At 64.7% G+C, this 56,779-nt stretch carries 51 protein-coding genes and 2 tRNA genes (1 of these 53 cut by a window edge); 20 read left to right on the forward strand and 33 right to left on the reverse strand.

Translation table 11 applies throughout. From position 1 onward, the window contains the following. Nucleotides 1–258: 258 nt before the first annotated feature. A complete protein-coding gene (locus tag GGD67_RS05500; protein WP_179731497.1) occupies nt 259–1,029 on the reverse strand; it encodes a DUF2189 domain-containing protein in 771 nt (256 codons plus the stop codon). Between the two features lie 240 nt (nt 1,030–1,269). Between GGD67_RS05500 and GGD67_RS05505 the strand changes: the two genes are divergently transcribed. Beyond that, a complete protein-coding gene (locus GGD67_RS05505) occupies nt 1,270–3,501 on the forward strand; it encodes an ATP-binding protein (protein WP_179731499.1) in 2,232 nt (743 codons plus the stop codon). 1 nt (nt 3,502) lies between these two features. Here the strand turns inward: GGD67_RS05505 and GGD67_RS05510 are convergent, their stop codons facing one another. The 7 genes from GGD67_RS05510 to GGD67_RS05540 all read right to left on the reverse strand — a co-directional run bounded on the left by GGD67_RS05510 (nt 3,503) and on the right by GGD67_RS05540 (nt 9,154). Beyond that, nucleotides 3,503–3,946: a hypothetical protein gene (locus tag GGD67_RS05510; RefSeq protein WP_104465320.1), complete on the reverse strand. Its 444-nt coding sequence runs from the start codon at nt 3,944–3,946 to the stop codon at nt 3,503–3,505. Nucleotides 3,947–3,948: 2 nt separating this feature from the next. Further along, nucleotides 3,949–4,335, reverse strand: coding sequence for a nuclear transport factor 2 family protein (locus GGD67_RS05515; protein WP_179731501.1), 387 nt, complete (start codon nt 4,333–4,335; stop codon nt 3,949–3,951). Nucleotides 4,336–4,418: 83 nt separating this feature from the next. After that, nucleotides 4,419–4,886 (reverse strand): MarR family winged helix-turn-helix transcriptional regulator, encoded by a 468-nt coding sequence (locus GGD67_RS05520; protein ID WP_018318246.1) that lies wholly within the window; start codon nt 4,884–4,886, stop codon nt 4,419–4,421. Between the two features lie 26 nt (nt 4,887–4,912). Continuing rightward, on the reverse strand, nt 4,913–6,523 hold the full coding sequence (locus GGD67_RS05525) for an acyl-CoA synthetase (RefSeq protein WP_179731503.1): 1,611 nt from the start codon (nt 6,521–6,523) through the stop codon (nt 4,913–4,915). Between the two features lie 49 nt (nt 6,524–6,572). After that, a complete protein-coding gene (locus tag GGD67_RS05530; protein ID WP_179731505.1) occupies nt 6,573–7,712 on the reverse strand; it encodes an epoxide hydrolase family protein in 1,140 nt (379 codons plus the stop codon). Nucleotides 7,713–7,936: 224 nt separating this feature from the next. Then, complete coding sequence (locus tag GGD67_RS05535) at nt 7,937–8,392, reverse strand: GatB/YqeY domain-containing protein (protein WP_018318249.1); 456 nt, start codon at nt 8,390–8,392, stop codon at nt 7,937–7,939. A gap of 51 nt (nt 8,393–8,443) precedes the next feature. Further along, nucleotides 8,444–9,154 (reverse strand): alpha/beta fold hydrolase, encoded by a 711-nt coding sequence (locus GGD67_RS05540; RefSeq protein WP_179731507.1) that lies wholly within the window; start codon nt 9,152–9,154, stop codon nt 8,444–8,446. A gap of 146 nt (nt 9,155–9,300) precedes the next feature. Here GGD67_RS05540 and carA point away from each other — a divergent pair, with 146 nt between their 5' ends. Then, nucleotides 9,301–10,491, forward strand: coding sequence for a glutamine-hydrolyzing carbamoyl-phosphate synthase small subunit (gene carA / locus GGD67_RS05545; protein WP_018318250.1), 1,191 nt, complete (start codon nt 9,301–9,303; stop codon nt 10,489–10,491). 163 nt (nt 10,492–10,654) lie between these two features. Beyond that, entirely contained in the window at nt 10,655–11,176 is a 522-nt protein-coding gene (locus GGD67_RS05550) for a hypothetical protein (RefSeq protein ID WP_179731508.1), read from the forward strand. A gap of 124 nt (nt 11,177–11,300) precedes the next feature. On the opposite strand, the gene GGD67_RS05555 is transcribed toward GGD67_RS05550, so the two are convergent. Further along, complete coding sequence (locus GGD67_RS05555) at nt 11,301–11,825, reverse strand: Dps family protein (RefSeq protein WP_104465952.1); 525 nt, start codon at nt 11,823–11,825, stop codon at nt 11,301–11,303. Nucleotides 11,826–11,939: 114 nt separating this feature from the next. Here GGD67_RS05555 and GGD67_RS05560 point away from each other — a divergent pair, with 114 nt between their 5' ends. Continuing rightward, nucleotides 11,940–12,641, forward strand: a complete 702-nt coding sequence (locus tag GGD67_RS05560; protein WP_179731510.1) for a class I SAM-dependent methyltransferase — start codon at nt 11,940–11,942, stop codon at nt 12,639–12,641. A gap of 54 nt (nt 12,642–12,695) precedes the next feature. Further along, nucleotides 12,696–12,771: transfer RNA gene (locus GGD67_RS05565), tRNA-OTHER, on the forward strand. A 168-nt stretch (nt 12,772–12,939) separates the two neighbouring features. Here the strand turns inward: GGD67_RS05565 and GGD67_RS05570 are convergent. After that, nucleotides 12,940–13,311: a helix-turn-helix transcriptional regulator gene (locus GGD67_RS05570; RefSeq protein ID WP_179731512.1), complete on the reverse strand. Its 372-nt coding sequence runs from the start codon at nt 13,309–13,311 to the stop codon at nt 12,940–12,942. A gap of 113 nt (nt 13,312–13,424) precedes the next feature. Between GGD67_RS05570 and GGD67_RS05575 the strand changes: the two genes are divergently transcribed. The 3 genes from GGD67_RS05575 to greA all read left to right on the forward strand — a co-directional run bounded on the left by GGD67_RS05575 (nt 13,425) and on the right by greA (nt 19,006). After that, on the forward strand, nt 13,425–14,594 hold the full coding sequence (locus GGD67_RS05575) for an MFS transporter (protein WP_179731514.1): 1,170 nt from the start codon (nt 13,425–13,427) through the stop codon (nt 14,592–14,594). A gap of 252 nt (nt 14,595–14,846) precedes the next feature. Beyond that, entirely contained in the window at nt 14,847–18,311 is a 3,465-nt protein-coding gene (gene carB / locus GGD67_RS05580) for a carbamoyl-phosphate synthase large subunit (RefSeq protein WP_179731516.1), read from the forward strand. Between the two features lie 221 nt (nt 18,312–18,532). After that, nucleotides 18,533–19,006: a transcription elongation factor GreA gene (gene greA / locus GGD67_RS05585; protein WP_018318257.1), complete on the forward strand. Its 474-nt coding sequence runs from the start codon at nt 18,533–18,535 to the stop codon at nt 19,004–19,006. Nucleotides 19,007–19,406: 400 nt separating this feature from the next. Here greA and GGD67_RS05590 read toward each other — a convergent pair whose 3' ends face one another. Continuing rightward, nucleotides 19,407–19,886: an Lrp/AsnC family transcriptional regulator gene (locus tag GGD67_RS05590; protein ID WP_026201989.1), complete on the reverse strand. Its 480-nt coding sequence runs from the start codon at nt 19,884–19,886 to the stop codon at nt 19,407–19,409. 266 nt (nt 19,887–20,152) lie between these two features. On the opposite strand from GGD67_RS05590, the gene trxB reads away from it, so the two are divergent. From trxB to GGD67_RS05615, 5 genes are all read left to right on the forward strand, one after another. Continuing rightward, nucleotides 20,153–21,118: a thioredoxin-disulfide reductase gene (trxB, locus tag GGD67_RS05595; protein WP_018318258.1), complete on the forward strand. Its 966-nt coding sequence runs from the start codon at nt 20,153–20,155 to the stop codon at nt 21,116–21,118. A gap of 5 nt (nt 21,119–21,123) precedes the next feature. Then, nucleotides 21,124–22,047 (forward strand): LysR family transcriptional regulator, encoded by a 924-nt coding sequence (locus tag GGD67_RS05600; protein ID WP_026201990.1) that lies wholly within the window; start codon nt 21,124–21,126, stop codon nt 22,045–22,047. Between the two features lie 459 nt (nt 22,048–22,506). Then, the gene (locus GGD67_RS05605; protein WP_179731518.1) at nt 22,507–23,415 is read left to right on the forward strand and encodes a 4-hydroxy-tetrahydrodipicolinate synthase; all 909 of its coding nucleotides are present in this window, start codon (nt 22,507–22,509) and stop codon (nt 23,413–23,415) included. 313 nt (nt 23,416–23,728) lie between these two features. Next, complete coding sequence (locus GGD67_RS05610) at nt 23,729–23,875, forward strand: hypothetical protein (protein WP_018318262.1); 147 nt, start codon at nt 23,729–23,731, stop codon at nt 23,873–23,875. 132 nt (nt 23,876–24,007) lie between these two features. Then, nucleotides 24,008–24,172 (forward strand): hypothetical protein, encoded by a 165-nt coding sequence (locus GGD67_RS05615; RefSeq protein ID WP_018318263.1) that lies wholly within the window; start codon nt 24,008–24,010, stop codon nt 24,170–24,172. Between the two features lie 79 nt (nt 24,173–24,251). Here the strand turns inward: GGD67_RS05615 and GGD67_RS05620 are convergent, their stop codons facing one another. Both GGD67_RS05620 and GGD67_RS05625 read right to left on the reverse strand, forming a co-directional pair. Then, nucleotides 24,252–24,929 carry a ParA family protein gene (locus GGD67_RS05620; RefSeq protein ID WP_025032179.1) on the reverse strand — a complete coding sequence of 226 codons (678 nt, stop codon included), beginning with the start codon at nt 24,927–24,929 and terminating at the stop codon, nt 24,252–24,254. A gap of 360 nt (nt 24,930–25,289) precedes the next feature. Further along, the gene (locus tag GGD67_RS05625) at nt 25,290–25,628 is read right to left on the reverse strand and encodes a hypothetical protein (protein ID WP_179731519.1); all 339 of its coding nucleotides are present in this window, start codon (nt 25,626–25,628) and stop codon (nt 25,290–25,292) included. Nucleotides 25,629–26,036: 408 nt separating this feature from the next. On the opposite strand from GGD67_RS05625, the gene GGD67_RS05630 reads away from it, so the two are divergent. From GGD67_RS05630 to GGD67_RS05645, 4 genes are all read left to right on the forward strand, one after another. Further along, on the forward strand, nt 26,037–27,203 hold the full coding sequence (locus GGD67_RS05630; protein WP_179731521.1) for a CaiB/BaiF CoA-transferase family protein: 1,167 nt from the start codon (nt 26,037–26,039) through the stop codon (nt 27,201–27,203). 2 nt (nt 27,204–27,205) lie between these two features. Next, nucleotides 27,206–28,129, forward strand: a complete 924-nt coding sequence (locus GGD67_RS05635) for a CoA ester lyase (RefSeq protein ID WP_179731523.1) — start codon at nt 27,206–27,208, stop codon at nt 28,127–28,129. Between the two features lie 6 nt (nt 28,130–28,135). Next, nucleotides 28,136–29,074: an AEC family transporter gene (locus GGD67_RS05640; RefSeq protein WP_179731525.1), complete on the forward strand. Its 939-nt coding sequence runs from the start codon at nt 28,136–28,138 to the stop codon at nt 29,072–29,074. Nucleotides 29,075–29,158: 84 nt separating this feature from the next. Continuing rightward, entirely contained in the window at nt 29,159–29,563 is a 405-nt protein-coding gene (locus GGD67_RS05645; protein WP_018318269.1) for a nuclear transport factor 2 family protein, read from the forward strand. A 35-nt stretch (nt 29,564–29,598) separates the two neighbouring features. Here GGD67_RS05645 and tenA read toward each other — a convergent pair whose 3' ends face one another. After that, nucleotides 29,599–30,282, reverse strand: a complete 684-nt coding sequence (gene tenA / locus GGD67_RS05650; protein WP_179731526.1) for a thiaminase II — start codon at nt 30,280–30,282, stop codon at nt 29,599–29,601. 212 nt (nt 30,283–30,494) lie between these two features. Between tenA and GGD67_RS05655 the strand changes: the two genes are divergently transcribed. Continuing rightward, nucleotides 30,495–31,226 carry a hypothetical protein gene (locus GGD67_RS05655; protein ID WP_179731528.1) on the forward strand — a complete coding sequence of 244 codons (732 nt, stop codon included), beginning with the start codon at nt 30,495–30,497 and terminating at the stop codon, nt 31,224–31,226. Between the two features lie 166 nt (nt 31,227–31,392). Here the strand turns inward: GGD67_RS05655 and GGD67_RS05660 are convergent. After that, nucleotides 31,393–31,469, reverse strand: a tRNA-His gene (locus GGD67_RS05660). A gap of 376 nt (nt 31,470–31,845) precedes the next feature. Further along, on the reverse strand, nt 31,846–32,280 hold the full coding sequence (locus GGD67_RS05665; RefSeq protein ID WP_179731531.1) for a phasin: 435 nt from the start codon (nt 32,278–32,280) through the stop codon (nt 31,846–31,848). A 657-nt stretch (nt 32,281–32,937) separates the two neighbouring features. On the opposite strand from GGD67_RS05665, the gene GGD67_RS05670 reads away from it, so the two are divergent. Further along, nucleotides 32,938–36,417 (forward strand): PAS domain S-box protein, encoded by a 3,480-nt coding sequence (locus GGD67_RS05670; protein WP_179731533.1) that lies wholly within the window; start codon nt 32,938–32,940, stop codon nt 36,415–36,417. A 64-nt stretch (nt 36,418–36,481) separates the two neighbouring features. On the opposite strand, the gene GGD67_RS05675 is transcribed toward GGD67_RS05670, so the two are convergent. The 12 genes from GGD67_RS05675 to GGD67_RS05730 all read right to left on the reverse strand — a co-directional run bounded on the left by GGD67_RS05675 (nt 36,482) and on the right by GGD67_RS05730 (nt 49,773). After that, nucleotides 36,482–38,455, reverse strand: coding sequence for a methyl-accepting chemotaxis protein (locus GGD67_RS05675; RefSeq protein WP_179731535.1), 1,974 nt, complete (start codon nt 38,453–38,455; stop codon nt 36,482–36,484). Between the two features lie 229 nt (nt 38,456–38,684). Then, a complete protein-coding gene (locus GGD67_RS05680) occupies nt 38,685–39,857 on the reverse strand; it encodes an acetyl-CoA C-acyltransferase (protein WP_018318278.1) in 1,173 nt (390 codons plus the stop codon). 157 nt (nt 39,858–40,014) lie between these two features. Further along, nucleotides 40,015–41,604 carry a phosphoglycerate dehydrogenase gene (gene serA / locus GGD67_RS05685; RefSeq protein ID WP_018318279.1) on the reverse strand — a complete coding sequence of 530 codons (1,590 nt, stop codon included), beginning with the start codon at nt 41,602–41,604 and terminating at the stop codon, nt 40,015–40,017. Nucleotides 41,605–41,771: 167 nt separating this feature from the next. Then, nucleotides 41,772–42,944 (reverse strand): phosphoserine transaminase, encoded by a 1,173-nt coding sequence (locus GGD67_RS05690; protein WP_092255895.1) that lies wholly within the window; start codon nt 42,942–42,944, stop codon nt 41,772–41,774. 81 nt (nt 42,945–43,025) lie between these two features. Further along, complete coding sequence (locus GGD67_RS05695) at nt 43,026–43,232, reverse strand: hypothetical protein (RefSeq protein WP_018318281.1); 207 nt, start codon at nt 43,230–43,232, stop codon at nt 43,026–43,028. Nucleotides 43,233–43,390: 158 nt separating this feature from the next. After that, nucleotides 43,391–43,855 carry a GNAT family N-acetyltransferase gene (locus GGD67_RS05700; protein WP_179731537.1) on the reverse strand — a complete coding sequence of 155 codons (465 nt, stop codon included), beginning with the start codon at nt 43,853–43,855 and terminating at the stop codon, nt 43,391–43,393. Between the two features lie 13 nt (nt 43,856–43,868). Next, nucleotides 43,869–44,459 carry a glutathione S-transferase family protein gene (locus GGD67_RS05705; protein ID WP_179731539.1) on the reverse strand — a complete coding sequence of 197 codons (591 nt, stop codon included), beginning with the start codon at nt 44,457–44,459 and terminating at the stop codon, nt 43,869–43,871. 75 nt (nt 44,460–44,534) lie between these two features. Then, nucleotides 44,535–45,362 (reverse strand): outer membrane protein, encoded by an 828-nt coding sequence (locus tag GGD67_RS05710; protein WP_179731541.1) that lies wholly within the window; start codon nt 45,360–45,362, stop codon nt 44,535–44,537. Nucleotides 45,363–45,530: 168 nt separating this feature from the next. Continuing rightward, nucleotides 45,531–46,358, reverse strand: a complete 828-nt coding sequence (locus tag GGD67_RS05715; RefSeq protein WP_091958410.1) for an outer membrane protein — start codon at nt 46,356–46,358, stop codon at nt 45,531–45,533. A 226-nt stretch (nt 46,359–46,584) separates the two neighbouring features. Next, the gene (locus GGD67_RS05720) at nt 46,585–47,832 is read right to left on the reverse strand and encodes an MFS transporter (RefSeq protein ID WP_179731543.1); all 1,248 of its coding nucleotides are present in this window, start codon (nt 47,830–47,832) and stop codon (nt 46,585–46,587) included. 208 nt (nt 47,833–48,040) lie between these two features. Then, nucleotides 48,041–49,384, reverse strand: coding sequence for a phosphoglucosamine mutase (gene glmM, locus GGD67_RS05725; protein WP_028140521.1), 1,344 nt, complete (start codon nt 49,382–49,384; stop codon nt 48,041–48,043). Nucleotides 49,385–49,605: 221 nt separating this feature from the next. Further along, on the reverse strand, nt 49,606–49,773 hold the full coding sequence (locus tag GGD67_RS05730) for a hypothetical protein (protein ID WP_162832259.1): 168 nt from the start codon (nt 49,771–49,773) through the stop codon (nt 49,606–49,608). Nucleotides 49,774–49,889: 116 nt separating this feature from the next. On the opposite strand from GGD67_RS05730, the gene GGD67_RS05735 reads away from it, so the two are divergent. Next, nucleotides 49,890–51,026, forward strand: a complete 1,137-nt coding sequence (locus GGD67_RS05735; RefSeq protein ID WP_179731545.1) for an alpha-hydroxy acid oxidase — start codon at nt 49,890–49,892, stop codon at nt 51,024–51,026. A gap of 120 nt (nt 51,027–51,146) precedes the next feature. Here GGD67_RS05735 and GGD67_RS05740 read toward each other — a convergent pair whose 3' ends face one another. The 5 genes from GGD67_RS05740 to GGD67_RS05760 form a co-directional block, all read right to left on the reverse strand. Beyond that, nucleotides 51,147–51,773 (reverse strand): hypothetical protein, encoded by a 627-nt coding sequence (locus GGD67_RS05740; protein WP_179731547.1) that lies wholly within the window; start codon nt 51,771–51,773, stop codon nt 51,147–51,149. 57 nt (nt 51,774–51,830) lie between these two features. Continuing rightward, nucleotides 51,831–52,670 carry a shikimate dehydrogenase gene (locus GGD67_RS05745; protein WP_179731548.1) on the reverse strand — a complete coding sequence of 280 codons (840 nt, stop codon included), beginning with the start codon at nt 52,668–52,670 and terminating at the stop codon, nt 51,831–51,833. Nucleotides 52,671–52,740: 70 nt separating this feature from the next. Then, nucleotides 52,741–54,483, reverse strand: coding sequence for a SulP family inorganic anion transporter (locus tag GGD67_RS05750; RefSeq protein WP_018318292.1), 1,743 nt, complete (start codon nt 54,481–54,483; stop codon nt 52,741–52,743). A gap of 95 nt (nt 54,484–54,578) precedes the next feature. Continuing rightward, nucleotides 54,579–54,851 (reverse strand): helix-turn-helix domain-containing protein, encoded by a 273-nt coding sequence (locus GGD67_RS05755; RefSeq protein ID WP_026201995.1) that lies wholly within the window; start codon nt 54,849–54,851, stop codon nt 54,579–54,581. Between the two features lie 302 nt (nt 54,852–55,153). Further along, nucleotides 55,154–56,779, reverse strand: the 3' portion of a protein-coding gene (locus GGD67_RS05760; RefSeq protein ID WP_179731550.1) for an elongation factor G. Its footprint extends 423 nt past the window's final position; the window shows 1,626 of its 2,049 coding nt (coding positions 424–2,049); its start codon lies beyond the right edge, outside the window; the stop codon is at nt 55,154–55,156.

Below are 56,779 nucleotides of genomic sequence, written 5' to 3' on the forward strand. Positions count from 1 at the left end.
GAGGGCGAACACTAGAGACCTCGCTGGCAATTGCCGTGACCGCGCCCCTCTCTCCTCATGTCCTCAGCCTCCAAGACCGATAACGCAACAGGCCCCTTGTGGGAGAGGGTGGCTCGCCGCGAAAGCGGCGAGACGGGTGAGGGGTCTGTCTCCGCGTCTGGGTCTCCCGCAATAGAATTCGCTGAGGCAACCCCTCATCCGGCGCTTCGCGCCACCTTCTCCCACAAGGGGAGAAGGAAAAGCAGCGGAGGCGACTAGCTACACCGGCACCACCAGCCGCCGATAAAGATGCCAGGTCGCATGCCCGAGCACGGGTAACGTCACGATCAGCCCGAGAAAGTAAGGCAGCGCCGAGACGATCAGCAGCATCACGATCACGGCGGCCCATGTGATCATCGGCAGCGGGCTCGTCACCACCGCGCGCACGCTTGTCACCATCGCCGTGACGAAATCGACCTCGCGGTCGAGCAGCAGCGGAAACGACACCACGGTCAGCGAGAACAGGATCAGCGACAGCACCGCGCCGACCGCATTGCCGATGCCGAGGAACAGCAGGCCTTCATTCGTGGTCAGCACCACGGTCATGAATTCCTGAAGGCTCGAGAACGAAGCGTGCAGACCGAGCAGCAGCGCGATCAGGAGCCGCACCTGGTACATCCAGATCACGAACACGAACAGCGTGACGAACGCCATCCAGCCGATCTCGCTGCGCGCGCGCACAGCCGACCAGATCGCGCCGAACGAGACCGGCTCGCCGCGCTCGCGGCGGCGGCTGACCTCATAGAGCCCGATCGCCACGAACGGCCCGATCAACGCGAAGCCTGCCGCCAGGGGATAGACGAGATAGACCATTCCGAAGGCGGTGAGGCACAGCATGATGGCGATGCCGCCGGCGGCGTAGAGCGCGCCGAAGCAGAGACCGTAGAACGGCAGCGCCTGGAAATCGCGCAGACCCTCGACCAGCGCCTCGGCGACATCGGTCGCCGCGACGCGACGTACCACCGGATCGACCTTGCCGGAGATGGACATCAGCTCCCTCCACACATCGGCGCGATCTTTCGTCGCGCGCATGCTGCGATACTAGCGCCGCCGCGCGCAGGCGCAACTTGATGCCAGCCTGCGCGAAGAGCAGCGGCGAGATAACAATGCTCGCGATGCGAAATCCTTCACCATCGGTGCGATTTTCGCGCCAATGCTATGGACTGGGCAGACGATCGTCCGCAAATTGTACCTCCGAGCAGATGCGCCTGAGAGCGGACCGCCCCACCGATGAGCCTGCGTACCCGGTTACTGATCCTCGTCATTGCCGCCATGCTGGTGCCCGCGATCCTGGTCGGGCTGCGTTTTGTGCAGAACCGGGCCAGCGAGATCGACGCGGCGCTGGCCAATCTGGCCACATCCGCCGACGACATCGCGAGCGATCTGAACGAGAAGATCCAGGGCACCGCCCAGCTCCACTACGGTCTGGCCCGCGCCCGCGACCTCGACACGCGCGACAAGGCGGCGTGCTCGGCGTTTCTGTCGGAAGTGCGCGAAGAATATCCGCAGTTCACGGGCATCTTGACCATCGATCCCGACGGCAGCCTGTTCTGCGACTCGCTTCGGACCAACCGCACCCTCGACCTGAACGACCGCGGCTATTTCAAAGAGGTCAAGGGTCTTCAAGGCGTCGTTGCCGCGGAGCCGGTGTTCGGCCGCCTCACCGGGCTATCGGTGCTCCAGATCGCCTATCCCGTGCGATCGGAGGCGGGCGCGCTGAAATTCGTGCTGCTCGCGTCCTTCAACCTGAACAAATTCGCGGAATTTCACGACAAGCGGCTGCTGGCCGAGAAGGACATCCTGTTCGTCGACGCCAAGGGTACGGTCCTGGTCGCCCCCAAGGGCGGCGGCTGGAGCGTGCCCATTGGCGGGACCATTGCGGGCTCCGATCTGTTCCGCTTTGCGGCAGCGCCCGATGGCGAGCCATTTCGGGAAGTCACCGACCGCGGGGGCCGCACGCAGATCTGGGGCGTTGCCCGCTCGCCCTCGATGCGCAAGGCCGGCCTCACCATCATGGTCGGACGCTCCAAGGACGGACTGGTCGCGGCAGCGAACCGCCGGCTTTACGAGGACATGGCGATTCTCGCGGTGGCCTTACTGTTGCTCCTGGCCGGCTTATGGATCCTCACGACCGTGAGCATCGGCCGCCAGGTCGGGCGGCTCGCCACCATGGCGAAGAGGCTCGGGCGCGGAGATCTCAGCGCGCGCATTCCGGAGCCCCATCCGGGCGGCGAGCTCGGCGGATTGATGACCCTGCTCAACGGCACCGCCGAATCGCTGCAGCGGCAGCGCGCCGCGATCGCGGATCTCAACCAGAAGCTCAGCCAATCCCAGAAGATGGAAGCCATGGGCCAGCTCACCGGCGGCGTGGCGCATGACTTCAACAATCTCCTGACCGTCATTCTCGGCAATTCGGAGCATCTTGCCGACCAGCTGGCGGGAAACAAGGAATTGCACCGCATCGCCGGCGACATCGCGACCGCCGCCGAGCGCGGCTCTGACCTGACGCGGAGCCTGCTCGCCTTCGCACGCAAGCAGCCGCTGCGGCCGAGAGAGATCGACATCGCCGAGAAGGTGCTCGGCATGGAGCAGCTTCTGCGTCGGACGCTGGGCGAGCACATCGAGTGCCGCTTCGCGCTCGAACGGGATTTATGGCCGGCCAGCGTCGATCCCGGCCAGCTGACGACAGCGCTGCTCAATCTCGTGCTCAACGCGCGCGATGCGATGCCGGAGGGCGGCAAGCTGACGGTCGAGGTGCGCAACAATTCGCTCGGTGAATCCGACCTCGACGTCAACGGCGAGCCGCGGCCCGGCGACTACGTGATGGTGGCCGTGACCGATACCGGCAGCGGCATGAGCGCCGAGGTGGTCAGCCGCGCGTTCGAGCCGTTCTTCACGACCAAGGAGGTCGGCAAGGGGACCGGCCTCGGCCTGAGCATGGTCTACGGATTTGCACAACAGTCTGGCGGACTTGTGCAGATACAGTCCGAGCCGGGACGAGGCAGTGTCGTCAGGCTGTTCTTTCCCCGTCTCGAAACACCGCCGGGCGAGGACCTGCGCCCAGCGGAAGCGACCGTCACACAAGCGGGACACGAGACCATTCTCCTCGTCGAAGACGACGACATGGTGCGGGCCTATGTCGAGAACGAGCTCAGGACGCTCGGCTACCGGGTCATCGCCACGTCGAACGGACCGGCAGCGCTGGAGGTGATGCGCCAACCCGGAGACATCCAGCTGCTGTTCACCGACGTCGTCATGCCCGGCGGCATGTTCGGGCCGGAGCTTGCGAGGCAAGCAACCGAGCTGCGGCCTGATCTCAAGGTGCTCTTCACCTCCGGCTACAGCCAGACGCCCGTCAAGACTCCGGACGGGGACGGCGACGCCCGCATTCTGACCAAGCCGTTCCGGCGAAAGGATCTTGCGGCGATGCTGCGGGCCGCGCTCTCGGAGCCGTCGCGGTAGATCAGGACGCTATCGCGAGCTGGAGCGCCACTGCGAGATTGGCCGCGAACAGGCCCGCGTCGATGACGAAGATCCGGAGCATCGGACCCTTCAACACCGGCCAGTAGGCGACCCCGACACGTCCGCCACGCATCAGCACTGGGAGGTTATAGGCGAACTGGCTGAAATGGCAGGCCGAAAAGAACAGGAACAGCGTGAGCTGCGCCTCGACCGGCTGGAAGAAGAGCGGACGCGCAACCAGAAGGTAGAACGACAACAGCCCGATCGGCAGGTTCATCCCGCCCAGGAACGCAACGCTGGCCGCCAGGGTCGGCGCGATCGGATTGCTGCGTTCTTCCCGCGGCAGCAAGATCTTCAGCGTGTTGGCCTGCGCAATGCTGAACTGGATGAAGGCGCCGCCGAACCACAGCGTGTTGAGGAGCAGGACGATATCCGAAAGGCGCATGGTCATTTTCCGTAAAAGGCTTCGCTGCGCACGACGCGGCCAGCGTCGTCGAAATCCATGAACTCGCTGGCGCGCGTGTCGCCGAGCTGCCACCACACCGTCAGGCGCGCGATGGTGTCGTCCCAGCTCCAGCTCAGGATCTTCAGGTCCGCGCTTTCGATGTGGCCATAGGCTTTTCGCCAATAGCTGCGGATATTCTCGATGCCGGCGACGACAGGAGAACCGGTCAGCGTCAGTGCCAGAGGGCTGCGCATCTGCGCATTCTCGGCGAAATGCGCCACCACCGCGTCGATATCGACCTTGCACCAGCTCGCGCACCATGCCGCGACGAAGCGCTCGGCGGCCGCGCGATTCATTTTCTGCGCGCTCAATGGATTCTGTCCGCTCATGACGACACGGGCCCTCCCCGGCCTGTTGCCAGGACAGTGGCAAAGCCCGCTTCTCATGTCAACTACATTGACTTTAAGAACCGTCAATTGTTGTCGGCGATCGTCCCCATGACCGCCATCCATGCCGCCGCCCCGGATGCGCCGACGCGATCGAACGCCTCGCGCAAAACCTTGCGCTCGTGGTCCGAGGCCCGTTGCTCGATGCGCTGCCCGGCGGCCGTCAGACGCAGCAGCTTCGAGCGATGCTGCTCGGGCGAGCGCCTCGACGTCAGGAGCTTGCGTTCCAGCAGCAGGTTGAGCGGCCGGCTCAAGGCCTGCTTGGAAATGCCGAGGACCTCGAGCAGCGAGCCGATCGCGATATCGGGCCGCCGCGCCACCACGTAGAGGATACGATGATGCGGACGCGACAGGCCCTGCTTCGCAAGATATTCGTCCGCTTCCAGCGTCATCCCGCGCCAGCCGTAATACATGAGCTCGAGCGCCGCATCGAGATCGTGCAGCTTGTCGAGCGAAGCGCGGTGAAGTCCCGCGGCTTGAGACGTCTTGGCCATTGTCGGAAGTCAGCCCTGTTAAGAAGTCAGCCCTTGGCCCGCAGCTCGCGCCGCAGCACCTTGCCGGTCGCCGTCATCGGCAGCGTCTCGGCGAATTCGACGAAGCGCGGATATTCGTGCGCGGCAAGCTGCACCTTGACGAAGTCCTGGATCTCGCGCGCCAGCGCGTCAGTGCCGGTAAAGCCCGGACGCAGCACGATCCAGGCCTTGATCGATTCGGTGCGGATCGGATCGGGGATGCCGACCACCGCGGCCATTGCCACCGAGGGATGCTTCATCAGCGTGTGCTCGATCTCGGACGGGCCGACGCGATAGCCGGCGGTGGTGATGACGTCGTCCTCGCGGCTGACATACCAGAAATAGCCATCCTCGTCCTGCACGCCGAGATCGCCGGTGAGCAGGAATTCGCCGGCATATTTCTTCGCCGTCGCCTCCGGATTGCGCCAATATTCGAGCATGGTGACGGGGCACGGCTGGCGCACGCCGATGATGCCGCGCTGGCCGCGCGGCAATTCCTCGCCCTTGGCGTTGACGATGCGGACGTCGAAGCCCGGCGTCGCCTTGCCCATCGCGCCGGGGCGGATCGGAAACAGGTTGGAGTTGCTGCCGATCACGAGATTGCACTCGGTCTGGCCGAACACCTCATGGGCGTCGATGCCGAAGGTCTCGCGCACCCAACCCAGCAGCTCGCCGCCAAGGGACTCGCCGCCGGTGAAGATGCTGCGGAGCTTGACGCCCGCGTGCTTCACGCCCGCCTGCCGCATCAGCTTCAGCGCGGTTGGCGGCAGGAAGACGTTGCGGACGCCGAGATCGGCCATCATCTGCATCGCCGCCTGCGGCTCGAATTTGCGCGCGCGATGCCCGACCAGGGGGATGCCGTGATACCAGAATGCGAGCAGGCCGTTGACGAGTCCGCCGATCCAGGCCCAGTCCGCCGGCGTCCACATGAGATCGCCTGGACGCGGCAGGAAATTGTGACACATCTCGACGTTGGGGAGATGGCCGAGCACGACGCGGTGCGCATGCAGCGCGCCTTTGGGATTTCCCGTCGTGCCCGAGGTGTAGATGATCAGCGCGGGATCATCGGCGGCGGTGTCGACGGTCGCGAAGTCCTCGGACGCGGTTTCGATCGCCGGCCAGAATGGCTTTGCGCCGGCGTGGACGGCGCCGCTGGTGATGTAGATGTCCTGCAAATAGGGCAGCCGCTCGCGGATCTTCGTGAGCTTCTCCCAGGCCGCCTCATCAGTGACGATTGCCTTCGCCTGTGAATTCGACAGGCGGAATTCCAGCGCGTCCTCGCCGAACAGGGCGAACAGCGGGATCGAGACCAGGCCGGAGCGGAACGCCGCCATATGCGCGATCGGCAGCTCCAGCGACTGCGACAGGAACACCGCGACGCGGTCGCCGCGCGAAAGCCCATCGGCCTTCAGCACGTTAGCAAAGCGGCGCGACATGTCCGCGACCTCGTCGAAGGAGGTGCGCGTGGTGGCGCCGTTCTCGTCGACATAAACAAGCGCGAGCCGGCCGGTGCCGTCGGCATGCCGATCGCAGCATGCTTCCGCCATGTTGAAGCGCGCCGGGATGTCCCAGCGGAAATTCCGGACGAGCTCGTCGTAGGTCTTGGCTTCGGTGAGCATGGGCTTGGTCGTCTTCCCGGGTCTTGTCGTTGTTGCCCAGTCTAGAGAGTTACCGCATCGTCCGGAAGAATTTCCTGACATCGCGCACGAACAGCTCCGGCTGCTCGAAGGCGGCGAAATGGCCACCCTTCTCCATCTCGCTCCAATGCGTGATGTTGTGAAAGTTCGGTTCCATCCAGCTCCGCACCGGCGTGATGATCTCCTTGGGGAACGCGGCGACGCCGGTCGGCACCTTGACGACAGGCGTGGTGCGGCGCTTGCCAAAACTTTCCCAGTAGAGCCGCGCCGAGGAAGTCGCCGTCTCCGTCACCCAATAGAGCATGACGTTGTCGAGCAGCTCGTCCCGGGTGAAGATGTTCTCGGGATGGCCGTCGCAATCGGTCCAGGCCCAGAATTTTTCTAGGATCCAGGCCGCCTGCCCGCTCGGCGAATCCGTGAGGCCATAGCCGAGCGTCTGCGGGCGCGTCGATTGCTGCTTGGAATAGCCGGAGTCGAAATCGACGTAATGCTTGAGGCCGGCGAGTGCCCGCTTCTCCTCCGGAGTCGGCTCGCCCTCCATGCGCGGCGGCGAGTTGAAGGACAGCGTGATGTGAATGCCGGCGCAGTGCTCCGCATCCTGCGCACCGAGCGAGGCCGTCACCGCCGACCCCCAATCGCCGCCTTGCGCACCATAGCGCGCATAGCCCAGCCGCTCCATCAGCTGCGCCCAGGTCACGGCGATGCGGTCGACGCCCCATCCGGTCGCCTTCGGCTTGGCGGAGAAGCCGAAGCCGGGCAGCGAAGGACAGACGACGTGAAACGCGTCCGCGGGATTGCCGCCATGCGCGACGGGATCGGTGAGCGGCGCGATCACCTTCTGGAATTCGACGATCGAACCCGGCCAGCCATGGGTGATGATCAGCGGCAGCGCGCTTGGTTCTTTCGAACGCGCATGAATAAAGTGGATGTCGAGCCCGTCGATCTCGGTGGTGAACTGCGCGAAGCGGTTGAGCTTTGCCTCGCGGGCGCGCCAGTCATATTCGCTCGCCCAATAGGCGCAGACCTCCCGGATCCACTTCAGCGGTGCGCCCTGGCTCCAGTCGTCGACCAGCTCCGCCTCCGGCCAACGCGTGCGGGTGAGACGCGACTTGAGATCGGAGAGAATGTCGTCGCTGATGGCGATGCGGAACGGTTTGATGGCGCCGGTCATCGTGCCTCCCGATTTTTCTTGTCGAGAGAGTAGACCGGATCGCAGCCACGTCAAAGGTACCGATCCTCCCCGGAGGGGGAGGATCGGTTCGCATGAAGCGAAGCGGCATGCGAACCGAGGTGGGGTGACAGTCTTTCCGCGGAAGCGCTGCCCGAGTGGAGAGATCAGCCCACCCCGCTAGGCTTCGCGCGATCGACCCTCCCCCTCCAGGGGAGGGTAAGCAGCTAGCCCGACAGCGCGGCCTTCACGAGGCCGCTCGCCTTGCCGAAATCCATCTGCCCGGCATACTTCGCGCGCAGCACGGCGATCACCTTGCCCATGTCCTTCATGCCGGCGGCACCGGTCTCGCCGATCGCATCCGCGATCGCCTTCTTCACCTCGTCGTCGGCCATCTGCTTCGGCAGATAGGCCGAGATCACTGCGATCTCCTCGCGCTCCTGGGCCGCGAGCTCGGCGCGGCCGCCCTTGTCGTAGAGCTCGACCGCCTCCTGGCGCTGCTTGATCATCTTCTGCAGCACACCGAGCAAGTCGGCGTCCGACAGCGGCGGCTTGCCGTTGCCGCGCGCATCGATGTCGGCGTTCTTGATGGTCGAGTTGACCATGCGCAGCGTGGACAGCTTGCGCTCGTCCTTGGCCTTCATGGCCTCCTTGACCGCATTGTTGATGTCGTCGCGCAACATGATCGTGATCCCTTCGAATATCTGACGCCTGATCTAGGCCGTTCGCGGCCCCTAGACAACCTCGGTTCCGAGCCATTCGGTCAGGGCCCGCATTGTCGCTTCGGGCTGCTCGGCTTGCGGCAAGTGCCCGCAGCGATCGAGGACTTTGAGCCTTGCGCCGGCGATGCCCTCGGCCATCTCCCTGGAGAGCGCGTTCGGGATGGTGTTATCGGCATCGCCAGTCAACACAAGCGTCGGGCATTTGATGGCTGCGAGCGTCGGGCGTGAATCCACCCGTGCGATGATCGCGGACTGCTGCCGCAGATAGCCCTCGACACCGACATCCTCGTCCTGTGCATGCACCAGCTTGAGAATATCGGCATCATCGCGCCGCGACGGATGCACCAGCTCCGGAAAACTCTCCTCGCGGACCGCGCGGAGCTCGCCGTGCCGGGCGCGCTCCATCAGGCCGCGCCGGCGTGCGGTCGCCTCCGGCGTATCGGGCCGCGCCTGGGTATTGATCAGCGCGAGCTTTGACACCCGTTCGGGCGCCTGGCGCATGATCTCGAATGCGATGTAGCCGCCCATGGAATGACCGGCGAGCGCGAAGCGCGGCGGGGCCTCGCTCAGCACGCGGGCGGCGATCGCCGCAATGCTGTCGTCGCGGATATGGTTGGCAACCATGACCGGGCCGAAACGCCACAGCGCCGGGATGACCGGAGCATAGATCCGGGCCGAGGAGGCCAGCCCCGGAACCAACAGAATCGGGGTGGTCTGGTCCATTATTGCCTCGCAAGCCCAGGAATTTGCCGGAAATTGTGCGGCCAAGCTTAGGAGCCCGAGACAGGCTGTCAAATATGCAAAAACGCATGTGAATCGGTGCATCTGCGCTTTGACGGGGGCGTCCGGCAGGCTTATGAAACGCGCTCATGACACAACATGACAACGATCCCGCTTGGCCGGACCATAAACCGACCGCGCTCCTCGTGCTTGCCGACGGCACGGTGCTTGAAGGCTTCGGTCTCGGCGCCGAAGGCCACGCCGTCGGTGAAGTCTGCTTCAACACCGCGATGACCGGCTATGAGGAGATCCTCACCGACCCCTCCTATGCCGGGCAGCTCATCACCTTCACCTTCCCGCATATCGGCAATGTCGGTACCAACGAGGAAGACATCGAGACGGTGAACATGGCCGCCACACCTGGCGCCCGCGGCGTGATCCTGCGCACCGCGATCACCGATCCCTCGAACTATCGAGCCACCAAGCATCTCGACCAGTGGCTGAAGGCGCGCGGCATCATCGGCCTCTCCGGCATCGACACCCGCGCACTGACCGCGCTGATCCGCTCAAAGGGCATGCCCAACGCCGTGATCGCGCACGCCAGGAACGGCGAGTTCGACCTGCATGGCCTCAAGGAAGAGGCGCGCGAATGGCCGGGCCTCGAGGGCATGGACCTCGTGCCGATGGTCACAAGCGGCCAGCGCTTCACCTGGGACGAGACGCCGTGGCTGTGGGACAAGGGCTTTGGCCGCCAGGACAAGGTGGAGTTCAACGTCGTCGCCATCGACTACGGCATCAAGCGCAACATCCTGCGCCTGCTCGCCGGCGTCGGCTGCAAGGTGACGGTGGTGCCGGCGACGACTTCGTCCGAAGACATTCTGGCGATGAAGCCGGACGGCGTGTTCCTGTCCAACGGTCCGGGCGATCCGGCCGCGACCGGCAAATATGCCGTGCCTGTGATCCGGGACGTCATCAAGTCCGGCACGCCGACCTTCGGCATTTGCCTCGGCCACCAGATGCTCGGCCTCGCCGTCGGCGCCAAGACGAAGAAGATGCATCAGGGCCATCACGGCGCCAATCACCCCGTGAAGGACGAGACCACCGGCAAGGTCGAGATCACCTCGATGAACCACGGTTTTGCGGTGGACGAGACCACGCTGCCGAAGGGCGCGACGCAGACCCACATCTCGCTGTTCGACGGCTCCAATTGCGGCATCCAGCTCGACGGCAAGCCGGTGTTCTCGGTGCAGTACCACCCCGAGGCCTCACCAGGCCCGCGCGACTCGCACTATCTGTTCCAGCGTTTTGCGGATCTGATGCGGCAGAAGAAGAGCGCGTAAGACGCGCGCTCTCATGCCCCGCTGACTGGGCCTCGCGGCTCTGGGGTCCCGGCTCTGCGCCGCGGCGTTGCACGCTGCAGCGCGTCCGGGACAGGTGACCTGTTGAGGAACACCTCCACACGATAGAATGTTGTCCCGCTGTCTTTGCAGCCGGAGTCCCGCCATGTCCGTCGTCCGCGACAAGGCCGAGCCGCTCGCCATCGTGTTCGAGGATGACGGGCTCGTGCCGAACAACATCCTTCCGTTCCTGGTCTACCAGGCTGCGGTGAAGCTCGACCCGGAGCGGCCGGAAGAGACCATCGAGAACCTGTTCGAAGCGAATGGCTGGGGCGGGACGTGGCGGAATGGCATCTACGATTATCTGCATTACCACGCGACGGTGCATGAGGTGCTCGGCGTCGCGCGTGGCAGAGCCCGCGTCCGCTTCGGCGGCGACCATGGTCAGGAGCTCGAGATCAAGGCGGGTGATGTCGCGATCCTGCCGGCCGGCACCGGCCATCAACGCATCAGGGCGAGCGAGGATTTCTGCGTGATCGGCGCCTATCCGCCCGGGGCAGAGATGGAGATCACGCGCGCAACGCCGGAGAGCCACGCGAAAGCGTTGAAGACGATTCCGAACGTCGCGATGCCGCCGGCCGATCCCGTGACGGGCACGGATGGGGCGTTGATGCGGCTGTGGCGGTAGCCACAACGGCGGCGCCGTAGGTGGGCAAAGCGAAGCGTGCCCACCAATCTATTCAAGCCGTAAGGAAAGATGGTGGGCACGGCGCGCAAGAAGCGCGCCTTTGCCCACCCTACGGCACCGTGCCCTACGCCGCGTTGCTGCCTTCCTGCCGCGTGGCCTCGAACAGGAACCACGTCCGGCGCTCGGTCTCGTCGATGAACACTTCCAAAATGCTGGCGCTGGCGACATCGCCGGCGTCGTCGCAGACCTCGTGCGCTTTGCGCATCGCAGCCGCGACGTGCTTGTTGTCCTGCATCAGCTCGCGCAGCATCTCGCGCGGCGGGACGTAGTCCTCGTTGTTGTCCTTGATGGTCTGGAGCTTTGCGACCTGGCCGATCGACTTCAGCGTGGTGCCGCCGATCTTGCGGACGCGCTCGGCGAGCTGGTCGGTGGTGGCGAAGATCTGGTCGGACTGCTCGTCGAGCAGCAGATGATAGTCGCGGAAATGCCGGCCGCTGATGTGCCAGTGAAAATTCTTGGTCTTCAGATACAGCGCGAAGGCGTCGGCCAGAAGTACGTTGAGCGCCTCCGAAACCTTCTTGACCCCGTCGGGCGACAGGTCGGTGGGGGTATCGAGATCGGGCGAGACCTTGTTGTTGGTTTTGCTCACGGGAAGCCTTCCTGTTAGGACGCGGACATTGACGGCGCGCCGTCGCACCCCTAACGCAAGGCGGGCAGCGCTGGTTCCTTGACGGGAACCGTTTGGCCGGGACCATCGAATACCATGGACGATTGGATCGATTATTACGACTCGACGCATACGATCTATGTCAGCAAGCTGCATCGCGACTTGCACTTCCAGATCATCGCGCGGGACATCATCGGCTATATCCCCTCGCCGGACGCGACGGTGCTGGACTATGCCTGCGGCGAGGCGCTCTCGGCGACCGAAGTGGCCGCTAGCTGCGGCAAGCTGATCCTCGCCGAGCCCGCGCCGGGCGTGCGCGGCCGGCTGATCGCGCGGTTTGCCCCGAACACCAAGATCCGTGTCCGCTCGCTCGACGATGTCCGCAAGATGCAGGACCAGTCGATCGACCTCGTCGTGATGAACTCGGTCGCGCAATACATGGCGCCGGACGAGCTCGATGCCGCGCTCCTCACCATCCGCCGTATCCTGAAGCCCTCCGGCAAGCTGGTGCTGGGGGACATCCTCCAGCCCAACGTCGGAATGTTCAGGGACGTCATGGCGCTGCTCGGCTTCGGCCTGCGCCATGGTTTCCTGAAAGACGCACTGATCGGGCTAATCAGCACCGCGCTGTCCGACTACCGTCATCTGCGCACGCGTATCGGGCTCCAGCGCTACAGCGAGGAGGAAATTACCGCCAAGCTGAGAGCGGCCGGGTTCGCGGTCCAGCGCGCCCACGCCAATATCGGCCACAATCGCTGGCGCATGACCTTCATCGCGCGGCCGCCTCTGGTTCGTTAAGCATAACAATTAGCCGTTGTAGCTTGTCGCACTGCAATCGGTAATGATCGCCTCGGCCCGGTGGCGGAAGCGTCTACGCGAGGGCGGTGCAACGCTCTACATCCTGGTTCAAATCCAGGCCGGGTCTCCAGCCTTCGCTGCTTACGCAGCTTCGGCTCGGTAAGCCTTTTCGTGGCGAAGGCTGCCGCGGCGAAGCCCGAAGGGCGAAGCCGGGCGTGTGTCAGCAATCCGCAGGCACGAAGCATGTCCGGCGTAGCTGGAGCGCAGCGGAAGCGAAGACGGACTGCCCGCCCCAACCTCAATCTGCCGCAACCACTTCACCCTCCGGCAGCAACTGAAGCCGCTCGGCATCCCTGGCCGCGGATTTGATCACCGCATCGAGCAGGCCGGGAAAACGCGCGTCCAGATCCTCGCGGCGCAGCCGCATGAAGCGGTTGGTACCGGCCACGCGCGTCTGCATCAGGCCGCATTCGCGCAGCTTGGCGAAGTGATAGGCGAGGTTGGACTTGCCCGCGAGCCCGTTGAAGTCGCCGCAGCAGAGCTCGCTGCTGACACCTTCCTGCTGGGCAAGCTGGTAGACGATGGCGAGCCGGATCGGATCGCTCAGGCAATCCAGCACCATCGGCAGCTCGATCTGCTCGGGGGTCGGGTGGAGAGGTGTGCGGCTCATGATCCGGGAATCATAGCGAAGCGGCCACAATGTTCAATAGTTCTTGAACCAATTGACATCCATCTCCTCACATTCAATAGTTCAATAAACGTTGAACATAGGGATCTCGTCCAATGAGCGTATTCTGGCTGGCCTTGGCGGCCTTTGCGATCGGGACCGAAGGCTTTGTAATCGCAGGCCTTTTGCCCGGCATCGCCGCCGATTTGCAGATTTCGGTCTCCGCCGCCGGCCAATTGGTCACGGCCTACGCCCTCACCTATGCCGTGGGCTCACCCATCCTGGCCGTCGCGCTGAACAATATCGACCGCCGCACCGTGCTGGCCCTGGCACTGGCGACCTTCATCGCCGGAAATCTCGCCGCGATGGTGGCTTCCAGCTACGCCCTGCTGCTGGCCTCGCGGATGCTGATGGCGTTGGGCTCCGGGCTTTGCATGCCGACGGCGCTCGCAGTGTCCGTGGCGGTCGCCTCGCCGGAACGGCGCGGCCGAGCGGTGGCGCTGGTCACGTCGGGCCTGACGGTCGCGACCGTCATTGGCGTTCCCCTCGGCAACCTCGTCGGCAGCCTGCTCGGCTGGCGCGCGACCTTTGCCATGGTCGCTATGATCGGCACCGTCGCGCTTGCCGGGCTGCTGCTCGGCCTGCCCCGCGGCCTGCCGCGCAACACCGCCTCGCTCGGCGAACGGCTGGCCGTGGCGCGTCACAGCAATGTCCTGGTCGCGCTTGTGATCACGATCCTATGGGCGCTCGGCGGCTTCACCGTGTTCACCTACTTCGCGATTCCGCTGCGCGGCCTCGGCTTCGATGCGCAGCAAATCAGCCTTGCGTTGCTGGTGTTTGGCGGCGCGGCCGCGATCGGGAACATGTTCGGCGGCTTACTTGCCGACCGGCTCGGTACGCTCGCCACCGTGGGCCTCGGGCTCGCCGGCATGGCAGCAGCGCTGATCCTGCACTCGGTGGTCCTGAAGCTGATGCCGGGCCAGGCGCACTATGCGGTGCTGGGCGCGATCTTCCTCTGGGGCATCTCGGGCTGGGCATTCTACCCGGCCCAGGTCGCCAGCATCATCCGGATCGAGCCGCAGGCCTCGATGATCGCGCTCTCGCTCAACGCCTCCGCCATGTATCTCGGCTTCGCCGTCGGCGGGGCATTGGGCGGGGCGGTGCTGGCCACCCTCTCGCCGACCGACCTCGGCTGGATCGGCGGAACGAGCGTTGCGGCCTCACTTCTGGTGCATCTCGCCCGTGGCTGGCAGGCCAGGCCAAAACCCGTCAAAATTGCCGGTTGATGGGCGTTTTTCGGGGTTTCGCCGCTCCGGAATCTGGTCTAAGACGCACCCGCGCGCGAGGGAGACCACCGCGCGCGCGCATGATCCGCCAAAGTGTAGGCGGTTTGGCGTCAAGATCATGCGCCTCTTATAAGAGTAGAAGCGCGATCGGACGCAAAACCGGTGGCCACTTTTGCTGATCGCGCTTCGGCCAAAGGGACGCGCAGGAGCGCGCCCTTTTTTTGTGCCTAAATTCCAGTCCGGCGAGAGTTGATGCCCAAACGTACAGACATCACCACCATCCTGATCATCGGCGCCGGTCCCATCGTGATCGGCCAGGCCTGCGAGTTCGACTATTCGGGCACCCAGGCGGTGAAGACGCTGAAGGAAGAGGGCTATCGCATCGTCCTCGTCAATTCCAACCCGGCCACCATCATGACCGACCCGGAATTGGCCGATGCGACCTATATCGAGCCGATCACGCCCGAGATCGTCGCCAAGATCATCGAGAAGGAACGTCACGTCATCCCCGGCGGCTTCGCGCTGCTGCCGACCATGGGCGGACAGACCGCGCTGAACTGCGCGCTGTCGCTGCGCCGCCAGGGCACGCTCGACAAGTTCGACGTCGAAATGATCGGCGCGACCGCGGATGCGATCGACAAGGCGGAAGACCGCCAGCTGTTTCGCGAGGCCATGACCAAGATCGGGCTCGAGACGCCGAAGTCGCGGCTCGCCAACGCCTCGGCGCTGAAGAAATCGTTCCGCGACAAATATCAGGCCGAGCGCGAAAAACTCTCCGGCGCCGCGCTCGAAGAGCATGAGCGGCAGTGGACTCTCGGCGAGAGCGAGCGCCGCAAGCGCTACCAGGAATACGCCTTCGGCCAGGCCATGATGGCGCTGTCCGAGATCGGCCTGCCCGCGATCATCCGCCCCTCCTTCACCATGGGCGGCACCGGCGGCGGCATTGCCTACAACAAGGAAGAGTTCCTCGACATCATCGAGCGCGGCCTCGATGCGTCTCCGACCAACGAAGTGCTGATCGAAGAATCCGTGCTCGGTTGGAAAGAGTACGAGATGGAGGTGGTGCGCGACAAGAAGGACAATTGCATCATCGTCTGCTCGATCGAGAACCTCGATCCGATGGGCGTGCACACCGGCGATTCCATCACGGTGGCGCCGGCGCTGACGCTGACCGACAAGGAATACCAGATCATGCGCGACGCCTCGCTGGCGGTGCTGCGCGAGATCGGCGTCGAGACCGGCGGCTCCAACGTGCAGTTCGGCGTCAATCCCGAGGACGGCCGCATGGTCGTCATCGAGATGAACCCGCGCGTGTCGCGTTCGTCCGCTCTGGCTTCGAAGGCCACCGGCTTCCCGATCGCGAAGGTCGCGGCCAAGCTCGCGGTCGGCTACACGCTCGACGAGATCGCCAACGACATCACCGGCGGCGCCACGCCGGCCTCGTTCGAGCCGACCATCGACTACGTCGTCACCAAGGTGCCGCGTTTCGCCTTCGAGAAATTCCCCGGCGCCTCCACCACGCTGACGACGTCGATGAAGTCGGTCGGCGAAGTCATGGCGATCGGCCGCACCTTCCAGGAAAGCCTGCAGAAGGCGCTGCGCGGGCTCGAGACCGGACTGACCGGCCTCGACGAGATCGAGATCGAGGGTCTCGGCCGCGACGACGACAAGAACGCGATCCGGGCCGCGCTCGGCACGCCGACGCCGAACCGGCTGCTCCAGGTCGCCCAGGCGATGCGGCTCGGCTGGTCGAACGAGGAGATCTTCAACTCCTGCAAGATCGATCCGTGGTTCCTCAGCGAGATGCGCGGCATCGTCGACATGGAGGAGAAGGTTCGCAAGAACGGCCTGCCGGGCAATGCCTTCGGCATGCGCACGCTGAAGGCCATGGGCTTCTCTGATGCGCGGCTCGCGGTGCTCGCCGAGACGACGGAGGCCGCGGTCACCGCGAAGCGCCACGCGCTCGGCGTTCGTCCGGTGTACAAGCGCATCGACACCTGCGCGGCCGAATTCGCCTCGCCGACCGCCTATATGTATTCGACCTATGAGGCGCTGTTCGCGGGCGCGCCGGCGGACGAGAGCACGCCGTCCGACAAGAAGAAGGTCATCATTCTCGGCGGCGGACCGAACCGCATCGGCCAGGGCATCGAATTCGACTATTGCTGCTGTCACGCCTGCTTCGCGCTGCATGATGCCGGCTATGAATCCATCATGGTCAACTGCAATCCGGAAACCGTGTCGACCGATTACGACACCGCCGACCGGCTGTATTTCGAGCCGCTCACTGCCGAGGACGTGCTGGAGATCATCGCCAAGGAGCGCAGCAACGGCACGCTGCACGGCGTGATCGTGCAGTTCGGCGGCCAGACGCCGCTGAAGCTCGCGCGCGCGCTGGAAGCCGCCGAAGTGCCGATCCTCGGCACCTCGCCTGACGCCATCGATCTTGCCGAGGACCGCGACCGCTTCAAGCGCGTGCTCGACAAGCTGCGTCTCAAGCAGCCGAAGAACGGCATCGCCTATTCGGTCGAGCAGGCAAGGCTCGTCTCTGCCGATCTCGGCCTGCCGCTGGTGGTGCGCCCGTCCTACGTGCTCGGCGGCCGCGCGATGCAGATCATCCGCGAGGAGAACCAGCTCAACGACTATCTGCTCGGCACGCTGCCGGAGCTGGTGCCGGCCGACGTCAAGGCGCGCTATCCGAACGACAAGACCGGGCAGATCAACACCGTGCTCGGCAAGAACCCGCTGCTGTTCGACCGCTATCTCTCGGATGCAACCGAGATCGACGTCGACTGCCTCTGCGACGGCAAGGACACCTTCATTGTCGGCATCATGGAGCACATCGAGGAAGCCGGCATCCATTCCGGCGACAGCGCCTGCTCCCTGCCGGCGCATTCGCTCGAGCCTGAGATGATCGAGGAGCTGGAGCGGCAGACCCGCGAGCTCGCGCTCGGCCTCGACGTCGTCGGCCTGATGAACGTGCAATACGCCGTCAAGGACGGCGAGATCTACGTGCTCGAGGTCAATCCGCGTGCCTCGCGCACCGTGCCGTTCGTCGCCAAGGTGGTCGGCACGCCGGTCGCGAAGATCGCCGCGCGCATCATGGCCGGCGAGAAGCTTGCCGATTTCAAGCTGAAGAAGGCAAAGCTCAAGCACGTCGGCGTCAAGGAGTCGGTATTCCCGTTCGCGCGCTTCCCCGGCGTCGACACGGTGCTCGGCCCCGAGATGCGCTCGACCGGCGAGGTCATGGGCATCGACCGCAATTTCGAGGTCGCCTTCGCCAAGAGCCAACTCGGCGGCGGCACGCGAGTACCGCGCAAGGGCACGGTGTTCGTCTCGGTGCGCGAGAGCGACAAGACGCGCATCGCCGATGCGGTCCGCGAACTGCATTCGCTCGGCTTCAAGGTGCTGGCGACCTCGGGCACCCAGCGCTTCCTGACCGACCAGGGCATCCCGACCGAGAAGGTGAACAAGGTGCTGGAGGGTCGGCCGCACATCGTCGACGCCATCACCAATGGCGACGTCCAGCTCGTCTTCAATACCACCGAAGGCCCGCAGGCGCTCGCCGACAGCCGTTCGCTGCGGCGCGCGGCCCTCTTGCATAAAGTGCCGTATTACACCACTCTTTCCGGGGCCGTGGCGGCCGCGCAGGGCATCCGCGCCTATCTCGGCGGGGACCTTGAGGTTCGTACCCTGCAGAGCTACTTTTCGGAAACCTGATCGCGAGCGGGAGGCCGAGCCTTAAGGGTTAGGCCTCCGCTAAGTGATTGGCAATGAAGCCACAATGGCCGGAGGAACTGTCCGGCCATGGTGGTTGTTCTGTTCCGGCGCCAGCCCACATAATGTTCCGGTGGCCGCGTGTTCAGCGCCGGGAATACCGACGAATCAAGGTTTCCGCGCCCGCTGTTGTGGGGGCGCGTAACCGAAGAACGAGAGAAGAGATGGAAAAGGTTCCGATGACAGCGAGCGGCTTTGCCGCGCTCGGGGAAGAATTGAAGAAGCGCCAGTCCGAGGACCGTCCGCGCATCATCGAGCACATCGCGGAGGCGCGCTCGCACGGAGACCTGTCGGAGAACGCGGAATATCATGCCGCGAAGGAAGAGCAGTCCCATAATGAAGGCCGCATCGCAGAGCTCGAGGACAAGCTCGCGCGCGCCGACATCATCGACATCTCGAAACTGTCCGGCGACACCATCAAGTTCGGCGCCACCGTGACCTTGGTCGACGAGGACACCGAGAAGAAGACGGTGTGGCAGATCGTCGGCGAGGTCGAGGCCGACGCCAAGAAGGGCCGCATCTCCATCACCTCGCCGCTCGCCCGCGCGCTGATCGGCAAGAAGAAAGGTTCGACCGTCGAGGTCAACGCACCCGGCGGCGCCAAGGCGTATGAAATTACCAAGGTGGAATGGCGGTAAGGATTTGCCGCTGCACTGAGATGTTTCAAAAGGCCGCGCGATGCGCGGCCTTTTTGTTTAGGGGTGTCTTTAGCGCATCGCTTGCGTGAGTGGAGAAACGAACTCTCTCCGCCCGTCATTGCGAGCGCAGCGAAGCAATCCAGGCTGCCGCCGGGAAAGACTCTGGATTGCTTCGTCGCAAGAGCTCCTCCTCGCAATGACGGTGTTGATGCAGCGAACCTAATTCCATTCCCGTCACCCTGAGGTGCTCGCCTCTTCGGCGAGCCTCGAAGGGCGACGGCCCAACTGTTGCCGCGCGCTGCTGCATCTTGGCCGCGCATCCTTCGGGCCCCCCATCGGGCGCGTTGCGCCCGATGCCTCGGCGCCTCAGGATGACGGGATTGGCAGGACTCTAGAGCGGCTACCTCCGCCCCTTCACGTCCAGCGGCACGGCCGCCTCATACTTCGAATTATGCAGCACCAATGACGTTCGCACGTTCCGCACGTGGGGCGCGGCGGTCAGATGGGTGACGAAATCCTGGAAGGTCGCCATGTCGGGGGCGACGCATTTGAGGATGAAATCGACCTCGCCCGACAACATCCAGCATTCCCGCACCAGGGGCTCGGCGCGGACGAACTCCTCGAAGGCGCGCAAATCCGCCTCGGCCTGGCTGGACAGGTGCACGGCGGCGAAGACCGTGACGTCGAAGCCGAGCTTGCGGGCATCGAGCAGGCCACGATAGCCGTGGATGTAGCCCTCCTCCTCCAGCGCCCGGACGCGGCGCAGGCAGGGCGGCGGCGAGATGCCGACCCGCTTGGCCAGCTCAACATTCGTGATTCGACCGTCGGCCTGAATCTCGGAGAGAATTTTCAGGTCGATGTCGTCTAGGTTCCGCGACACTTGATTGGAACTCCTGGCCTTTACGGCTTGATTGGTGGGTTTGCCGCAATCCTCATAGCCCAGTCCGCACGACTAGCGCAATTTTATTGCGCGTGCACCGCAATCGACTTTTGTTCCTTGTTGGAAAAATCCGCCGAGAGGGAATGCAATTCTTGCATAGCTCACCAGAACGCTTAGATTAGCTCTGATATTTCAGCGCCTCCGCGACGCCTCCCGGCATGTTCCGCGCCCGCGCTGCAAATCCCCCGTGAAAGGCGTCCATCGAAATGTCCGCTCCTGTTCATGCAAAGGTCGTCATTATCGGCTCCGGCCCCGCCGGTTACACGGCGGCGATCTACGCCGCGCGCGCGATGCTCGAGCCGATCCTGATCCAAGGCATCCAGCCGGGCGGCCAGCTCACCATCACCACCGACGTCGAGAACTATCCCGGCTTCGCCGATGTGATCCAGGGCCCCTGGCTGATGGAGCAGATGGAGAAGCAGGCGGTCCATGTCGGCACCAAGATCGTCACGGACCTGGTCATCAAGCTGGAAACTTCGCATCGGCCGTTCCGCCTCACCTGCGACTCGGGCGATGTCTATCTCGCTGACTCTGTGATCCTCGCCACCGGCGCGCAGGCGCGCTGGCTCGGGTTGCCGTCCGAAGTAAAGTTCCAGGGCGGCGGCGTATCGGCCTGCGCCACCTGCGACGGCTTCTTCTACCGCAACAAGGAGGTCGTGGTGGTCGGCGGCGGCAATACCGCGGTCGAGGAAGCCCTGTACCTCACCAACCATGCCTCGCAGGTCACCATCGTGCATCGCCGCGACCATTTCCGCGCCGAGCGCATCCTGCAGGAGCGCCTGTTCAAGCACCCGAAGATCAAGGTGATCTGGGACAGCGCCGTTGACGAGATCTGCGGCACCGAGAACCCCAATAAGGTCACCCATGTCCGCCTCAAGAACGTCAAGACCGGCGCGCTGACGGACGTGAAGACCGACGGCATCTTCATCGCCATCGGCCACGCACCGGCGACCGAGCTCGTCAAAGACCAGATCAAGCTCAAACCGTCGGGCTATGTCGAGGTCGCCCCGAACTCGACCGCGACATCGGTGCCCGGCCTGTTCGCCGCCGGCGACGTCGCCGACGAGACCTATCGCCAGGCCGTCACGGCCGCCGGCCTCGGCTGCATGGCAGCTCTCGAAGCCGAACGTTTCTTGGCCCTGCGCGCCAGCGAGCGCGCGGCAGCGGAATAAAGATCATGCCCCGAACACGCGACGGATTTACGGATATGGACTGGGACAAGCTGAAGGTGTTTCACGCGGCGGCGGAAGCGGGCAGCTTCACGCATGCGGGCGAGCAGCTCGGCCTGTCGCAATCGGCGGTGTCGCGCCAGGTCTCGGCGCTGGAGCAGGAGCTTTCAGTCTCGCTGTTCCACCGCCATGCCCGCGGCCTGATCCTCACCGAGCAGGGCGATTTGCTGTTCCGCACCGCGCATGACGTGTTCATGCAGCTCCAGGCGGCGCGCGCCAAGCTGACCGACAGCCGCGAGCGGCCGAGCGGCGACCTCAAGATCACCACCACGCCCGGCGTCGGCATCAACTGGCTGATCCCGCGGCTCGGCGAGTTCACCGCGCTCTATCCGGAAATCCGGATCTCCCTGATCGTCACCGACGAGGAGCTCGACCTGTCGATGCGCGAGGCCGACGTCGCGATCCGCACCCGCAAGCCGACGCAGCCGGATCTCATCCAGCGCAAGCTGTTCGCGATGGGCTTCCACGCCTATTGCTCGCCGGAATATATCAAGCGCTTCGGCACGCCGCGCACGCTGGAGGAGCTCGACTCCCACCGCATCATCACGCTCTCGGACGGCAACTTCGCGCCGCATCTGCAGAACCGCAACTGGCTGGTCGAAGCGGGCCGCAACGGCTCGGGTCCGCGCGAAGCCTATTTCAGGGTCAACAACATCCTCGGTCTCGTGCGCGCCTGTCAGCAGGGCCTCGGCATCGCGGCGCTGCCCGACTACCTCGTCGAGGAACAGAGCAAACTCGTTCAGCTGTTCGGCGAGTCGGATTCGATCCAGCTCGATACGTATTTTGTCTATCCCGAAGAGTTGAAGACGGTCGCGCGCGTGCAGGTGTTCCGCGACTTCGTGGTGAGCAAGGCGCAGCGCTGGCCGTCCTGATTTCCGCATGACTGACATGCGGCCTCGGCTGTTGCTGCATGGCGCTCGTCAAGCTCATACTGTTTGCACGCTGAGCCTTCGCGTTGCGCATTTGTCCCCCTCCTCCAGTGGCGCGGGAGTTCAGTAATCCCTCTTGGAAGGTGATTGTGTCGGCCTCACGTGGCCAATACCTTAAGCCGGGCTCGTTCGAGCCCGGCTTTTTTTCGGTCAAATCGGCCTTCGCCCTCCGCGTGTATTGACAGTTCCAGGCATACCCCGCATCATTTGCAGATGATCACGAAGTCGTGCGCAATCTCGTCGAAGGCGATCGCCTCGAAAAAAGGCCCCCATCCGGGGACCTCGGAGTTTTGTGCGCGCTAGACCGGCTTCGTCATCGCTGCAATCCCGAAAACCCCGCCGCCTGGACGGGGTTTTTTCATGTGCCCTCCGTCTCAGGTTTCCCGAGAAGGAGATGGAAACATGACCGGACTTGAAGATCATTTGCACGGGCTGTGGCTGCCGCTGGTGACGCCGTTTCAGGGCGGCGCGCTCGACGAGCGATCGCTGCGGCGGCTGACGCGACATTACAGCGCGCAAGGCATCGACGGCTTCATCCTGGGGGCGACCTCGGGTGAAGGCATGACGTTGCGCGAGGCCGAGCTCGAACGTCTCGTCGCCATCGTGCGCGACGAGATGGCGGCGGGCCGGCGCACCTTGCCGATCTGCCTCGGACTGTCGGGCGCTGACACCGCGCGGCTGAAGGACCGTCTCGACGAGACCGCGGACTGGCCGATCGACGGTTATCTGATCGCAAGCCCTTATTATGTGCGGCCCTCGCAGCGCGGCCTCTTGGCGCATTTCGAGACGCTCGCCGATCACGCCGCTTGGCCGATTGCGCTCTACAACATTCCCTATCGCACCTCGGTGAACATCACCAACCAGACCATGCTGCGGCTCGCCGAGCATCCCAACATCATCGGCTTGAAGGATTGCGGCGCGAGCCGCGAGCAATCGATCGCGCTCTTGCGCGACCGGCCGAAGGAGTTTCGCGTGCTCACCGGCGAGGACGCGAACTTTTTCGAGGCGCTCAGCGACGGCGCCGACGGCGGCATCGTGCTGTCCGCCCATGTCGAGACCGCGACGTTCGCGGCGGTGTATGCGGAAGCGAAGCGCGGCAACCATGACGCGGCGCAGGCGCGCTGGCACGAGGTGGCCGATCTGACGCGGCTGCTGTTCACCGAGCCGAGCCCGGCGCCGGCGAAGTACTGGCTGTGGCGATGCGGCCAGATCGACAGCCCCGAAGTGCGCCTGCCGATGGTGGAAGTGAGCAGCGAGCTGGCCGCCGCGATCGATCGCGAGATCGAGCGACGGACGAAGGTGGCGGCGTAGTTTCTCGTTCACCCTCCCCTGGAGGGGGAGGGTCGATCGCGCGAAGCGCGAGCGGGGTGGGGTTATCTCTCCACTCGGGCACTGTCGGATGGGCGAGACCGTCACCCCACCCCGTCTCGCATTTCGCTGCGCTCATGTGAGCCGACCCACGGGCGAGCTTCGCTCGTCCCGGACCCCTCCAGGGGAGGGTAAGAGCCGCCACTTGGTTAACCGCGCCCCAACGGCCTTCGCTGTTGCCGCATGGCGCATCCACGCCTCGTTTACCCATCCGTCCCTATCGTTGCTCTCCAGGAACTTCCAGAGGGGAATGACCATGGGACATCGCACCCGGCCTACGGCCGCGCAGCAATTCGCGCCGGCCGATCTTTTGCAGGGAATTCTCGTCGTTTCGTCGTTCGGGTTCTGGGCAGTGATGCTCGGCCTGATGCCGGCGCTGCTGTTTCGCGTCTGGCTCGCCTGAGGCGGCACGTCGCGCGGATGGTTAAGCGGCCGTCACAAATGCGCTCAAAATGCGCAGCTGTTTGCAAGCCGGAATCTTAAAACATCCCGCGTATCGTTCACGCCCATAAGCGAAGAAATCGCGGGGGCGTTTATGAATAGTCATAATGAGATGGCGTCGCATTTCGGCGCCGGACAGGAGAAGCTGTCCACCGAGCAGAGCTTTACCACCGAGGACATTCTCTGGGCCGCCGGCATCTGGTCGGTGATCCTGACGATGTCGCCGGTCATCGTGTTCTACATGCTGATGGTGGCGTAGCCTCCTTCAGCAGATCCCGAAAACGCAAAACGCGCGGACGTTCCCGCGCGTTTTTCGTCCGGGGAAATGAATAATGAAATTAAGCAGCCTGCTTGTGCATTGCGCCGGACGCCGACGCCGTGCCGCGAATGGCCTTAACTGAACGCTCGATCGCCGCCCACAGCCTTGCGATTTCCTGGGCCGCACGGCTCTCGGCCTGGTATTCCCGCGCGCCCTCGCCGTGGCTCAGCGCCATCAAGAGATCCGAACGGTTGGTGATCTGGCCGCCCCACACCGGAGCCCGGAATTTCGCCAGCGCTTCGCGGGCGATGGTGACGATCGGGCTTTCGGCTTCGTCGCGCTTGGCCGGCGCACCGTTGAGCACGACCGCGTAGGGCTTGCGCGCGGCGCGGCACATCTGGATGGTTTCCTGCACCGCGTTGACGTCGAACACGCCGGGACGCGCCGGAATGACCACCATCGTCGCGTTCTTGATCGCGTCGTCGACGACGGCCGAGAGGTTCGGCGGCGTGTCGATCAACACCCATTCATAACCGTCGCGCTTGGCAGCGGAGACGATGCCGCTGACGGAATTCACCGCCGCCTTGATCGGCGGTTCGTTGGTGCCACGCAGCTTGTGCCACAGCGTCAGCGAGCCCTGCGGGTCCGCGTCCACGAGCATGACCTGCTTGCTCGCCTTGATCTGCGCGGCGAGATGCGCGGCTAGGGTACTCTTGCCCGAGCCGCCTTTACGCGATGCAAAAACAATAACGTTCATACCTTCGGCCTCCAGATTGACCCCAGGCTGCGAAAATGAATCACCGCGCTGATTCGTGAAAGAAAAATTTATCGGGGGTTGCGTTACCGCCACGAAATAACAAGGCGTGTTGGCTTTTGAGTCACACTGCGTCGCACGACAAGAGACCAACTGCAGCGAAACGCCGCCCGCGCGAGCATCTGTGCGTTCTTTGAGCAGCCGAACGGGATCAAGCGGAATGCAACCTTCCCGCGCAAACCCTTACCCGACTCTTTTCCTTCGCACATTCGTAATTGCCGCAGGCATCAGCGCAGCCTGCGCGAACAAAAGGAGTCCGTTACATTACGAAGTTTCGGATAAGGAACGCGGGCTATCCCGCGCTCAGCCGTCGCTGGTCCTTTTCTTCTTGGGTTTGCCGCTCTTCTTCGCGGTTTTGGGCGTGATGCTGGTCGGCTTGCCGGCGCGGGCCTCGCCCGGCTCGGGTCCGGGACGGAAGAACACCCGGCATTGCGGCGAGAGCTGCGCCTTCTTCTTGATCATGCAGGCCGTGATGGCGTCGACGTTCGGCACGAACTCGCCGCACAGCCGCATCGCATCCGGCGTGCAGGCCTGCTGCTCCTCCGGGGTGTAGGCGAAGCCGGTACCGGGCTGGATCAGAACGGCCAGGGCCATCCCGAGGGTTGCAGCAGCCAAGGATGTCTTGAAGCGAAACGCCGGCATCGATCCCCCCACATGTCGAGTCGGAGGGAATAGTGGGTGAACGGCGGTTCGTTGGCAACGAGGGCAGATGCGAAAGGTCGGACCTGTGCGGTCTTGGCAACAGGCGGGTGCCGCTCGGCAACCTCTCCACTGTCGTCGCCCGGCCTTGTGCGCAATTGCGCACAAGGCGGAGGATGACAGGTGTGGCCGAGGAAAGGGTCTCGCCCTCAAACACAAAACTGCGAAAACAACCCCATGCACAGTAGCCAAGCCACGGTAATCGCAGCGCATTTCGTCTTAGGATTTGACGAAACCAGGTTTGACTTGTCGGGCAAAACAGGGGCATCATGTCCCATCCAAAAAGATGCGCGTGGGGTGATCGGCCTGTCTCCTGCGCTGGTCGAAAAGCGCACGAGAGGAAGCGATCTCATGGAAGGGAATGAAGCGGAGCTGCCGCTGTCCGGCGTCACGGTGGTCTCGCTCGAGCAGGCGATCGCGGCGCCGCTGGCGAGCCGTCACCTCGCCGACTGGGGCGCGCGGGTGATCAAGATCGAGCGGCCGGGCACTGGCGATTTCTGCCGGGACTACGACCACGTGATGAACGGCATGTCGAGCCAGTTCGTCTGGACTAATCGCTCCAAGGAAAGCCTCGCCATCGACATCAAGAGCGAAGACGGCCGCAAGGTGCTCGACGCCCTGCTGCCGCAGGCCGATGTGTTCATCCAGAACCTCGCGCCCGGCGCTGCCGAGCGGCTCGGCCTCGATGCCGCATCGCTGTTGCGCAAACATCCGCGCATCATCGCCTGCGACGTCTCGGGCTATGGCACCGGCGGCCCCTACAGCGACAAGAAGGCCTATGATCTCCTGGTCCAGTGCGAGGCCGGTGTTCTCGCCATCAACGGCACGGAGGCGGAGCCGGCCAAGGTCGGGCTGTCGGTGGTCGACATCGCCACCGGCATGTACATCCTCAACGGCGTGCTGATGGCGCTGTACCGCCGCGAGCGGACCGGCAAGGGCACCGCCTTCCAGGCCTCGCTGTTCGACTCTATCACGGATTGGATGAGCTATCCCGCCTTCTACACGCACAGCACGGGCCGGCCGCTGCCGCGAACCGGCGCCAGGCATGCGACGATCGCGCCGTACGGACCGTTCCGGGTCGGCGACGGCAACACCATCTTCTTCGGCATCCAGAACGATCGGGAATGGCGGTCGCTGTGCGGCATCGTCCTCGGCGATGCCGGCTTCGCCGACGACCTGCGCTTCCGCACCAATCCGCTGCGCATGCAAAACCGCGACGAGCTGCAAGGGCATATCGAGCAGCGCTTTGCATCCATGACCAGCGAGGAGGTGCTGCGACTGCTGGATGAGGCCTCGATCGCCAACGCGCATCTGAACTCGGTCGAGGCTTTTCTGGCGCATGAGCAGCTTCGCGCGCGGTCGCGGGTGCAAAGCGTCGGCTCGCCGTGCGGGCCGGTGATGAGCTTCCTGCCTGCGTTGACCATTCCAGGCGTCAAGCCGCGGATGGATCCGGTGCCGGATGTGGGACAGCACAACCAGGCCATCCTCAGCGAACTCGGACTGGCGAAGGACATTTGACGATGGCGCAACAACGGCCAACGCGGGCCTACCTCGCCGTCCCCGCGCATCGCTCCCGTCTTGTCGCGAAGGCAGCGGCATCAGCGGCGGACGCGGTGTTCATGGATCTCGAAGACGCGGTGCCGCCATCCGAGAAAAGCCTCGCCCTGGAGGAAGCCGTCCGCTCCCTCGCCTCGCTCGACTGGGGCAATAAGCGCGTCACGGTGAGGATCAACGCCGTCGACAGTCCTTTCATCGCCCAGGAAATCCGCGCGCTGGCTGCCTTTCCCCGGCTGGATGCGGTGATCGTGCCGAAGGCGGAGCGCGCCAGCGATATCGCCGGGATTGCTGAGCAGTTGCGGGCAGCTAACCCCGATCGCCCCGCGCCGGTCGCGCTGGAATTGCTGATCGAGACCGCGCTCGGCCTCGTCAATGTCGACACGCTCGCCGCATGTCACGCCAGCGTCGCCGCGCTGCATCTGGGCGTCGGCGATTTCGCGGCGTCGATCGGCGCCCGCTCCTCCGACATCGGCGTGTCGCCGGACGGCTATCGCCACGTGGGATCGGCGCAAAGCGGCTATGCCTCCGCCCCGCTCGACCTCTTTGCCTATCCGATGATGCGCCTTTTGGTCGCCGCCCGCGCGTTCGGCCTCATCGCCATCGACGGCCCCTGCGGCGCGTTCCGCGATGCCAGGCTGACTGAGGCCAGCGCGCAAAAGGCCGCGGCGATGGGGTTCGACGGCAAGCAGGTCATCCATCCCGACCAGATCGAACCGACGCTGCGCGCGTTCATGCCGTCCGAGCATGAGCTGGCCCAGGCGCGGCGGATCGTCGACGCCATGGAGCAGGCGGAGGCAAACGGCCAGGGCGCGGTGACGCTGGACGGCAAGATGATCGACTATGCCAATGTGCGGATGGCGCGCCGGATCATCGAGCTGGGGTCATAGCGGCGCATGGCCACATTGCTGATCGTCGCGCCGGTGTTTGCGCTGATCGCGGCCGGCTATGCCGCGGTGCTGTTTCGCTTCGTCTCGGAGAGCGCGCACAAGGGCATCTCCGAGTTCGCCTTCAGCATCGCGATCCCGGCGCTGCTGTTCCGCACCATCGTCGTGTCGGAATTCCCCGACGTCAGTCCCTACCGGATGTGGGGCGCCTATTACGGCGCGCTGGCCGTCATCTGGATCGCGGCGCTGGCGATCTCGGCGCTGCTGCGCGCGCGGCGCGGTACCAGCGAAGACGGCGTCGTGTTCGCGATCGGCTCGGTCTACGGCAACATCGTGATGCTCGGCATTCCCTTGACGCTCTCGGCGCTGGGCAACGAGGCCGCAGGACCGATGGCGCTGATCCTGTCGGTGAACACGCCGCTGCTCTGGCTCTGCGGCATCCTGCAGATGGAGCTGGTCAACCGCAAGCGGACCGGCTCGGCGCTGTCGGTGATCTGGCCCGTGCTCACGGATCTCGCCCGCAATCCGCTGATGCTGGCGATCGGCTTTGGCGTGATCTGGCGTTTCACCGGCCTCGGCCTCACCCCCGTCGTCGACCGCACCATCGAGCTCCTGGCGCAGGCGGGCTCGCCGACCGCGCTGATCGCGCTCGGCATCAACCTGTTTCGCTTCGAGGTGAAGGGCGAGAAGCTGAGCATCCTGGTGATGTGCGCGCTGAAGCTGGCGGCGATGCCGGCGGCTGCATTCGTGCTGGCCAAGCTGCTCGACCTGCCGCCGATCGCCGCCGGCGTCGTCGTGCTGTTCGCGGCGATGCCGACCGGCGCCAACGCCTACATCTTCGCGGTGCAGTATCAGCGGCTGGTGAGCCCGGTCTCGGGCGCGGTGGCGCTGGGGACGCTGCTAGGGGCGGTGACGTTACCGGTGGTGGTTTGGGTGGTGGCGCGCTGAGCACGCGCAACATCGTCCCGATGATTTTGCCTTTACACGCGAAGGTCGCTAGGCTGCCATGATACGTGCTGCAGGGAGGGTGACATGGCACAGCGCGAAGAGATGCTCGCATTGATCAGGACCGCCTACGCCGCGCGCGGTGAGGGCGACGTTGAAGGCCTGGTGACGGCTTTTCATCCCGAGGGCCACTTCACCTTGATGGGCGACAAGGGCGCGCTCGAACTGACGGGGCGCATGGAGGGGCATCCGACCCTGCGCGGGGCTTTCACTCAGTTCACTGCCGCCTTCGGCTTCGAAAGCCGCGAGATCCTGACTGAGCTGGTCGACGGGGATCGCGTCGCAGTCCATTCCCGAGTTCTCGTTCGATACAATCCAAGCGGAAAGACTTTCAGCACCGAGATCCTGGACCTGTTCAGATTTCAGGATGGCAAGATCGCGGAGTTGATTGAGTTTGCGGATACTGCGCAGATCAAGGCGATGATCGCGTGAGGCGGGATGCAGCTCCGTAGGAGTTTCGCGCACTGTTACCGTAATTCGGCAACACGCTGGCCCTCGCGCCAGGCCATCTCCCAGAAGTCTGCCTCGAGCCGGGTGGCTTCCTTGAAGATCGCAGTCAGCTCGGCCTTGCGGGCCGGCGTGGCGTAGAGATCGGCGAGATGGTCGAGGTGCGCACGGGCCTTGGCAGCGACCTCCTGGTACGGCACGCCGGCGTACTCGGCGATCCAGACGCGATAGGCGTTCGTCGCGGCGTCCGCATGGGGTCGCGAGGCGAGCCGCGTTGCGATCTCGGCGTACCCGATCACGCAGGGGGCAAGCGCCACCTTGAGTGCCAGCAGATCGCCGCGCATTCCCGCATCTAACACGTAGCGTGTATAGGCCAGCATCTCGGCCGCCGGGGGGGCCTGTTCAAGATCGGCCGGGGATAGGCCCCAATCGGCGCAGAGCTTCACATGCAGGTTCATCTCGACATCGAGGATGGCCGACAGGCCGGCCGCTGCCTCGCGCATGTCGGCAAGCCTGGGTGACTTGTAGACCGCGAGCGCGTAGGCCCGAGCAAACTCGATGAGGAACAAATAGTCCTGAACGAGATAGTGACGAAACGCCGCTTCGGGGAGCGAGCCGTCTGCCAATCCGTTCGTGAAGGGATGTTCGGTGTAGGCCCGCCACTCAACGGATGCTTCTGTCTTGAGACGTTCGAAGAAACTCACGATCTTTTCCGCCCGGCTTGCTTGTCCATGAACGTCTTGGGCGCGCTAACGATATCGCATTGCGAACCGGGGAGCTATGGTGACGGGGTACAGAATTGGCTTTGAGCAGCGTTGCGGATAGCGTCGCGTCGAAAGTTTGTGCACGGTTACTGTAATTCCTCGGCGTCAGAGTTTAGTGCACCGTCACCGTAATCTGAGCTTGTAAGAGTGACATGAGCAGCAACGCATCAGACCTCAACCCGGTTCGCGGCTGGCATCCCGGCGTATTACGCAAGATTGTGCTCGCGACGACTAGCAAGTTGTCGCAGCATGGGATTCCAATTCCGGGGCTCGATTTTTATGAAGCCGTCGCTGCCCGTGGTGAAGAGGTCATCGTTGAGGCCATTGCCGAAGCAGTTGGTGCAAGCCGCGACGACAGCAATACTGTGATCGCGAACATTCAAGTCGTGCGAGAGCTGCTTGAGAGGTTCGGAGATGATCTTTTTCTCGCGACCGAGAAGGCGGACGATTTGCTTCTTGCACAGCTTGCTGCACATCTCGTGTTGGAAGGAACCGACGGATACAACCAAATCCGCTATCAGGCTGCTTGGGGGGCGCAAGGTAGCCCGGATTGGGGCACGTTATGGGGCGTCAAGCAGACGATTCGAGATTTCACACCGGCCTTCGTCTTGAAGGTCTGCATGAAGGGTGAATTCCGATGGTTAGGAATTGAGTGCCATGCTCCTAGGCGCGCGCTACCGGAGGATCTTCACAACCGAGTTCGCGCCCGAACGATGGTTATCTCTGGTGTTCCTGTACTCGCCTTCTCGCCGACCGACGTTGAGACAGACGTGTCCGCTTGTGTTGAAGAGATCGGTTACGCAACGTCGATTCTCGCACAGGAACTGCTCGCGATGCACGGCATTGAACCGCAGCCGCGGCGGGATTTTCGTCCCCGTAACTAGCGACCATCAACATATCCAAGCGCCCATGCGGTCGTCGGCTCGCTGGAATTAGGACGTAGCGCTCAGTTGATGCCGACTGATGCTAAGAAGTTTGTGTACCGTCGCTGGCGGTGCGCCTCTCGAACGGCCCAACAAATCATAACCCGAATCAATTGCTGAATAGCATTGGTACAGTTGGGTGGGCTCGAACCACCGACCTCCTGTTCCACAGACAGGCGCTCTAACCAACTGAGCTACAACTGCATCCTGGCGAGCCGCCCTCGGGGCTACCTGAAAAGGCCGTCGACCTAGGGGGCTGGACGGGGCGGAAACTAGGTGCAACGGCCCGGTTTGGCAAGGCCGCAATGGTGTGAAAAACCGGCTGGAATCACCCTCAGCGCGACGAAATCCGGCCTGATGACGGACATCGGAGTGTTGCGCACCCGCTGCCGCCTACCGAGACAATCCCCGGGCGGAGAGAACCCTCACCCGTCGCCCCGACGATGCTTCGCATCGCCCGGACGCCGGCCTCTCCCGCATCCGCCTTCGCCAAGGCTTCGGCGGGACAAGAGCGGGAGAGGCGAAGAAAAAACCCGGGCCTTTCGGCCCGGGTTTCTCAAATTCAAACCAACCGCCCGGTTCAGGCGGCGGGCTTGTAGAACTTCGAGGCCGAGGCCTTGATCGGCTCGGCGGTCTCGGCGGCGACGCGCTGGGTCAGCTCGACCAGCTCCTTGGCCTGAGACTGGAAGGTCTCGAACTGGGTGCGGGTGTGGCCGGTCCACAGCTCCAGCGCTTCGGCCGGCGACTTCAGGCCGAACAGCTGCTGGGCGAAGTCCAGCTGGGCGTTGCTGTTGGCCTTCATGAATTCCACCAGCTTTGCGGTGTACTCGCTCGCGCCCTTGCTGGCGGAGGTGAACACGGCCTCGACGGTGCCGTTGTGGGTTTCGGCGGCGTCCTTGAACTTGGCGTAGCTCTCACGGGCCTGCGACACGCCCTTTTCGGCGAACGCACGCATCTGCTCGGGCACCTCGAACGGAATGATCGAGGCAGAAAACGGATCAGTCGCACCTGTCATGGTTGTCCCTCACGATAATGAAAAATGGAGTGAGCCTTCTGGCGCGCCCGCCGGCCCCCGGTCTGGGCCGTCACACATTGAGCGGGTACGAAAGACTGGAAACGCGAAACAAACGAGATGGCTCGCCCAGCGCCCAGGATTATGGCTGCCTATCATGTCAACATTGTGCAGCGCAATGCGGCGGTAGGGTGCGCCGCGATAATTTAATCTAGGTTAGGGCGAGGTTCCGGGTTCGGGGAACCGGGGGTTGAGGTAAGGGGGTGGTGCTTCTTACCCTCCCCTGGAGGGGGAGGGTCGGTCGCGCGTAGCGCGAGCGGGGTGGGGTGATCTCTCCGCTCGGGCAGTGTGCGATGTGGAGAGACTGTCACCCCACCTCGGCTCGCATTTCGCTTCGCTCCATGCGAACCGATCCTCCCCCTCCAGGGGAGGATGGGGACCTTTGATGCCGCGCGGCCTGTGACCGCTTCTCTCTTCGAATCCCTTGGATGAACCGGGCGGCGGCTTGCGGGTTCGGGCTGATTAAGGTTATCGCGGCTTAGGGCCGCCGCCGGGGACCGGGGCCGTGGACCTGCCCGCGGGCGCGGGCGATACTAACCCTTTCTTAAGGCTGTCATTCCCGGCAGCCGCCAGCTTCAAGCGCGAGACACAGCCGGTCGGATGACGAGTTCGGATTTCCAGTTGCGAGGTGTGGGCGATCCCCGGCTGGCCGTGCATGCGACCTCGCCGCTCGCGACCTGGCTGTGGTCGACCGACGGCGCGCGCGTGCTGTGGGCCAATCCGGTCGGCGCAAAGCTGTTCGGCGCGGCGAACGGCGCAGCGCTGGCGGAGCGGATTTTTGGCCCGGCGGACGGCCATCGCCGCCAGGTCGCCCGGCTCGCCCGGCAGCTGCCGGCGAGCGGCACCGTGCGGCTCGAACGTCTGCGCGGCTTCGGCGCCCGGCTCGGCACGCTGATGACTTGCGCCTGCGCCCGGCTCGACTTTGCCGATGGCGGACACGCCGTGCTCGTCACCGCGATGGACCCGACCTTGCGCAGCATGCCGCTGGTCGAGCGGCTGCATCGCCTGGTCGAGGGCGCGAAGATGCCGATGGCGGCGTTCGCGCCCGACGGCCTGTTCGTCGGCGCCAGCGAGGCCGCCCGCTCCCTGCTCGGCTTTCGCGATCTCGGCGAGGCCGGCCTCGAGCAGGCGCGCAGCGATGCGCTTCGCGAGGGCCGCGTCGAGACGCCGATCGGCATCGGCCAGATGGTGCTGCAACGGGTCGGCAGCGGCGCCGATGTCGGCCTGGTCGCGCTGATCGAGCCGGCCACGCAAGCTGCGCCCGCAACGGCCGTGCCTGAGAGCACGGCGGAAAGTGCAAACGAGGCGCCGGCTGAACCTGCGCAGCAGGCTGCGGCCATGCCGTGCGAGCCGCCACCCTCGCAGCACGGATCGGCCGGGATCTCGTTGTTCGATGCGTTCGCCGAGCCGGTCGAGGCGCCCAAGGCAACCGGGACAATGGCGCCTGAACCGCAGGACTTGGCGGGGATCGAGGACACGGCCGAACAGCCTGTTCGAGAACCAGCTCACGAAACGCCGGACCAGGGCGCCGACATCGCGCCAAAGACTCCGGTTGAAAACCCGCATCAAGCCATCGTGTCGCCGCAGGCTGCGCCGATCACTCCCGGCATGGTCGAGCCGCCGTCGGGCCAGCAATCGTCTGGCCGGGATTCGTCGGGCCAAGAGCCGCCCGCACCGCGTCAGCATCCGCTGCGTTTCCTCTGGCAGATGGATGCGGAGGGCCGCTTTGTGCTTCTCTCCGACGAATTCATCCGCCTGATCGGCGCGCGCACTGCCGCCGGCTTCGGCCGCCCTTGGCGCGAGATCGCCGGGGACTTTTCGCTCGATCCTGATGGCCGCGTCGCAGAGGCGCTTGCGCGCCACGACACCTGGGCCGGGATCACCGTGAACTGGCCGGCTGACGGCGGCGAACATCTGCCGGTCGAGCTCGCGGGCCTGCCGGTCTACGACCAGTCGCGCAACTTCGCCGGCTTCAAGGGCTTTGGCGTCTGCCGCGATCTCGACGGCCTCAATCGTCTCGCAGCGCTGAGGCGCTTCGAGACGGTGGTCGAACCGGCGGCGCAGCACGGCCCGTCTGCCGAACTGGTCGCGCCGGAGCCCGAGGCCGAGCCGGTCGCGGAGGCGCCGCCTCCGCCGATCGAGCCGCTCGCAGCCGAGCCCCAGCCAGCATTCGAACCTGAACTGCCCGAACCCACCAGCGACGCGAATTCACATCCAACCGATCCGGACATTTCCGTGGAAACGCCAGTCGAAACCCCTCCGAATGTCGTGCCGTTCCGCCCGCACGGCGATGTCAGATCACCCAGTGATCAGAGATCGCCGACGCTGACGCCGGTCGAGAACAGCGCGTTCAACGAGCTCGCCCGGCAATTGTCCGAACGGCTCGAACGCGAGCGCGAGACGATCGCGGCAGAAGCTTCCGAGCCGGTGGCGGAGACCCCCACCGAGCCGCCGGCGCCGCAACCCTCACCGCCGCAAGCTGCGGCCGAATGGCTGAGCGAGCCCGCGCCGCCGCCGCGCGGCGCCAGCGCGCGCGACCGCACCCTGCTCGACCTGTTGCCGACCGGCATCCTGATCTACCGGCTCGACCGCCTGCTCTACGCCAACCCGGCCTTCCTCGCGCGCATGGGCTATGACGGCATCAACGCGCTGGAGAATGCCGGCGGGCTCGATGCGCTCTATGTCGAGCCCGGCGTGTCCTCGGCCAGCAGCACCTCGCAAGCCGGCACGCCTGTCACGATCAGCGCGACGCTCGCGAACGGTGAAGCGCCGCTTGCGACCACCGAGGCTCATCTGCACACGATCGACTGGGACGGCGAGAGCGCGCATGCGTTGATCTGCGCGCTGCCCAATCCTGCACCTGTTGTGGCGCCCAGCGTCGCGGCGGCTTCGATCGCCGAGACCGTCGTCGTCGAGCCCATCGTCGCCGAATCCTTCCCCTACGCGCCCGAGCTCGAATCCGCGGCCGGCGATGCCGATGCGGAGGATCTCGCCGCGATCCTCGACACCACGGCCGAAGGCATCGTCATGTTCGATGCCGAAGGCAACATCCACGCCTGCAACCGCAGCGCCGAGGCGCTGTTCGGCTATGACGGCACCGACCTGCTCGAGCAGAATCTGGCGACGCTGTTCGCGCCGGAGAGCCGGCAGATCGTCGCCGACTATCTCGAAAGCCTCAAGAGCCAGGACATTTCGAGCCTGCTGGACCACGGCCGCGAGGTGCTCGGACGCGAGAAGAAGGGCGGCGTCATTCCGCTCGCGATGATCATGGGCCGCACGCGGCCGGACGGCCCGAACTTCTTCGCCGTGTTCCGCGATCTCTCGCAGAGCAAGAGGGGCGAGAGCGAGTTGACGCAGGCCCGTCACCTCGTCCACAGCGCGGCCAACGCCAAGGCCGACATGCTGGCGCGGATCAGCCACGAGATCCGCACGCCGCTCAACGCCATCATCGGCTTTGCCGAGGTGATGATCTCCGAACGCTTCGGCACGCTCGGCAACGAGCGCTACGGCGAATACATGAAGGATATCCGCGCCTCCGGCGAGCGCGTCATCGCGATCATCGACGATCTGCTGGAGCTGTCGCGGATCGAGACCGGCAAGCTCGATCTCAACTTCGCCAACCTCAGCCTCAACGACCTCGTCGAAGCCTGCGTGACTGTGATGCAGCCGCAGGCCAATCGCGAGCGCATCATCATCCGCACCTCGCTCGCGCATGCGCTGCCGCAGGTCACGGCCGACGCGCGCGCGATGCGGCAGATCACCATGAATCTGATCTCGAACTCGATCCGGCTCGCCAGCGCCGGCGGCCAGGTCATCGTCTCGACCGCGCTGTCCGACCGCGGCGAGATTTGCTTGCGCATCCGCGACACCGGCCATGGCCTCTCCGAACGCGAAGTCGCCGCCGCGATGGAGCCGTTCCGCACCCCGCCGCCCGGGGACGCCGCGGACAATTCGGCGCTGAGCCTGTCGCTCACCAAGGCCCTGGTCGAAGCCAACCGCGCCCGCTTCAACATCAAGAGCGCGGGGAATTCCGGCACGCTGATCGAAGTGGTGTTCGCACCGGTGGTGGCGGGGGCGTGAGGCGTTCTTAACCTCTCCCCGTAAGAACGGGGCGAAGGGGCGAAAGAGCGGCGCGCCCCTTACATCACGCCGCGCGCACGGTGTCCAGAAACCTGCTGACTTCGATCTTCAGCCGGCTGCTGTCGTTCGACAGCGACTGCGCCGCGGACAGCACCTGCGCGGAGGCAGATCCCGTCTCGGTCGCGCCCTGCCTGACGCTGCTGATGTTGGCGCTCACCTGCGTGGTGCCGGCAGCGGCATTCTGGACGTTGCGGGAGATCTCGCCGGTCGCGGCGCCCTGCTCTTCCACGGCCGCGGCGATGGTGGACGATATCTCGGACAGCCGCTCGATGGTGCCGCCGATGGTCTTGATGGCGCCGACCGAATCCTCGGTCGCAACCTGGATGCTGGAAATCTGCTGACCGATGTCGCCGGTGGCCTTCGCGGTCTGCTCGGCCAGCGCCTTCACTTCCGAAGCCACCACGGCAAAACCGCGCCCGGCTTCGCCGGCGCGCGCGGCCTCGATGGTGGCATTCAGCGCCAGCAAATTGGTCTGGCCCGCGATGGCACTGATGAGCTCGACCACGTCGCCGATGCGCGCGGCCGCCTTCGACAATTCGCTGACGCGGTCGTTGGTCTGCCCGGCCTGGCTGACGGCTTCGCCGGCCATGCGTGCGGAGGCCTGCACCTGGCGGCTGATCTCGTGGACGGAGGCGGTCAGCTCCTCCGCTGCGGAGGCCACCGACTGCACGTTGGTCGCGGCCTCTTCGGAGGCCGCCTCGACCAGGGTGGCAAGCTCGGTCGAGCGGCTGGCGGTGGTGGTCAGCGAGGTCGCCGACGCCTCGAGCTCGTTGGCGGCAGACGACACGGTCTCGACGATCTCGCCGATCGCGCCTTCGAAATCGTCGGCCATCCTGATCATGTCGGCGCGACGGCGCTCGGCGGCGAGCTTGTCCTGCCTGATCTTCTCTTCCGCCTCTTCCTGCGCCTTGCGCTCGGCATTGACCTTGAACGTCTCGACGGCCTGCGCGATCTCGCCGATCTCGTCGGGACGGCCGAGCCCGGGCAGCACGATGGCGAAATTGCCGTTGGCGAGCTCGATCATCGCCGCGCGCATGGCCGACAGCGGCTTGGAAACCGAGCGGCCGATGAAGATGCCGAGCCCGAGCACGCCGGATGCGATCAGCGCGATCGCGACCGCGATCCAGAACTGGATGTTGGCACGCTCGGCCTCGTTCAGCCGGTCGGCCTCGACACGGATCTGGTCGACCGACTTCGAGACCTGCTCGATGACGGGCTCGACCGCCGAGAACGCTTCGGACATCGCCTTCAGCTCGGCCGCGAGCTTCAACGCGGTCTCCATCCACGCGGAGAAATCGCGCTGGTAGTCGGCGAGCTTTTGGCGAAGCTCGGCCTTCGAATTGTCGGGAATGGTTGCGGCGTTGAGAAGGGCCGAAAATTCAGCCGCACGCTTCTTGATGTCATCGCCATATCTGGCGTCGCGACGCAGCATGAAGTCCTTCTCATGCCGGCGCATCATCAGCATGATCACCTTGAGAGAGGAGTCCTGGAGCTGGTCGACCTGGCTCTCGATACCGTGGACGGACGCGCGCAGGCGCCCCTCCAGGCCGGATTTCTCGTCGAGGCCGAGCCGCTGCCGCTCCTCGACCACCGCGGTAAAGCGCGCCTGATAGGTCTTCAGCGATGCGTTCATCGCGTCGATCTTTTGCGCCAGCTCGGGCTTGCCGAGGACAGAGATCCTGCCGCGAAGCGTCTCGATGTCGAGCGCCACCTGCCGGCTGATCTCGACCTGGCGCTCGGCTCTGGCCGGATCGCTGCGCAGAAGGAAATCCTTTTCGGCCCGGCGCGCCTCGAGCAGCTCGACCGCGATCCTGTTGTTGAGCTCGAAGACGGTGCGCGCCTCCTCGGCGGCGTTGCGATAGACCGCCATCGCGCGCTCACCATAGAGGTGAATCCCGCCGATCAGGACGACACCAAGGACGCCGATCACGCCGATTGCAGTGATCTTGTGGGTGAGCCGCAGGGAGAATAATCGCATCTTTGATTTGATTTCAAAATTGGTTGTGGCTGATGCGACTAATGAAGCCTCAATGCGCGGAAACTTCCGTTAATCTGCGGACACGTATGACTACGTACTTATGCACGATACACGTCACAGGATAAGTCTCGATGGCCCCCGTCTATGCACGGTGAAGTGCACAAGAAAAAAACACGGCGCTCGTGCGCGCCGTGCTTCCTTCCCTTCAAGCCGTTGGCTGTGGATCGGCTCAGCTGTAGATCTCGAACAGGCCGGCGCCGCCCTGGCCGCCGCCGATGCACATCGTCACCACGCCCCACTTCGCCTTGCGGCGCGCGCCTTCCTGCAGCAGGTGGCCGGTGAGACGGGCACCGGTCATGCCGAAGGGATGGCCGATCGCGATCGAGCCGCCGTTGACGTTGTACTTGGCGGGATCGATGCCGAGCTGGTCGCGGCAGTACAGGCACTGGCTGGCGAAGGCTTCGTTGAGCTCCCACAGGTCGATGTCGTCGACCTTCAGGCCGGTGCGCTTGAGCAGCTTCGGGATCGCGAACACCGGGCCGATGCCCATCTCGTCGGGCTCGCAGCCCGCGGTCGCCCAGGCGACGAAGCGGCCGAGCGGCTTGAGGCCGCGCTTCTCGGCGTCCTTGGCTTCCATCAGCACCACGGCGGCGGCGCCGTCCGAGAGCTGGCTGGCATTGCCGGCGGTGACGAACTTGCCGGGACCCTTCACCGGCTCGAGTTTTGCCAATCCTTCCATCGTGGTCTCAGGACGATTGCACTCGTCGCGATCGACGACGTAGTCGACGATGCTCTCCGCCTTGGTCGCCTTGTCGACGACCTTCATCCTGGTCTTCATCGGGACGATCTCGTCCTTGTACTTGCCCGCCTGCTGCGACGCCGCCATGCGGCGCTGCGATTCCAGCGAGAACTCGTCCTGATATTCGCGGCTGAGCTTGTAGCGCTCGGCGACGATGTCGGCGGTGTCGATCATCGCCATGAAGATGTCGGGCGCGACCTTGAGCAATTCAGGATCGATCGATTCCTTCGGGGTGCCGCCGCCCGGCATCGAGATGCTCTCGACCCCGCCGGCGACGATGCAGTCTGCGCCGTCCGAGCGGATCGAGTTGGCGGCCATCGCGATGGTCTGCAGCCCCGAGGAGCAGAACCGGTTCACCGAGACGCCGGCGGTGGTCTTCGGCAGGCCGGCGAGCAGCGCGGCCTGGCGGCCGATGTTGGGCGCGCCGTGGGCGCAATTGCCGAGATAGCAGTCCTCGACATAGTCCTTGTCGACGCCGGCGCGCTTCACCGCGTGCTGGATGGCGTGCGCCGCGAGCGACATCGGCGGCGTGATGTTGAACCCGCCGCGGCCGGATTTTGCGAGGCCCGTGCGCGCATAGGAAACGATGACGGCTTCACGCATGTGTTTCTCCCTTGTCGAGCGATTTTGAACGGAGCGCTCTTTGAACGAGTTGTCCTGGCGCCATTGGTACACAAAGTTTGGCAGGCTGCGGAAAATAAAAACGCCGCCTCCCGTGACGGAGGCGGCGTTGTTCCGCGGGTCGGAATATGTCAGCGTCTCAGAACGTCAGCGCCTTGACCTGCTTGACCTGCGGCAGGGCCTGCACCTTGGCGAGCACGTCCGCCGGGACCGCGCCATCGACCTCGACCAGCGCGATAGCGTCGCCGCCCTGCTCGACGCGGCCGAGATGGAAGGTCGCGATGTTGATCTTGGCGTCGCCCAGCAGGCCAGCGAAGCTGCCGATGAAGCCCGGCTTGTCCTCGTTGGTGACATAGATCATCGACTTGCCGAACTCGGCGTCGACGCGGATGCCCTTGATGTCGACCAGGCGCGGCTTGCCGTCGTGATAGACGGTGCCGGAGACCGAGCGCTCCTGGCGTTCGGTCGCGACCGTCACGGTGATCAGGCTCTCATAGTCGCTCTGGGCGGCGCGCACGATCTCGTCCACCACCATGCCGCGCTCCTTGGCGACGACGGGCGCGGACACCACGTTGACCTCGCCCAGCATCGGCCGCAGCAGGCCCGACAGCACGGCGGAGGTGATCGCCTTGATCTTCATCTCGGCGACGTGGCCCTCATAGGTGATCTCGACCTTGAGGATGCCGGTCTCGGTGAGCTGGCCGGCGAACGAGCCGAGCTTCTCGGCGAGCGAGATGAACGGCTTCAGCTTCGGCGCTTCTTCCGCCGTGATCGAGGGGAAGTTGACCGCGTTCGAGATCGCGCCGGTGAGCAGGTAATCCGACATCTGCTCGGCGACCTGCAGCGCGACGTTCTCCTGCGCTTCGGTGGTGGAGGCGCCGAGATGCGGCGTGCAGATCACGTTGGGATGTCCGAACAGCACGTTGGCGTTCGCGGGCTCCTCGACGAAGACGTCGAACGCGGCGCCGGCGATGTGCTTGGAATTGAGTGCATCGACCACCGCCTGCTCGTCGACGAGACCGCCGCGCGCGCAGTTGATCAGGCGCACGCCCTTCTTCATCTTGGCGATTGCGGCAGCGTCGATGATGTTCTTCGTCTTCTCGGTCAGCGGCGTGTGCAGCGTGATGAAATCGGCGCGCTTGAGCAGGTCGTCGAGCTCGACCTTCTCGACGCCGATGTCCTTGGCGCGCTCCGGCGACAGGAACGGATCGAACGCGATCACCTTCATGCGCAGGCCGAGCGCGCGGTCGGCGACGATCGAGCCGATGTTGCCGCAGCCGACGACGCCCAGCACCTTGCCGGTGATCTCGACGCCCATGAAGCGGTTCTTCTCCCACTTGCCGGCCTGGGTCGAGGCGTCGGCCTGCGGGATCTCGCGCGCGAGCGCCAGCATCAGGGTGACGGCATGCTCGGCGGTCGTGATCGAATTGCCGAACGGCGTGTTCATCACGATGATGCCCTTGGCCGTGGCGGCGGGGATCTCGACATTGTCGACGCCGATGCCGGCGCGGCCGATCACCTTGAGGTTGGTCGCCTTGTCGAGGATCTTTGCGGTCGCCTTGGTCGCGGAGCGGATCGCAAGGCCATCGTAATTGCCGATGATCTCGGCCAGCTTGTCCTTGTCCTTGCCGAGATTGGGCTGGAAGTCGACCTCGACGCCGCGGTCTTTGAAGATCTGCACGGCAGCGGGCGAGAGCGCGTCGGAAATGAGAACTTTGGGTTTGGTCATGGGATGTGTCCTTCACACCCTCCCTTGGAGGGGGAGGGTCGGCGCGAAGCGCCGGGGTGGGGTGAAGCTGCGAATTCGAAATTCGCCAGTGCGCCGTGTGGAGAGATCACCCCACCCGCCGCACCTGACGGTGCGTCGACCCTCCCCCTCCAGGGGAGGGACAAAACTCAGGCCGCCTTGGCGAGCGTGGCCTTGGTCTCGGCAAAAGCCCAGTCGATCCACTGCGTCAGCAGCTCGACGTCCTTGGCCTCGACGGTGGCGCCGCACCAGATGCGCAGGCCGGCCGGCGCATCGCGATAATACGCGAAGTCGTAGCCGGCGCCTTCCTTCTCCACCAGCGCCACCAGCTTCTTGGAGAACTCGGCTTGCGCGTCCTCGGACAGCGAGGTGATGGCGGGATCGGTGAACTTCAGGCACACCGAAGTGTTGGAGCGGATCGCGGCGTCCTTGGCGAGGAAGTCGATCCACGGCGTCTTCGCCTTCCAGTCGGCGAGCACCTTGGTGTTGGCGTCGGCACGCGCGATCAGCGCCTTGAGGCCGCCGATCGACTTGGCCCAGTTCAGCGCATCGAGATAATCCTCGACGCAAAGCATCGACGGCGTGTTGATGGTCTCGCCGACGAAGATGCCTTCGTTGATCTTGCCGCCCTTGGTCATGCGGAAGATCTTCGGCAGCGGCCAGGCCGGCTTGTAGGTTTCCAGCCGTTCAACCGCACGGGGCGACAGGATCAGCATGCCGTGCGCGGCTTCGCCGCCGAGCGCCTTCTGCCAGGAGAAGGTGACGACATCGAGCTTGGCCCAGTCCAGCGGCTGCGCAAACGCGGCCGAGGTGGCGTCGCAGATGGTCAGGCCTTCGCGGGTCGCGCTGATCCAGTTGGCATCAGGCACGCGCACGCCTGACGTGGTGCCGTTCCAGGTGAAGACGACGTCGCTCTTGGGATCGACCTTGGAGAGGTCGGGGATCTCACCGTAAGCCGCATTCAGCTTGGTGACGTCCTTGAGCTTCAATTCCTTGACGATATCGCTGACCCAACCTTCGCCGAAGGATTCCCAGGCGAGCGTGGTGACGGGCCGCGCACCGAGCAGCGACCAGAGCGCCATCTCGACTGCGCCGGTATCGGAGGCGGGCACGATGCCGATGCGATAATCGGCGGGCACCTCGAGCACTTCGCGCGTCAGATCGATGGCGAGCTTGAGCTTGGTCTTGCCGACCTTCGCGCGATGCGACCGGCCGAGTGCTGCGTCCTTGAGATTTTGGGCGTTCCAGCCGGGGCGCTTGGCGCAGGGGCCGGAGGAGAAATGCGGCACGTTCGGCCGCGAAGCGGGCTTCGCTACAGTCATCATATCTACCCTTCCAGATAGTCAGCCTCCCGTTGGGGGGAGGTGTCCCGCCGCGGCTGATACGGGAAACAGGAAGAGGCGTCAAGGAAGTTCCGGCGTCTCACGGCGGCGTGATGGTGCTTCCGGTGCGATATCAGGGGATTCGACGACCGTGAGCGCATTCAGCAAGTCCGTGGCCTCGCTGATCAATTGCGCGGCTCTGCGGCGGCTGCCGACTTTCAAAATGCACTTGTCATTGGCCTGCACGACGTAATCGTTGCCGACCTTGATTATTGAATAGCTTGTCATCGAAATCCCCGAACCGACAGAGCCCGGTGTCTGAAGCTGCCGTAGCACCGTTCGTTCCCGGATCAACGTGAACGACGGCTGGGTAGTTTATCAGCTGTTAATATGAACAAACGCGCGATCCGAATTCGCTGATCGCGCAAGGCTCGCGAAGAGCTGCCTCAAAAGCGGACAGTCATACCGACGTGGCTCGCCGCGAACCCGAGCCGCTTGTAGAAACGCTGCGCATCGACGCGGCTCGCATGCGTCAGCAATTCGACCAGACCGCAGCCGCGCGCTTTCGCTTGCGCGATCGCCCATTGCACCAACCGCTCGCCGATGCCGTGGCTGCGACAATCCGAAGCAACACGAACGTCTTCGAGCAGGCCGCGCACGCCGCCTTGCGAGCTGATGCCCGGCAGGATCGCGAGTTGCAGGCAGCCGACCACCCTGCCCCCGCTCTCGGCAACCACGAGCGTGAGGTTCGGATCGCGCTCGACCCGTGCGAAGGCATCGTAATAGGCGGCAGGCAACGGATCCTCGAGGCGCTCGCGCGCGCGGCCGAGATGATCGTCGGCGAGCATCGCCACGATCGCTGGAACGTCGTCGCGGCGCGCGCGGCGAATGGAGACGGATTCGGCGTTCATGACAACTCCAACCTCAGCGCGCCGGCGGGAGGCCGAGAGACGCTTCGACCTCGCCGATCCAGCGGCGGAGAGCGGCATAGCGGCCGAGATCGAAGCCGCCCTCATGCGCCAGGCGGGTATAGGCGAGCAGCGAGACGTCGGCGAGCGAAACCTCTTCACCGGCGAAGAAGCGGCCAGCCGAAAGATGCTGCTCCATGCGGTCGAGCGCCGCATAGCCGCGCTTGACCTTTTCGGGGTCGAGCTCGGATGCGTCCTTGCTGAGATAAACGAGGAGGAAGCGGCACACCGCGATATAAGGCTCGTGGCTGTACTGTTCCCAGAACAGCCATTCGTCCATCTTGGCCGCAATGAAGGCGTCGCGCGGAACGAGCGCGCTGTCGCGGGCGAGATAGCGGATGATGGCATTGGACTGGGCCAGCGTGCGGCCGTCGTCGAATGCGACGGTGGGCACCTGGCCGGCGCCGTTCATCTCAAGGAATTGCGGCGTGCGCGTCTCGCCCTTGCGCGTGTCGATCTCGATCCACTGGTAGGGCAATGCGAGCTTGTCGCAGACCCACTTCACCTTCAGGCAATTGCCGGAATTGCTATCGCCGTAGATCTTCATCGCTGCCGCCCCACTCTGAAGCGACAGAGCATCAGGACGCAAGCGAGCTGTCAACCGCGGCGCGGCGCCGTCGCGTCAGAACTTGTAGCCGAGGCCGGCGCGGACGGTGTTGATGCTGGTGTCGACCTGGGAAGTGAAGCGAATATATTCGTACTCCGCGCGCATGAACAAGCCGCCGACCAGATTGACGTCGACGCCGAGACCGGCGGTGTAGCCGTAGATCAGGTGATTGTGCTGGGCATCGGTCGAGGTCAACGGCGCCAGCGGCGTGTAGACCCCGAGCTGGGTCGCGCTCACGCGGTCCTGCACGCTGACGGTGCGAACGATGTCGGCACTACCGAGCGCGAGCCCCGCAAACATGTAGGGCAGGAAGCATCCCCATGCGTAGGCGGCGCGACCGCGGAACGTCCCGATGTCGCTGATGCTGATCGAAGAGGTCGACGTCGCCGTGACATCATGGAAGTTGCCGTCGGACAGTGCAGTGGGGCTGACGCGCCGTTCGCTGGCCGACGACGATCCTCCGAACCTGCCATGCAGCCAGCTCACTTCGAGACCGAGGACGACGTCGTCCCATTGCGCATTGTATCCGACGAAGGCGCCGTAACCGGTGGTGCGCTGCGAGGCCTTGCCCAGTCCGAGATTCCACTGAGACACGCCCATCGAGCTCTCGATCAACGTATCCGCCAACAGGGCAGCCATCATGTTGCTGGTCGAGCCGTTGAAGTTCTCGTCGGACGAACCATAACCGGCCTGGGCTCCGATATAGGAGCCTTGCCAGTTGACGCTGGACCGGGTGAGACCGTCCGTGAAGCTGCCGCGCAGGATGGGAAGATCCGGCATATCGGCCGCATGCGCGGCAGACACCGTCCCCAACATCGCCGCCGCCAACAAAAGGCCACGCATCGCAACGCTCCATCGAACTCGAACTTTCTTCCATGATCATGGCTCGTTAACCTTAACCAATGGTTGCGTCGGCCGCCTTCATCGCTACTCGCCATGAAAAATACGCAAAGCAAAACGGCGCGGGATGATCCCGCGCCGTTAAGAAGTCCTAACCGATCGAAGTATCGATCAGCCCTTGGTGACGAGCGGCGGCGCGTAGACCGGCGGGCTGCTGAGATCCCAGCGCACGCCGAGCTTGATGTCGTGCGAGGTGAGCTCCTTGACCTTGATCGAGGTCGGGCCGGAGGCGCTGTTGTCGAACAAGCGGTAATTGCCGGGCGCGGCGTCGCCGAGGTTCATGTAGCTATAGGCCAGTTCGACGGTGAACCCGGGATTGACCTTGTAGGCGAGACCGGCGTGAGCGGCCCAGGCGAGGTTCCACTTTCCGTTATCCGCGAAGTAGGCAACGCTGTTGTTGAGCAGCGGGTTGTAGGACACGCCGTCGTCGCGGAAGCCGCTGATCTTGTTGTAGGAGCCGCCGACACCGGCGCCGATGAACGGTGTGATGCACCACCAGGTGCCGAGGTCGACATAGGCGTTGGCCATCACGACCCACTCGGACTTGCTGCCGCTGTAGTTGTTGACGCCGACGAAGCCGGGTCCAACGACGTTGTCGCTGCCGTGCAGATTGGATTTGCCACGGTACTGGCCGATCACGTCGGCGCGGAACCAGTTGTTGAAGCGATAGCCGACGCCGAGATCGAACAGCCCCGCCGAGTCGAAGCCGAGCCCCTCGGTCGTCTTGGAATAGCCGGCCGGCAGGGCGCTATCGATGCGCTTGGCGCTCTGGTTGGTCATGCCGATGTCGCCGCGCAGATACCAGCCGCCGAAGTCCGCGGGCGGAGCCGGCGGCGCGTACATGGGAGGGGGGGCCGCGATCGGCATGTCGGCAGCGAACGCCATCGACGAGATCAGGGTTGCCGCACCCGCGGCAAGGAGAGACTTAACGCTACGCATTGGCTTCGTCCTTTTGGCCGGTGAGGCAAATACGCAGGCCTCACGTTCTGGAAACTCACGGAGCGGACGATGCCAGCAAATGTTTAAGCGCCACTTAACCCTAATTTTTAAGGTTGATTTTTCCTGACTGCTCGCGCGCACGGATGAGAAGCGTTGCAAAATTGCAGCGCCTGGCGCCGCAATTGCTAACGATGTGTAAAGCCACAGTGCAGCGGGAGAGAATCCGTTAACGCGCGTGCCGCTGCAGCTTGGGCAGGAACACCGCAAGCAGGCCGAGCGCCGGCAGGTAGGCGCAGACCTGGTAGACGAACTCGATCGAGGTGTGGTCGGCGAGCTTGCCGAGCACGGCGGCGCCCAGGCCCCCGATGCCGAACGCAACGCCGAAGAACACGCCGGAGATCATGCCGAATCTGTGCGGCACCAGCTCCTGCGCGAACACGATGATCGACGACGTCGTCGAGGAGATGATCAGACCGATGATGACTGACAGCACCGCGCTGCCGACGAGCCCGGCATAGGGCAGCGCCAGCGTGAACGGCAGCGCGCCCAGGATCGAGATCCAGATCACGATCTTGCGGCCGAAGCGATCGCCCAAGGGACCGCCCAGAAACGCACCGACCGCGTTCGCCGCGAGGAAGATGAAGAGATAGATCTGCGCTGCCTGCGTCGACACGCCGAACCGATCGATCAGGTAGAAGATGTAATAGCTCGACAGGCTCGACACGTAGAGCTGTTTCGAGAACAGCAGCGCGACCAGCACGAGCAGCGCGACGGCGACGCGGCGCGAGCTCGGTGCGTCGGGATGGGCCTGAACCGCCGCTGTCTTCTTCGCCTTGATCTGCGGCGCGTACCAGCGGCCGATGCGCCAGAGGATGAGGATCGCGAGGAAGGCGATCGAGGAGAACCAGGCGATGCTGCCCTGCCCGAACGGCACCACGATCAACGCCGCCAGCACCGGCCCCATCGAGGTGCCGAAACTGCCGCCGAGCTGGAACACCGATTGCGCAAATCCGTAGCGGCCGCCGGAGGCGAGCCGCGCGATGCGTGCGGATTCGGGGTGAAACACCGCCGAGCCGAGACCGACCAGCGCGGCGGCGACGAGGATGACGAGATATTGGTGCGCGGCACTGAGCAGCAACAGACCAAAGAAGGTCGAGGCCATGCCGATCGCCAGCGAATAAGGCTGCGCCTTCTTGTCGGTGTAATGCCCGACCACCGGCTGCAGCAGCGAGGCCGTGAACTGAAAGGCCAGCGTGATCATGCCGATCTGCGCGAAGTCGAGCGCGTAGGTGTCCTTCAGGATCGGATACACCGAGGCGATCAGCGACTGCATGGTGTCGTTGAGGAAATGCGAGAAGCTGATGCCGGCGAGCACGACATAGGCCGGCCCGGCCGCTTTGGCGGCGGGTGCCACGTCAGCGACGACGACGGGCTCGGTCAGCGTTTCCTCTGAGACGACGACAGGCTTGTTCAATGCAGCATCCCGGCGCGGCAGATTGCCGCGACCTCGTAGGTACGATGCAACGCGCGATGGAACCACCGCCAATCGCAAATGGCTGGAATGCGCTCGCTCTGCTGCGAGCAGCGCGACCTGCATGGTTCGGGAGGCCCGCTTTCACGGGCTCCTCACCATGAAGGTCTGGATCTCGCTATGAAAAAGGAATCGCAGGGTGCCTGGGACCTCAGGCCGCCGCCTGGCCGAGGGCGAAGACGATGGTGTCGACGACGTCCTCGACCAGGATGCGGTCTTCGCCCTCGCCCATGACGCGGATCACCGGCTCGGTGCCGGAGGAGCGGATCAGGAGACGGCCGTGGCCGTTGAGCCGTTTCTCGCCGTCGGAGATCGCCGACTTGACGTCGGAATCGTCGAGCGGCTTGCCGCCCTTGTGGCGGACGTTCTTGAGGATCTGCGGCAGCGGATCGAAGCGGTGGCAGACCTCCGACACGGGACGGCGCAGCTTCTGCACCACCGCGAGCACCTGCAGGGCAGCGACAAAACCGTCGCCGGTGGTGGCATAGTCGGACAGGATGATGTGGCCGGACTGCTCGCCGCCGAGATTGTAGCCGCCGTTCAGCATCTGCTCGAGCACGTAGCGGTCGCCGACCGGCGTGCGGACCAGATCGAGCCCCTGCCCTTTCAGGAAACGCTCGAGGCCGAGATTGGACATCACGGTGGCGACGATGCCGGGCCGCGACAGGCGGCCGTCTTCCTTCCAGCTCTGCGCGATCACCGCCAGGAGCTGGTCGCCGTCGACGACATGACCGCGCTCGTCGACCAGGATAACGCGATCGGCGTCGCCGTCGAGCGCGATGCCGATGTCGGCGCGCATCTCGCGCACCTTCCGCGACAGTGCTTCCGGCGAGGTCGAGCCGCAATCCTTGTTGATGTTGAAGCCGTCGGGCTCGACGCCGATCGGCACAACGTCGGCGCCCAACTCCCACAGCGCTTCCGGCACCACCTTGTAGGCGGCGCCGTTGGCGCAATCGATCACGACGCGCAGGCCGTCGAGCGAGAGGTCGCGCGGCAGCGTGCGCTTGGCGAATTCGATGTAGCGGTCATGCACGCCGTCGATGCGGCGGGCGCGGCCGAGGCTCGCGCTCTGTGCCAGCCGCTTGTCGATGGGCTCGTCGAGCAGCTGCTCGATCTGCCGCTCGACGTCGTCGGACAGCTTGAAGCCCTGCGGGCCGAACAGCTTGATGCCGTTGTCCTCGAACAGATTGTGCGAGGCCGAGATCATGACGCCGAGATCGGCGCGCATCGACTTGGTCAGCATCGCAACCGCCGGCGTCGGCATCGGGCCGACCAGCAGCACGTCCATGCCGACCGAGGTGAAGCCGGCGACCATCGCGTATTCGATCATGTAGCCGGACAGGCGGGTGTCCTTGCCGATCACGACCCGGTGGCGGTGGTCACCGCGCTGAAACGCAAGGCCTGCGGCTTGGCCGACCTTGAGCGCGAGCTCCGGCGTGATCAGTCCGTTGGCGCGGCCCCGAATCCCGTCCGTCCCGAAATATTTGCGACTCATATCGTCCCCCGAGCAACAACCAGGGGATCCCCTCTACAACCACGGGCTGCCCGAACGGGACCCGCATCCCTGATTTGCTAAACGTCTTATAATGCCTATGGGGCTAACTTGGCTTCAAAAAATATGATGAATCATTACGGAACCCGGGGCGCCGCCGCTCCGACAACGTCTTGTTAACATTATATTTCCTACCCATGGCGCCGGACGGGGTGGAACCCGATTTAATCGCTGCGCTTGACGTGGCCATCGCCGCGGCTCGGCGCCGGCTGGGTGACGTTGACGGGATCGGAGCCCGGAAAGGTCTCTTCCAGACCCTCTTCCAGGGCTTCCTCGAGATCACGCTTCTCCTTGATCTCTTCCGGCGAAGGTCCAGCGTGCGGCTTCGTCATGGCGCCCTCCTGCAAAACGGTCTGCAAACGGATTTGGCTGTGCATCCAACCATGCTAGATGACCCCGAAATCTTCCGATGCAAGACTCTTGGTAGAAGACGGGCCGGGGAACGATCATGAAACATATCACCTGTATCGACGATCTTCGCGCGCTGCATAAGCGCCGCGTGCCGAAGGCGTTCTTCGACTATTGCGATCGCGGCTCCTATGCCGAGGAGACGCTGCGCGCCAACCGCGAGGATATGCAGGCGATCAAGTTTCGCCAGCGCATCCTGGTCGACGTCTCCAAGCGGGACACCTCGACCACGATCCTCGGCGAGCCCTCGACCATGCCGCTGATACTCGCGCCCGTCGGCCTGCTCGGCATGCAGCATGGCGACGGCGAAATTTATGCCTGCCGCGCCGCGCAGGCCGCCGGTATCCCGTTCACGCAATCGACCATGTCGATCTGCTCGATCGAGGACATCGCCGCCAATGTCGAGAAGCCGTTCTGGTTCCAGCTCTACGTCATGAAGGACCGCGGCTTCATCAAGGAATTGATCCAGCGCGCGATCGCGGCCAAGTGCAGCGCGCTGGTGCTCACCGTGGACCTCCAGGTGATCGGCCAGCGCCACGCCGACATCAAGAACGGCATGACGGTGCCCCCCGAATGGTCGCTGTCGAAGCTGCTGGATTTCGCCAGCAAGCCCGGCTGGGTCTCCGGCGTGCTGCAGGGCAAGCGCCGCACCTTCGGCAACATCGCCGGCCACGTGAAGAACACCGAGGATCTCAATCGCCTCGCCGAATGGACGGCCTCGCAGTTCGACACCTCGCTGAACTGGAAGGACGTCGAGTGGGTCCGCAGCATCTGGCCGGGCAAGCTCGTCATCAAGGGCATCCTCGACGTCGAGGACGCCGAGGAAGCCGCCAAGACCGGCGCGCAGGCGCTCGTCGTCTCCAACCATGGCGGCCGGCAGCTCGACGGTGCGCCGTCCTCGATCGAGGTGCTGCCCGAGATCGCCGATGCGGTCGGCGACAGGATGGAGATCATGTTCGACGGCGGCATCCGCTCCGGCCAGGACGTGATGCGCGCGCTCGCGCTCGGCGCAAAGTCCTGCATGCTCGGCCGCGCCTATGCCTACGGCCTGGGTGCCGGCGGCCAGGCCGGCGTCGCCAAGGCGATCGACATCATCCAGAAGGAGTTGCTCACCACCATGGGCCTGTGCGGCGTCAACCGGATCGACGAGATCGACGATCATGTCATCGCGATGTGAGGTGCAGCGGCGGTGCCGTAGGGTGGGCAAAGCGTAAGCGTGCCCATCAATCTGCGTAATGTGAGAAAGACGTGGGCACGGCGCTGACGCGCCTTTGCCCACCCTACGATTGCTTTCTCATCACATCGGCGGCGTCAGGCCGTCACGGCCGACGCTGACGCGGTTGGTCTCGAACGAGCCGTCGGGCAATTGCTTCATGAAGGCGATGACCTTTGCTCCGGGCTTCAGGTCGGATTTGTCACCGGGCACGAAGGTCACCACCGGCGTGTTGTCGGCGACGAACACCTTCTTCTCGCCGTCCTTGTACTTGACCAGCAGCGTATGGCCGTCATTGCCGACCACGCTCTCCGACACCGTGGCGTTGGTCATGCTCGAATTCGGCTTGAGGTCATAGGGCCGCGAGCCCTCGCCGGTGCCGCGCATGCTCTCCGGAAACACGTGGACCTCGACCGCGTTCTGGCCGCCGTCCGGTCCGGGCACCGTGGTGGCGCCGACGAAGGAGCCGACCTTGATGTCGGCGAGTGAAATTTTGGTAATCCCCGAGACGTTCACGTCGGGAGCGATGCGCAGCTTGACGTCCTCGCCGCTGCGCGACTTGACCTGCATCGTGTCACCATTGACACTTTCGATCGTGCCGCGCACGCGCGTCGGCACCGGTGCCCTCTGCGCGTAGGCATAGAGGGTGGAAGCGGCCACCATCGCGACGGCGATCAGCGGACGTGTGAAAGTTGCACGTTGAACAGACATGACGGTCTCCGATTGTCCCCCAGGAATGGAGAACTCCGGACGACGCGTGCTATTCTCTCAAGTCTTTGTGAGATCGGCCTCGACCAGCGCCCGCAGCTCGGCTGTGACCTCCGGCCGCCGGCCGAACCACAGCTCGAAACCGCGCACCGCCTGGTGCAGCAGCATGCCGAGCCCGTCTGCCGTCTTCAGGCCACGCGCCGTTGCGGCGGCGAGCAGCGGCGTCACCAGCGGGACATAGACGAGGTCGGCGACCACCGCCGCCTGCGGCAGGCGCGCGACATCAACATCGAGTGAGGGCTGGCCGTGCATGCCGAGCGAGGTCGTGTTCACGAGAAGTTTTGCGCGCGGCAGCACGTTGTCGATCCCGTCCCACGTCACGGGATGCACGTTCGGCCCGAACTGTCTTGCCAGCGTCTCGGCCCGCGCGATGGTGCGATTGGCAAGATGGATGTGCTTGATCCCGCGCTCGAGCAGGCCGAACACGACCGCCCGCGAGGAGCCGCCGGCGCCGAGCACCAGCGCCTCCTCGGAGGCATCCCAACCGGGCGCGCTGGCGTCGAGATTGCCGATGAAACCTTCGACGTCGGTGTTGGTCGAGCGCAGCTCGCCGTCGGCAAACCACAGCGTGTTCGCCGCGCCGACGGCCTTGGCGCGCGCATCGGGCGCCGACAGCGCCAGCACCTCTTCCTTGTGCGGGATGGTGACGTTGGCGCCGACGAAGCCGCGCAGCGCCAGCCGCAGCACGAAATCCCTGAGATCCTCGGGCGGAACCGCTTCGATGACATAGCCGCCGGGGATGCCGAGCGTGCGCAGCCAGTAATGATGGATCAGCGGCGAGCGCGAATGCGCGGCCGGCCATCCGATCAGACAGGCTGCAGGAGCTTTGGGCGCGGTCATCTTTCCCTCGGGTCGTTTCCGAGGCGATCCATTTCGCGTCCCGTGGGGCCTGTCAAGCGTGCGGACGTCGCTAGTCCGCCGCAGCCTCGTCGGCCGCCCGGCCCTTGATGTCGGCGATCGCGCGGTCGAGGCTCTGGCGATAGCGCGCCCGCGGCGGCGTCACGCCATGGGTGAGCAGCGCGCGGCGGACAGCGGGCGAAGCCCCCGTGATGAACAGGCGGATGCCCTGGCGGTGCGCCTTGGCGGCGACGCGGCCCAGCACGTTGGCCGCCGTCGAATCCAGGAACGGCACCGCGGCGAAATCGACCACGAAGGCCTTGCGCTTGTCGGCGACCTCGTCGAGCACGCCTCCGATGGCGGAGGCCGCGCCGAAGAAGAACGCGCCGGTGATGCGATAGACCAGCACGTCGCGATCGACCGCAAGCGCGGGATCGTAGCGAACGCGATCGCCATTGCCGTCGTCGGGACGATCGCCGGCGACCAGCGGCGAGCGTTCCTCGATCCCCGTCATCTCCGCCATGCGATGGATGAACAGCACGGCGCCGAGCGCAAAGCCGACCAGGATGCCTTCGGTGAGATCGCGGAAGATCGTCAGCAGGAAGGTCGCGAGCAGCACGACGGCGTCGCCCCATGACGAACGCAGGAGCGTGGCGAATTCGTGCTTCTCCGCCATGGTCCAGGCCACCACGACCAGCACCGAGGCGAGCGCCGCCAGCGGAATGTAGCTTGCGAGCGGCGCCGCGATCAGCATGAACAGCAGCAGAAACACGGAATGCAGCATGCCGGCCAGCGGCCCGCGCGCGCCGGCGCGAATGTTAGTCGCGGTCCGCGCGATCAGGCCGGTGACGCAGATGCCGCCGAACAGCGCCGAGCCGATATTGGCGGCGCCTTGCGCCACCAGCTCGCAATTGGAGCGGTGACGGCGCCCGGTCATGCCGTCGGCGACCACCGCCGACAGCAGCGATTCGATGGCGGCCAGCAGCGCGAACGCGATCGCATCCGGCAGCACGGCGCTCGCCTTCGCGACCGAGAACGCCGGCAGCGCCGGTGACGGCAATTCGCGCGGAATGCCGCCGAAGCGCGATCCGATGGTTTCCACCGGCAGCGACAGCACGGCACACGCAACGGCCGCGATCACGACCGCGATCAGGATGCCGGGCCAGGACGGCCGCCAGATCCGCAAGGCCGCGATGATGGCGATGCTGACGATCGCGACCGCGACGGCGGATGGATTGATGGTGTTGAGACCGCCGGCGAGCGCGACCAGCTTTGGAACGAACTCGCTGGGCTCCTTGCCCGCAAGCGTGATCCCGCCGAGATCGCGGAGCTGGCTGGCGAAGATGATCACGGCGATGCCGGCGGTGAATCCGACCGTGACCGGATAGGGAATGAACTTGATGTAGGTGCCGACCCGGAGCAGGCCCGCAGCGATCAGGAACACGCCCGCCATCAGGGTGGCGAGGATGACGCCGTCAACGCCGTGACGCTCCGCGGTCGCTGCAACCAGGACGATGAAGGCGCCGGCGGGTCCGCCGATCTGGAACCGGCTGCCGCCGAGCAGCGAGGCGATGAAGCCGCCGACGACAGCGGTGTAGAGACCGCGGTCCGGCGTCACGCCCGAGGCGATCGCGATCGCCATCGACAGCGGCAGCGCCACGATCGCAACCGTCAGGCCCGCGAAGACATCGGCGCGGAAGTCCGCGACGCCGTAGCCTTCACGCCAGACGGTGACGAGCTTTGGCAGATACAGTTCGGCAAAAGTCGGCTGACGCAGCTGGTGCAGCCGGCTTGCGTGATCGCTTGTGATGCTCATGCTCCGCTGCCCCACAATGCTCCACCGCATCGTGCGGCCGCGATCCGGACGCGACGGTGCGTTGGTTCAGTCTGCTCCGGGCAAGACCCGCAAGATCAAGCCCCCACCCGGCGCGGCGGCCCGGGCTCCTTCAGGCGGACGCCACGCCCGCCGCTGTCGCTGCGGACCTGCTCGCCGATCAGCTCGACGCCGGCCCGGTCGAACGCCTCGACCACCTTGATCAGGGTCTCGACCACGCCACGCACATTGCCGGTGCTGGCCTCCATCCGCTGGATGGTCGGCAGCGAAACGCCGGCGAGCTCGGCCAGGGTTTTCTGGTCAATGCCGAGCAGCGCGCGGGCTGCCCGCATCTGGAACGACGTGATCACCTTGGCCTCACTTACCAGCACTTATAAATGATATCTGAGACATGTACAATGATGTAAAATACATCATATCGGACTTAAGGCAAGAGGTTGCCCAGCTACGCCGCCGTCATTGCGAGGACCCTTGCGACGAAGCAATCCAGAGTCCTGCCGCGGCACGACTCTCTGGATTGCTTCGCTCTTGCGGTTGGGGCGCGATCACTTGAAACGCCGCACGCGTAGAGGCGGCCCCTCACCCACCCTCTCCCCGCGAAGAGCGGGGAGAGGGTGTGAGAGAGCGTGCGCCTCTGACTAAGCCAGCTTGATCACGCCGCGTGTTGATGCGCGGCGATGATCTGGTCGGCGGCGCGGCCTGTGACTTCGGCCATGTGGTCGAACGTGCGGGTGAAGCTGCCGGCGCCGGCGGTAGCCGAGCGCAGCTCCACGATCAGTTCGCCGATCTCGGCTTCCGGCATCATGGCACGGACGCTGTCCCAGCCGCTCCAGCCGTCACGCGTGTCGAAGCCGAGGATCTGGCCGCGCCGCGCCGACAGGATCGCGTTGATCTTGGCGGTGGCGTCGGTCGGACAGACGATCTCGACCACGTGGATCGGCTCCAGCAGCACCGACTGACAATGCGGCAGGCCCTCGTTGAGTCCGATCCGCGCCGCCGTGCGAAAGGCGAGATCGGAAGAGTCGACGCTGTGATAGGAGCCGTCGGTCAGCGTCACCTGCACATCGGTGACGGGGAAGCCGAGCGGACCGCGCGTCAATCCGTCGACGACGCCTTCTTCCACCGCGCCGATGTAGTTGCGCGGCACCGCGCCACCAACGACCTTCTCGGCGAACTTGAAGCCCTCGCCGCGCGGCAAAGGCCTGATGTCGAGCACGACGTCGCCGAACTGGCCGTGGCCGCCGGACTGCTTCTTGTGGCGACCGCGCTGGACGATCGGCTTGCGGATGGTCTCCTGATAGCCGATGGCCGGTGGATGCGAGGTGATCTTGACGCCGAAGCGGTCGCGCAGCCGCTCGCTGGCAACGCGCAAGTGCATCTCGCCCTGTCCCCACAGTACGGTGTCGTGGGTCTGGGCGTTCATCACGATGACGAGCGAGGGATCCTCCTCGTGCAGCCGCGTCAGCGCCTGGCCGAGCTTGACGTCGTCCTTGCGGTCGGTGGCCGCAACCGAGATCGCGAGCACCGGCGGCGTCGGCTCCGAGACCGCGAGCGCCGCTGGCGGGGTCTTGCCGCTCGAGACCGTATCGCCGGTCTTGATCGGATCGAGCTTGGCGAGCGCCACCGTGTCGCCGGCTTCGGCCGCGGCACGCTTGGTGTCGTAGGCGCCGTTGACGGCGAGGATGCCGGAGATGCGGCCCGCGCCTCCGGAAGCGGATTGCAGCGTGGCGCCGTCGTCGAGATGGCCGGCGAGCAGCCGCGTCAATGACAGTTTGCCGCCATGCTGCGAATGCAGTGTCTTGAACACGAAGCCGAGCGCGTCCCTGGTCTCGGGCACACCGAGACGTTTTGCGGTCTCCGCAATGCCCGGCGCCTCGTGACGCAGCGCCTTCATCAAACGCAGCACGCCGTTCTCGCGCGCGGCAGCGCCCAGCAGCACCGGGCAGATCAGTCCCTCGCGCAATTCGCGGGCGAGATCGTCGAACACGGCATCGCGCGGCGGCTGGATGTCCTCGAGCAGTTGCTCCATCAGCGCATCGTCGTGATCGGCGAGCTTCTCCAGCATTGAGAAGCGGGCTTCCTTCTCGCGGTCGAGATTGCCGCCTTCGAGCGCGACCACCTCGGAGGCCTTGTGCTCGCGATAGATGAAGGCGCGTTCCAGCGCGAGATCGACGAAGCCCTCGATCAGCTCGTCCTTCCAGATCGGGATCTGGCGCAGCACCAGCGGCACGCGGGAGGCGGGCTGCAGCATTGCGAGCGACTCGCGGATGCGCTGACT

It is taken from the genome of Bradyrhizobium sp. IAR9, from assembly GCF_013408065.1.
Lineage (GTDB): Bacteria > Pseudomonadota > Alphaproteobacteria > Rhizobiales > Xanthobacteraceae > Bradyrhizobium.

Excerpts from the sequence above, each read along its gene's own strand:
- GGD67_RS05500 (WP_179731497.1), bottom strand. The coding sequence starts at position 1,029 with ATGTCCATCTCCGGCAAGGTCGATCCGGTGGTACGTCGCGTCGCGGCG.
- GGD67_RS05505 (WP_179731499.1), top strand. The coding sequence starts at position 1,270 with ATGAGCCTGCGTACCCGGTTACTGATCCTCGTCATTGCCGCCATGCTG.
- GGD67_RS05510 (WP_104465320.1), bottom strand. The coding sequence starts at position 3,946 with ATGCGCCTTTCGGATATCGTCCTGCTCCTCAACACGCTGTGGTTCGGC.
- GGD67_RS05515 (WP_179731501.1), bottom strand. The coding sequence starts at position 4,335 with ATGAGCGGACAGAATCCATTGAGCGCGCAGAAAATGAATCGCGCGGCC.
- GGD67_RS05520 (WP_018318246.1), bottom strand. The coding sequence starts at position 4,886 with ATGGCCAAGACGTCTCAAGCCGCGGGACTTCACCGCGCTTCGCTCGAC.
- GGD67_RS05525 (WP_179731503.1), bottom strand. The coding sequence starts at position 6,523 with ATGCTCACCGAAGCCAAGACCTACGACGAGCTCGTCCGGAATTTCCGC.
- GGD67_RS05530 (WP_179731505.1), bottom strand. The coding sequence starts at position 7,712 with ATGACCGGCGCCATCAAACCGTTCCGCATCGCCATCAGCGACGACATT.
- GGD67_RS05535 (WP_018318249.1), bottom strand. The coding sequence starts at position 8,392 with ATGTTGCGCGACGACATCAACAATGCGGTCAAGGAGGCCATGAAGGCC.
- GGD67_RS05540 (WP_179731507.1), bottom strand. The coding sequence starts at position 9,154 with ATGGACCAGACCACCCCGATTCTGTTGGTTCCGGGGCTGGCCTCCTCG.
- carA (WP_018318250.1), top strand. The coding sequence starts at position 9,301 with ATGACACAACATGACAACGATCCCGCTTGGCCGGACCATAAACCGACC.
- GGD67_RS05550 (WP_179731508.1), top strand. The coding sequence starts at position 10,655 with ATGTCCGTCGTCCGCGACAAGGCCGAGCCGCTCGCCATCGTGTTCGAG.
- GGD67_RS05560 (WP_179731510.1), top strand. The coding sequence starts at position 11,940 with ATGGACGATTGGATCGATTATTACGACTCGACGCATACGATCTATGTC.
- GGD67_RS05570 (WP_179731512.1), bottom strand. The coding sequence starts at position 13,311 with ATGAGCCGCACACCTCTCCACCCGACCCCCGAGCAGATCGAGCTGCCG.
- GGD67_RS05575 (WP_179731514.1), top strand. The coding sequence starts at position 13,425 with ATGAGCGTATTCTGGCTGGCCTTGGCGGCCTTTGCGATCGGGACCGAA.
- carB (WP_179731516.1), top strand. The coding sequence starts at position 14,847 with ATGCCCAAACGTACAGACATCACCACCATCCTGATCATCGGCGCCGGT.
- greA (WP_018318257.1), top strand. The coding sequence starts at position 18,533 with ATGGAAAAGGTTCCGATGACAGCGAGCGGCTTTGCCGCGCTCGGGGAA.
- trxB (WP_018318258.1), top strand. The coding sequence starts at position 20,153 with ATGTCCGCTCCTGTTCATGCAAAGGTCGTCATTATCGGCTCCGGCCCC.
- GGD67_RS05600 (WP_026201990.1), top strand. The coding sequence starts at position 21,124 with ATGCCCCGAACACGCGACGGATTTACGGATATGGACTGGGACAAGCTG.
- GGD67_RS05605 (WP_179731518.1), top strand. The coding sequence starts at position 22,507 with ATGACCGGACTTGAAGATCATTTGCACGGGCTGTGGCTGCCGCTGGTG.
- GGD67_RS05610 (WP_018318262.1), top strand. The coding sequence starts at position 23,729 with ATGGGACATCGCACCCGGCCTACGGCCGCGCAGCAATTCGCGCCGGCC.
- GGD67_RS05615 (WP_018318263.1), top strand. The coding sequence starts at position 24,008 with ATGAATAGTCATAATGAGATGGCGTCGCATTTCGGCGCCGGACAGGAG.
- GGD67_RS05620 (WP_025032179.1), bottom strand. The coding sequence starts at position 24,929 with ATGAACGTTATTGTTTTTGCATCGCGTAAAGGCGGCTCGGGCAAGAGT.
- GGD67_RS05625 (WP_179731519.1), bottom strand. The coding sequence starts at position 25,628 with ATGCCGGCGTTTCGCTTCAAGACATCCTTGGCTGCTGCAACCCTCGGG.
- GGD67_RS05630 (WP_179731521.1), top strand. The coding sequence starts at position 26,037 with ATGGAAGGGAATGAAGCGGAGCTGCCGCTGTCCGGCGTCACGGTGGTC.
- GGD67_RS05635 (WP_179731523.1), top strand. The coding sequence starts at position 27,206 with ATGGCGCAACAACGGCCAACGCGGGCCTACCTCGCCGTCCCCGCGCAT.
- GGD67_RS05640 (WP_179731525.1), top strand. The coding sequence starts at position 28,136 with ATGGCCACATTGCTGATCGTCGCGCCGGTGTTTGCGCTGATCGCGGCC.
- GGD67_RS05645 (WP_018318269.1), top strand. The coding sequence starts at position 29,159 with ATGGCACAGCGCGAAGAGATGCTCGCATTGATCAGGACCGCCTACGCC.
- GGD67_RS05655 (WP_179731528.1), top strand. The coding sequence starts at position 30,495 with ATGAGCAGCAACGCATCAGACCTCAACCCGGTTCGCGGCTGGCATCCC.
- GGD67_RS05665 (WP_179731531.1), bottom strand. The coding sequence starts at position 32,280 with ATGACAGGTGCGACTGATCCGTTTTCTGCCTCGATCATTCCGTTCGAG.
- GGD67_RS05670 (WP_179731533.1), top strand. The coding sequence starts at position 32,938 with ATGACGAGTTCGGATTTCCAGTTGCGAGGTGTGGGCGATCCCCGGCTG.
- GGD67_RS05675 (WP_179731535.1), bottom strand. The coding sequence starts at position 38,455 with ATGCGATTATTCTCCCTGCGGCTCACCCACAAGATCACTGCAATCGGC.
- GGD67_RS05680 (WP_018318278.1), bottom strand. The coding sequence starts at position 39,857 with ATGCGTGAAGCCGTCATCGTTTCCTATGCGCGCACGGGCCTCGCAAAA.
- serA (WP_018318279.1), bottom strand. The coding sequence starts at position 41,604 with ATGACCAAACCCAAAGTTCTCATTTCCGACGCGCTCTCGCCCGCTGCC.
- GGD67_RS05690 (WP_092255895.1), bottom strand. The coding sequence starts at position 42,944 with ATGACTGTAGCGAAGCCCGCTTCGCGGCCGAACGTGCCGCATTTCTCC.
- GGD67_RS05695 (WP_018318281.1), bottom strand. The coding sequence starts at position 43,232 with ATGACAAGCTATTCAATAATCAAGGTCGGCAACGATTACGTCGTGCAG.
- GGD67_RS05700 (WP_179731537.1), bottom strand. The coding sequence starts at position 43,855 with ATGAACGCCGAATCCGTCTCCATTCGCCGCGCGCGCCGCGACGACGTT.
- GGD67_RS05705 (WP_179731539.1), bottom strand. The coding sequence starts at position 44,459 with ATGAAGATCTACGGCGATAGCAATTCCGGCAATTGCCTGAAGGTGAAG.
- GGD67_RS05710 (WP_179731541.1), bottom strand. The coding sequence starts at position 45,362 with ATGCGTGGCCTTTTGTTGGCGGCGGCGATGTTGGGGACGGTGTCTGCC.
- GGD67_RS05715 (WP_091958410.1), bottom strand. The coding sequence starts at position 46,358 with ATGCGTAGCGTTAAGTCTCTCCTTGCCGCGGGTGCGGCAACCCTGATC.
- glmM (WP_028140521.1), bottom strand. The coding sequence starts at position 49,384 with ATGAGTCGCAAATATTTCGGGACGGACGGGATTCGGGGCCGCGCCAAC.
- GGD67_RS05730 (WP_162832259.1), bottom strand. The coding sequence starts at position 49,773 with ATGACGAAGCCGCACGCTGGACCTTCGCCGGAAGAGATCAAGGAGAAG.
- GGD67_RS05735 (WP_179731545.1), top strand. The coding sequence starts at position 49,890 with ATGAAACATATCACCTGTATCGACGATCTTCGCGCGCTGCATAAGCGC.
- GGD67_RS05740 (WP_179731547.1), bottom strand. The coding sequence starts at position 51,773 with ATGTCTGTTCAACGTGCAACTTTCACACGTCCGCTGATCGCCGTCGCG.
- GGD67_RS05745 (WP_179731548.1), bottom strand. The coding sequence starts at position 52,670 with ATGACCGCGCCCAAAGCTCCTGCAGCCTGTCTGATCGGATGGCCGGCC.
- GGD67_RS05750 (WP_018318292.1), bottom strand. The coding sequence starts at position 54,483 with ATGAGCATCACAAGCGATCACGCAAGCCGGCTGCACCAGCTGCGTCAG.